Raw genomic sequence first — 55,883 nt, forward strand, 5'->3', positions numbered from 1 at the left:
CCGTGCCTCCCGCCCCGGCCGACCGGCCCACCGCCTTCGCCGCCGCCGTCGTGCACCACTTGCCGCCGACCCGCGGCTGCCCCCTGGACCGCTCCCGTCCCGCTGGCCGGGCACGGAGCCACGGGACGCCCGTACGGAGTACCAGCGGGAGCGAGCAGGCCGGAGAGGTCCGGGCGCGGGGCACCCGGACCTGGGACGACGGCGTCAACTCACCGTCATCCGCCCGTCCGCCGCGTCACCTGTAGGCGATGTCGGACGACGAGTACTTGCAGTGTGTGCCGTCGGGGCCCGAGCCGTTCGAGTCCGGCTCGTCGCCGTCGTCGTTGCCGATGTACTTCTGGCACGGGACGATCTTCTTGCCGCTGTCTCCGACGATCGTGATGTTGCGCAGGGTGGCGCTGTCACCGTAGTTGGTGTTGATGCCGACGATCCGGCTTCCCTTCCAGCCGACCTCGATGCTGTTGAGGTTGATCGTCCGCTTGTACTGCGTCGAGCAGTTGCCGCAGGAGCGGATGAAGGTGCCGAAGTTCTTGACGGCGAAGCCGGAGACGTTCAGCGTCCCGGCGCCGTTGAACTGGAACACCTTGTCACTGGCTTCCTTGGCGCCCCCGCCGGAGACGGTGTAGACGTTCGACGAGGAGGAGCCCCGGAAGGTCGCCGCGTCCTCGCCGACGTCCTCCCACCAGACGTTCTGCAGGGTGCAGCTGCCCTTGCAGTGAATGCCGTCCGCGGCGGGGGCGCCGATGATCACGTTCTTGAGCACGGCGCCGGGGGCCAGTTCCAGGATCGGGCCCTGGTCCTCGTCCTGGCCGCCGGAGCCCAGGTCGCCGGTGCCGTAGAGGCGCTTCATCCCGTAGTCCTTGGTGCCGGAGACCGGGATGGTGGAGGAGACTCCTTCGCTGCCGTTGGGGGTCGGCCAGGTGGCGGCTTGCGCCGAGGAGGCTCCGGAAGTCATGAGCATGCCAACCGAGAGGCCGAGTGCGGCCAGCGCGCCGGTCGCGGCGCGCCACCGCGTGCGGGGGTGTGTCGCAGCAGTCATGTTCTGATCCCTTCCGTAGGGAGTGGGGGTGGAACGGAACATGTACCTGAACGTTGTGCGTCATGCTGACCGATGTCGCGAACGCGGTGCGGCCACTGTGGGGCCGTGGCGGGGCACCGCGTTCGCGACGGGTCATGCTGATGAACGGACCGTAGAGGGCAAGCGCTTTCTAGTCAACGCTTCGCGCGCGAGGAAGCCCCGACTCACATGCCCCAGCCGTACTGGTCCGGCATCCGGGCGTCTTCGCCCAGCTCCCGCGCCGCGTGCTGGGCCCAGGACGGGTTGCGCAGCAGTTCCCGGCCCAGCAGTACCGCGTCGGCCTCGCCGTTGGCCAGGATCTTCTCGGCCTGCTCGACGTCGGTGATGAGGCCGACGGCGGCGACCGGCATGGTGCTCCCGGCCTTCACGCGCGCGGCGAACGGGACCTGGTAGCCGGGCCCGGTCGGTATCCGGACGCGCGGGACGTTGCCGCCGGTGGAGACGTCGAGGAGGTCGATGCCGTGCGCCCGGAGGTCGCCGGCGAAGCGGACGGTGTCGTCGGGCGTCCAGCCGCCCTCCTCCAGCCAGTCGGTCGCCGAGACGCGGAAGAACAGCGGCTTGTCGTCGGGCCACACCTCCCGCACGGCGTCGACGACTTCGAGGGCGAACCGGGTCCGGTTCTCGTACGAGCCGCCGTAGGCGTCGGTGCGGTGGTTGGAGTGCGGCGACAGGAACTCGTGGATCAGGTAGCCGTGGGCGCCGTGGATCTCGACGATCTCGAAACCGGCCGCGAGGGCCCGGCGCGCGGCGTCCGCGAACTGGCGGACGACCTCCTGGATCTGTGTGACCGTCAGTTCGGCCGGCACCGGGTGCCGCTCGTCGAAGGCGAGCGCGCTCGGGGCCACCGGCTGCCAGCCGTGTGCCTCCGGGCCCACCGGCGCCCCACCCTTCCAGGGCTGGGCGGTCGAGGCCTTGCGGCCCGCGTGGGCCAGCTGGATCGCCGGAACCGTGCCCTGGGACCGCAGGAAGTCCGTGATCCGGCGGAACGCCTCGACCTGGGTGTCGTTCCACAGGCCGAGGTCCTGGGGAGAGATGCGGCCCTCCGGCGACACGCCGGTGGCCTCGACGACGATCAGGCCGGTGCCGCCCACCGCGCGCGCACCGTAGTGCGCGAAGTGCCAGTCGCCGGGGACGCCCGCCAGCGGGCCCTCCGGTGCGGCGGAGTACTGGCACATCGGCGGCATCCAGACCCGGTTCGGGATCGTGGTGTCACGCAGCTGGAGGGGCTGGAAGAGGGCGCTCATGAGGGGCTGCTCCCGTGGTCGCGGCAGGACGGAACAGCTCGTACGATAACTCTCGTAGTACGTCGCGTGTCAAACTACGACGCCTTTCGTACAATGAGCCCGATGGAGTCCCCCGAACGGTGGGACCCGCCCGGACGAACTGGAGCCGCCGTGACCCCCGCCGCCCCCGCCGCCGGCACCCGTGACCTGCCGCACCCGGCGCGCGAGGAGATCCGGCTGGAGGGAGTGCTGCACGCCCTCTCGGACCCGGTGCGGCTGCGGATCGTGCGGGATCTCGCCGCCGACAGCGACGAGCTCTTCTCCTGCTCGTACTTCGACCTGCCGGTCACCAAGTCCACGACCACGCACCACTTCCGGGTGCTGCGCGAGAGCGGGGTGATCCGGCAGACCTACCGTGGCACGGCCAAGATGAACGGCCTGCGCAGGGGCGACCTGGACGCCCTCTTCCCGGGTCTGCTCGACGCCCTGCTGGCCGCCGCGGCCCGCCAGGCCGCCCGCCTCGGCGCCGGCTGAGGGCGGACGAGGGACGAGGGCGGACGTGCTCAGGGCGTCGCCGTCCGCGCCGCGGCCAGCAGCGACTCCCAGTCGGGCAGCTTCACCACATGCCGTCCCAGTGAGGCTCCGAGTGCCGCCTCGGCCCGTTCGATGGCCCGCCACCCGGTCCACTCGACCGGCTCGATCCCCTCGGCACGCAGGACCCGCAGGGGGTCCGCGGGGAGGTCCCGGCCCGCGAGCGCGGGGGCGTCCGCCAGCAGGGAGGTCACCGTCTCCTTCGCGCAGGGACGGTTGGTGCCGATGACGCCGGTGGGGCCCCGCTTGATCCAGCCGGCCACGTACTCCCCGGGGGCGACGGCGCCCGCGCGCACGACGCGTCCCGCCCGATGCGGCACCGTGCCGCTCGCCGCGTCGAAGGGCAGCCCTTCCAGCGGCACCCCCCGGTAGCCCACCGACCGCAGCACCAGTCGGGCCTCGATCTCCTCGTACCGGCCGGTGCCCGTAACGCCGCCGCGCCCGTCCGGCGCCGTCCGCTCGAAGCGCACGGCGCGCACGTGCCCGTCGCCGTCCGCCGTCAGTTCCACCGGGCGCAGGAAGAAGCGCGGCCGGATCCGGCGGGCGGCGTCCGGCTCGGCCTGCCCGGCCCAGCCGCGCAGCACCTCCACATTGCGGCGTTGCGGGCCGGGGAGCTGGGAGGGGTCCAGGTACGCGGGGTCCAGTGCCAGCTCCGCCGGGTCCACCAGGACGGCCGTGTCCGGCAGGGTGCCCAGCTCGCGCAGCTCCTTCGTCGTGAAGCGGGCCTGTGAGGGACCCCGCCGGCCCACCATGTGCACGTCGGCCACCTGCCCGGCGGCGAGCGTGTCGAGGGCCGGCTGCGGCATGTCGGTGCCGCTCAGCTCGGCCACGCCGCGGACCAGCATCCGCGCCACGTCCACGGCGACGTTGCCCACGCCGATCACGACCGCGGACCGCGCCCCGCGCAGGAAGCCGCCGTCCACGGCGTCCGGATGGGCGCTGTACCAGGAAACGAACTCGGTGGCCGACCAGCTGCCCGGCAGATCCTCGCCGGGGATGCCCAGCCGCCGGTCCGTGGCGGCGCCCACGCAGTACACCACCGCGTGGTACAGCTCCCGGAGCCGGGCCGACGGCACGCCCCCGGGGCCGACCGGGACGCCGCCGAGGAACCGCACCCGCTCGTGCTCCAGGACCGTGCGCAGGGTGTTCTGGAGCGACTTGATCTTCTCGTGGTCCGGAGCCACGCCGTACCGCACGAGACCGTACGGGCACGGCAGGCGGTCCAGGACGTCCACGGACACATCGGGGCCGAGCTGGACGAGGCTCTGGGCGGTGTAGCACCCGCTCGGTCCCGAGCCGACGACGGCGACACGCAGCACGGCGGAACTCCTTGTCCGGGAGGCGGATGGTCCGGAAGTCGGAGAGGGTCGCTGGTTCTCCCAGCATCCCACCGCTTCCGCTCCGCTGACAGGGTGCTGCGCCCGGTGAACGGCACATGTTCTGCGCGTGTTCTGTTCTTATGGAATGTGATCATGCGGTTACGTAGGGTGTGTGCTCGAAGCATCCTTCGTTGATCGTTCTCTTCAGCTTTCCGACCGCTGTCCGGACGACGGTCAGATGTCCGTGCGGCACACCTGGGCGGTGCGCGAGGGCGGCACCACCACCTCGTGGTTCGACGTGCGGCTGACGTTCGCCGACGGTGCCCGGGTGGACGCGCTCGCCGTGCTGTCCGGCCGGGACGTGCGGGTCGAGGACGTACGCGCCGAACCGCCGTTGTCCCTCGACGACCTGGCCGTGCTCGCCGAGTGGCTGGATCACCCGCTCTTCGAGGCCTGTGCGCCGGACTCCGCCCGTGCCGTACCGGCCGCGTCGCGGCATGCCCGCCCCGCCTGGCCCGGCGGCAGGGAAGGACGCAGGCTTCTCGCGCAGGAGTACCGGGCGGCCCGGGAAGAGGGCGGCGACCCGGTCCTCGCGGTGATGCGCGCGACCGGACACAGCAGGCGGAGGTCGCTCAGGCTGATCGGCCAGGCGCGCGACGAGGGCTTCCTGGCCCCGCGTCGAGCCCGGCGCCGAAACGCTCCCGGAGAGCCGTCACAGCATCCCGCGCATCCGTGAGATCTCGCTCGTCTGCTGGGCGACCACGTCGTCGGCCATCTCCTCGACCTGAACGTTGTTGCCCTGTGACTTCACCTCCGCGGCCATGGTGATCGCACCCTCGTGGTGAGTGATCATCAGAGTGAGGAAGAGCCGGTCGAAGGCCTTGCCCCGCGACGTGCGCAACTTCTCCAACTGGGCCTCGGTCGCCATCCCCGGCATCGCGGCGTGGTCGTGTCCGTGCCCGCCGCCCGTCTCCTTCTCGCCGTGGTTCTTCAGCCATCCCCGCATCGCCGTGATCTCCGGTCCCTGAGCGGCGGAGATCCGTTCGGCAAGCAGTTTGACCCGGCCCGACTCGGCGTGCTCCGGAACGAGTTCGGTCATCTCCAGCGCCTGGGCATGGTGCTGGATCATCATCCGCGCGTATGAGACGTCCGCCGAATTGGGGGAGTCGTCGTCGGCGCGCTGCTCCTCGGCGTCCTCGGCGGACAGTGTCCGGTTGCCCTCGCCCGGTTTGCCCGGGGCGATCACCGAAGGTCCGGCTGCGGCCGCCGACCCGGTGTCCGAACCGGAGTCGCAGGCCCCGAGCACGAGCACGGCCAGTGCGGTCAGTGAGGCCGTGAGGAGTGAGGAGCGGGACGACGAGGGGCGAAAGGGCACAACAACCTCCTGTGGCTGGGGCTACCCCTCCGGGGGAGGGTGCGGGACACCTCGTGGGTGTCATGACCGTCCTAGCACGCTTCCGCGTGTCACTGATCAGAAAACTTCATTGCGAGCCTGTTGCCCTCTGTTGGTATGAGCATGCCGAAGACGATACTGCGGGTTGCGTGAGCCGTTCCGCCGGAACGGACGTAGGGAGGAAACAGTGATCCTGTCGAGCGACCCGCGAACGCGGCGCAGACGCCTGGGAGTCGCGGCGGCCGCCGCCGGTCTCCTGTCCGCGCTGCTCACGGCCGGCCCGGCCGTGGCCACCCCTGACCCGGGGGACGGCCCGGCGACGTCGAAGGAGGTGCCCAAGAGCGCACGTGCCGAAGTGCGCGACGCGATCGAGAGCGGAGAGATACCCGGCCAGGACGAGACGGTCCACTCCGACAACATCGAGCACCTGGCCAACATCCCCAAGGACGCGCTGCCGGGCACCAACTCGGACCTGGCCTTCCAGGGCCGGTACGCCTTCGCCGGCAACTACGACGGCTTCCGCATCTTCGACATCAGCAACCCGAGGAAGCCGAAGACCGTCGCCCAGGTCCTGTGCCCCGGCTCGCAGAACGACATCTCCGTCTCCGGCGACCTGCTGTTCCTGTCGACCGACTCCTCGCGCAGCGACAGCAGTTGCAACAGCACCACGCAGCCGGCGACCGAGAAGTCCTCCTGGGAGGGCATGAAGGTCTTCGACATCAGCGACAAGCGGAACCCGAGGTACGTCGCCGCCGTCGAGACCGCCTGCGGCTCGCACACCCACACGCTGGTGCCCGAGCGCAAGAACGTCTACATCTACGTCTCCTCGTACTCGCCGAACGCCGCCTACCCCGACTGCCGGCCGCCGCACGACGGCATCTCCGTCATCAAGGTGCCGCGCAAGGCCCCCGAGCGTGCGGCCGTCGTGGGCTTCCCGGTGCTGTTCCCCGGTGAGGGCCCCGACGGCGGCGGCAACCCGGGCGGGCCCACCAACCCGGGTGTCTCCAAGACCACCGGCTGCCACGACATCACCGTCCTGCCCTCGAAGGACCTGGCGGCGGGCGCCTGCATGGGCGACGGCATCCTGTTCTCCATCAAGGACCCCGAGCGTCCGAAGGTCATCGACCGGGTCCAGGACAACGTCAACTTCGCGTTCTGGCACTCGGCGACCTTCAACCAGAAGGCGAACAAGGTCGTCTTCACCGACGAGCTGGGCGGCGGCGGCGCCGCCACCTGCAACGCGGAGATCGGCCCGAACCGCGGCGCCGACGGCATCTACGACATCGTCGGCCGGGGCGACCACCGCGAGCTGGTCTTCCGCAGCTACTTCAAGATCCCCCGCCACCAGGCGGACACCGAGAACTGCGTGGCCCACAACGGCTCGCTGATCCCGGTCAAGGGCCGCGACATCATGGTCCAGGCCTGGTATCAGGGCGGCGTCTCCGTCTGGGAGTTCACCGACTCCAAGCGTCCGAAGGAGATCGCCTACTTCGAGCGCGGCCCGCTGAGCACGGAGACCATCTCCAGCGGCGGTTCCTGGTCGGCGTACTACTACAACGGCTACATCTACTCGAACGACATGGCCAAGGGCTTCGACGTCCTCAAGCTCAACGACCGGCGCACCGACCCCGCCAAGCGGGTCCACCTGCGTGAACTCAACACGCAGACGCAGCCGGACTACTTCGACTGAGCCGCCCGGCCGGCCCGGTCGATCCCGTCTGCCTGGCCTGCCTGGCCTGACTGATCGGTCGGGTCGGTCGGGTCGGTCGGGTCGGTCGGATTCGGCGGGTCGGCCCGGTCGGCCGGGTCCGTCCGGACCGGTCGGCCGGGCACACCGGTCGAGAAGAACCGCGACAGATCCGTGTCGCACGTCCCGTCGGGCGCCTCGGCGTCCGGCGGGACACCCAGCTCCCACTCCAGCCGGTAGCGCCTGAACAACTCGGCGCGCAGCACCGGCACGGGCATCGGCACCCCCGGCACCAGGGCGGCGAACACGGCGCCCATCAACAGCGCGCGCAGCATCGGGTAGTCGCGGTCGACGTCCCGTGAGCCGTGACGGGCCACGGTGTCCCGCAGCAGCTCCGCCAGCCGCCGCTGCTCGGGGCACGGCACGAAACCCACCTCGGCCTGGAGCAGGCCCGCCATGTGCTGGCGCATGAGTACCGGCCGGTCGCGGGCCAGGCCCAGGATCGCGTCGATCGCCCGCGCCATCCGCTCCGGACCCCCGGCGGTGCACGGCTCGCGCTCCAGCGCCTCCTCCAGCGTGCGGTGCATCAGCCGGTGCACGGCCGACTGCAGCAACTGCCGCTTGCCGGGGAAGTAGTACGAGACCAGACCGCGCGCCGAGCCCGCCCGGTCGGCGATGGCGCCCAGCGTGGTCGCGTCGTACCCGTGCTCGCCGACGAGCTCCACCGCGGCCTGCAGGAGTCGCTCCTTCGAACGCCGCCGCAACTCTTCATTGACCGAGGCGCTGCGCGGGGACATGCTGTACTCCTGCGTTGACTGGCTGCCAGCCAACTATACTCGGCGCAGGCGGACGGGCGCCTTGACGGGCCTGTTCCGGATACCGTCTGCCTCGGGCGACACGGGGGATCGTCCGAGGCGGACGGAGACCCCCACTGGTTGCCTTGGGCTACCCGCAGCGCATGCGCGCCGTCCGGCGCCGCCTCGCCGTCCGAAGCGCGCCCGGGCCGTCCCGGTCGGCTCGGCCGGCTCGGGGGCCGGAAAGCCGCAGTCCGGCACGGGCGGGCGTCGCGCGCAGCCGTCCGCCCGTGTGGTCACGGGTGCCGGTGCCGGTGGACCAGTACCGCCAGGGCCACGACCAGGGTGCCGAGGAGCCAGCCGCCGACGACGTCGGTGGCCCAGTGGACGCCGAGCCAGACCCGTGTCACGCCGACACCGGCCACGGAGACCAGCGCCACGGCCAGGGCGGTCCGGCGCAGGGGGCGGGCGGCGCCGTAGTAGTGGAGGAGCCAGACCAGGAGGCCGCACACGAACGTGGCGGTCATGGCGTGGCCCGAGGGGAAGGCCGCGTAGTGCGCGGAGTCCACGGGATCGGGCCAGACCGGGCGGGCGCGGTCCACCGCCGCCTTCAGAGCCTGCTGCGCCAGACTGCCCAGCAGACAGGTCGTCCCCAGCCACACGGCCGTCCACCGGTCCCCGTGACGGAACCACAGCCACAGCACCACCACCGCGCACAGCAGTCGCATGGTCCACGTGTCCCACACCCAGTCGGTGAGGATCCGCATGGCGTGCGTGATGCCCGGTTCGTCGACCGCCCAGCGGTGCGTCGTGCCGGCGATGTCGTCATCCAGGCCGATCAGGGGCTGCCACTCGAGGACGACCAGGGTGAGGAGCAGCGCGGAGCACACGGCCAGCATCCAGGTGACGCGGAGGGCTGTGCGGGGCTGCGGTGGACCGGGCGGGGAGTGGACGGGCGGCGTCTGCATGCTGCGATACTCGCGGAACCAGGGGGTCCGGGGCCAATTTCCGGGGCACCCTCCGGGGCGGGAGGGCGGCGAGGGGTTATCCCAGCGCCCGCAGCCCCGGCACGAAAGCCACCAGTACCGGTACCACCGGGACCAGCGCGGCCGCCGCCGTCAACCGCAGCCGCCGGGCCGCCGTCAGCCGGTTCGGCGGGGTGAGCAGCCGGTGCACCCGCTGCGGGACGTGCGCCTGTGCGGTCGGGCACGGGCCGAACACGCCCCGGTCCTCGTTGAGTTCGACCAACGCCAGGGCGGTCGTCAGCCGGCCGAAGCGGCGGGAGGCCACGTCGTCGGCGGCGAGTTCGACCAGGCGGTGCATCTCGTCGCGGAACGCGGCGAACACCGGGACTTGGGGAAACCCCTCCGCCAGCGCCGCCGAGCAGTGCAGCAGCCAGTCGTGCCGAGCCCGCGCGTGCCCCTTCTCGTGGGCGAGTACCGCGTCCAACTGCCGGCCCTTGAGGCGGCGCAACGCGGCGGTGGTCACGACCAGTTGCGGGGGAGAGCCGGGCAGCCACCACGCGTCGGGACGCTCGCCCTCCAGGACGACGAGCGGCGCCGATCCGGGCACCTCGCCGGGCAACACCGGCGCACGCAGAAGGAGTTCCGCCCGGCGCCGCCGACGCCTGGCCCGGGCCCGCACGACCTCCCGGGCCAGCATCGCGACGCTCCACAGCCCGCCGCAGGCCAGGGCGACGGCGGTGGTGTCCGCCCAGAGACCGGACGTGCCGAGCGCGTAGGCCTCGACCACCGGACCCGGCGCCGTCGCGAAGACGGGCCCGCCCACCGCGTGCCAGGCCGCCGCCGCACTGAACGTCATGGACAGCGCGCAGCACACGAGCACGGCCGCCACCACGCACTGCCACACCCACAGGGCGACCACCGGTTCCCGGTCCGGCCAGTCGGCCCGGGCGAGCAGCCTGGGGGCGAGCACGGCGGTCAGGGCGCCGAGCAGCAGCAGTGCCGCGGGGAGAATCATGGGGGCAGCCTATGAGCGTCGCGCTCCCGGCAGTACGGCCCGCCGCACAAAGTGACGCAGGCAACGGTTGCGTGCGGGGTGCGCCGGGTACGCGTCGGGGTCACCGGGGTCACGAGGTCGCCCTCCTGGGACCGCCGGGTGTGGATTGACCACCGTCGTGCGGCCGCCCGGTGTCACGTGGCCGACGTGGTGCGGCCGCCCGGTGGTCACGTGGCCGACGTGGTGCGGCCGCCCGGTGGTCACGTGGCCGACGTGGTGCGACCGTCCGGTGGTCACGTGGCCGACGTGATGCGGCCGCCGGTGGTCCATGGCCGACGTGGCGCGACCATCCAGTGGTCACATGGCCAGCAGCATGGCCAGCATCGCGATCCCCATGGCTAGCCGGCAGGCCCGCGCCAGTTCCGGCCGGTCGCCCCACCCGGCCGCAAGGCTGCGCCCGGCGCCCGGGCCGCCCCCGGACACGGCGGCGACGGGTATCAGGCGTACGCCGGTCAGCAGCACGTACCCGGTGAAGTAGAGCAGCAGACTCCCGGTCAGCACGGGGATTCCAGAGGTGCCCTGCCCGTGGGCGTGGGCGGGGGAGCCGGCCATCGCCACGGCCATGTAGACCATGGCCCCGGCCCCGACGACATGGTGCAGATGGTGGCGCCCGGACCGGGCCGCCCACAGGGCATGCAGGCCGGTGGCACCGAACACCACCGCGTAGCCGGGCCACGCCCATCCGGGCGGGGTGAACACCGCCGTGGGCACGGCCATGGCGGCCATGCCGAACCCCATGAGGGCCTCGCCGCCCGCGGCGCGGCGCTGCTCCTCGACGCTGCTGCGCATCCGCAGCAGGCAGTAGGCGCCGGTCGCCGCGCAGAGCGCGACCAGCAACCAGCCGGACGACGCCGGTCCGTGCACACGTGCCTCCCCGCTCGGCGCTCGACGGTCGGTCAAGGACTGCCCGGGCGGTGCGGCGCGCACGCGAGCGCAAGGGAGTACACGGGGGGTATTCGGGGGAGCGCGGGGGCACCGCGCCTGGTGGGCGGCCGGATCGACGTCACATCCGAAGGAGTCCTTTACAAGTAAAACACCTGTTAAGGTTATTCGTATGAGCAGTGCGACCCCCACCACCGGCACCCCACTCGGCCGACGTCTGTCCCTGACCGGCGTGCTGCGCCTGCGCCGGCCCTCCGAGATCTGGTTCAAACCCGCCCTGAGTTCGGTCGCCGCCGTCGCCCCGCCCAACCTGATCCTGCTGGCGCTCGGCCGGCTCGACCTGGCGATGTACACCATGGCCGGGTCCCTGTGCGCGCTCTACGCCCACAACCGCCCCTACGCCGCCCGGGCCCGCACCCTGGCATGGGTGGTGCTCGGCATGCTCGGCGGCGTCGCCGTCGCCCTGGTCACCGCCTCGCTCACGCGGAACGCCGTCGTCCTCGTCACCGTCGGCGCCCTGCTCGCTGCCGTGCAGAAGGCACTGTGCGACGCCACCCGAGTCGGCCCCCCGGGCAACGTGGTCCTGACCTTCATCAGCTCCGCCGCCCTGTTCGTCCCGCAGACCTTCGGCCAGCTCCCCGGACACCTGGCGCTGGCCGCCGCCGCGGGCGCCTGGGCCTGGCTCGTCGGCATGGCACCCGCCCTGGTCCGCCCGCACGGCCCGGAACGCCGCGCCACCGCCCAGGCCCTGAACGCCGCCGCCGCGTACGCCGACACCCGCGGTACCGGCGACGGCCACAGCCCCGCCCGCGCCGCCGGGTACGCCGCCGTGCAGGCCGCCTGGCAGACGCTGTTGTCCCTCCCCGCGACGGGCACCCGCGCCACCACCCGGCACGCCCTGGAACACCTCGTCGTCCGCGCCGAGGTCGCGCTCGCCGCGCCCGCCGACACGGACCCGGAGCGGCTGCGCGCCTGGGCCCGCGCCCTGCGCGGCACCGGCCGGATCCCCCGCACCGGCACCACCCAGGGGGCCGCCGACGAACTCCTCGGTGTGGACGCCGAACTCGCCGCCCGCCCCACCCCCCTGTGGCAGCGGCTCGGCCCGCTGGCCCCGATCGCCGCCCGCACCGCCCTCGGCTGCGCCCTGGCCGGCTACGCCTCCCTCGCCCTCGGTATCGGCCGCCCCTACTGGGCCCTGGTCACCGCCGCCGCGCTCTACCAGGCCAACTTGGCGCTCACCTGGAGCCGTGCCGTCCAGCGCGTCGTCGGCAACATCGCCGGGGTGCTGCTGTTCGCCGCCATCACACCGCTCGCCCACCTCGGGCAGGCCCTCCTCGTCCTGCTCTGCCTCGCCCTCAACTTCGGCGCCGAGGCGCTCATCACCCGCAACTACTGGCTCGGCAGCGTCTGCGTCACCCCGATGGCGCTGCTCATCACCGAGTTCGCCGGCTACCAGGCACCCGGCGAGCTGATCACCGAGCGGGTGGTGGACACCCTCGTCGGCGCCCTGGTCGGCTTCCTGGCCGCCGTCGCCGTCACCAACCGGCGCGCCGGGAACCGCGTCGAACAGGCGGTGACCGCGGCCGACCGCGCCCGGGAACGCGCCGCCCGCCTCCTGGCGGAGTCCGCCCCCGCCCCCGGCGCCCTGGAGGCCGCCCGCCGGGGCCTGGCCGCCGCACTGACCGACCTGCGGGCCACCGTCGACGCGGCGGCCGGCGAATGGTGGGGGCGCGCCCTGCCCCAGGAGAGGGTCGTGCTCGCCGAGCAGTCAGGACACCGTACGCTCGCCGCAACGGTGCGACGCCAGGCAGCGCGTCCGGACCGGGAGACGGGCACGAGAACGGAGGACGTACGGCCATGACCGCAACCGACGGGGGCTCGGCGACCGAGGGCGACGAGAGAGGCGGACCGGGCGGTGACACCGTCGCCGCGGTCGTGAGGCAGTGGCGGGCCGTCCACCCCGACCTGGACACCGGCCCGATGGAGATCATCGGCCGCATCAACCGCTGCGCCGCCCTCCTCCAGCAGGCCGAGGACGCCCCGCTGCGCAGGGCCGGCCTCAGCCGCTCCGAGTTCGACCTGCTCGGCGCCCTGCGCCGCACCGGGCACGAGCTGACCCCCGGCGACCTGGCCCGCGAGACCTTCTCCTCCGGTGCCGCCGTCACCAAGCGCCTCAAGCAGCTCACCGAACGCGGACTGGTGGAGCGGCGCGGCGACACCCGCGACCGCCGGGTCGCCCACGTCCGCCTCACGGACGCCGGGCGTGACCTCGTCGACGGCATCCTGCCCGAACAGCTCGCCTACGAGTCCGCCGTCCTGTCCGGCGTCGGCGGCCCCGAGCAGGACGCGCTGGCCGCGCTCCTCGGGGCACTGCTGGGCAGACTGGAGGGCCGCCTGGACGCCCTGCGGATCTGACCTCCGGCGCGGTCCGGTACCCGGAGCGCGGTGCGTCGCCGCCCGCCTCGCGTCGGCGTCCACGGTCCGGGCGCTCGCCTCCTCGGCGCCGGCCCGAAGCCGGCGCCCGGGCGGACGGGGCCGAGTCTCAGCGTTCGTCGCCCACCCGGTACACGCCGAACATCGCGCCCTGCGGATCCCGCAGCACCGCGATGCGTGGTCCGTCGGGAGGCGACGTGGGTTCCATGAGCACGGTGCCGCCACCGTCGGTGGTGTCGACCGCGGTGGTGTCCACGTCCGCCACCGCGAAGTACGGCAGCCAGTGCGCCGGCACTTCGTGCGGGAACTTGTCGTCCATCGTCACCATGCCGCCGAAGTCCGCCCCGTCGATCCCCCACTGCGGGTAGCGGTCCGAGGGGGTGACGCTCCAGCCGAACACCGTGGTGTAGAAGTCGGCGGCCCGGTCGGGCTCGCGCGTCAGCAACTCCACCCAGCCCAGCGAACCGGGGACGTTGAACACTCCGGCTCCCGGGAACGAGCGTCCCTGCCACAGCTGGAACACCGCACCGGTCGGATCGGCGGCCACCACGAACCGGCCCGCGTCGAAGACGTCTGTGGGGCCCTGCAGGACCGCCCCGCCGGCCGCCGTCACCTGCCGCACGACGGCGTCCGCGTCGCGCACGGCGAACGACACGTTCCACGCGACCGGCTGCGCCTGCCGGTACAGCGGGGTCAGGGCGGCGACCGCCGCCTCGCCGAGGCGGGCGATGGTGTAGCCGCCCGCCTGCTGCCGGGAGTCCGTCTCGGGACGCCAGCCGAACAGCTTGGTGTAGAACCGCTTGGCCGCTGCCGGATCGCTGGTCCCCAGCTCGGCCCAGCAGGGCCCGCCGGTCACCGGTTCGTGAAGCTTCATCGGGCGTCCTTCCGCTGAGCCGCAGACCGTCCGTCCCCCTTCGAGCACGCTACGGCCGCCTCCGGAACGCGGCCATCCGGCACCTACCGTCCCGGGTCAGATCCCGGGCCGGTACCGCAGCGGATGGTCCGCGGGCACCTCCACCAGCACGATCCGGGTGCCGTCCGGGTCCGCGATCCACATCTCCACCAGTCCCCACGGCTCCTGGACCGGAGGCCGGACGATCTCTACCCCCTTCGCACGCAGTTCCTCGTGGGCCGCCGCCACGTCCTCCACCTGGAGCCACAGCTTCAGCGCGGGGGAGAGGGGCTCTTCGGAGCGGCCGGAGACCTCCAGGAAGCCGCCGCCGAGGAAGTAGACGGTGCCCCGCTCGGGCCCGGTGCCGAACTCCCGGTGGACGGCGAGGCCCAGCTGCTCGCCGTAGAAGGCGCGGGAGCGGTCGGGGTCGGTGGGGCGGAGCAGGATCCGGCTGCTGAGTACATGCACCATGCGCCCCGAGACTACTGGCAGCGTTACTCTCATCGGTGCCCGCGCCGCGCCCGAGAACAAACCGCCGGCAGCGAACCGCCGGCAGCGAACCGCCGGCAACGAACCGTCGAGAACGAACCGGAGACCGCACCACATGGACACCGCCGCCAGCCCGCTGACCTACCGCGACGCCACCGACGCGGACGTGGACGAGATCGTCGCGCTCATAGAGTCCGCGTACCGCGGGGAGTCCAGCCGGGCCGGGTGGACCACCGAGGCGGACATCCTCCACGGCCGGCGGACGGACCCGCAGGGCGTGCTGGAGGTCGTCGAGGCACCGGACAGCCGCCTGCTGACCGTCGAGCGGGACGGCGGGGTCGTGGCCTGCTGCCGGCTGGAGCACCGAGGCGAGCACGCCTACTTCGGCATGTTCGCCGTCAGCCCGGCGCTCCAGGGCGCGGGCCTGGGCAAGGCGGTCATCGCGGAGGCGGAGCGGCAGGCCCGCCAGGCGTGGGGGGTGACGGAGATGCACATGACCGTGATCTCCGTACGCGAGGATCTCATCGCCTGGTACGAGCGCCGCGGCTACCGCCGTACGGGAGAGACGACGCCGTTCCCGTACGGCGACGAGCGCTTCGGCATCCCGCAGCGCGACGACCTTCGGTTCGAGCTGCTGGTCAAACCGCTGGTCTGACGTCGGTCCGCCGTGGGGCTCACGCGGTGAACGCGGGGCTCACGCGGTGAAGCGGCCGGTGCGTTTGATCTCCGGGTAGTCGGTCGTCGCGCCGTCCAGGCCCAGGGCGCGCACCAGCCGCAGATGGTCCTGGGTGTTCACCGTCCAGCAGAAGACCCGCAGGCCCGCCTTGCGGGCCCGCTCCACGATCTCCAGCGTGATCCGGTTGATGTCCAGGCACAGGGTCCCGGCCCCGGCCGCTACGGCACGGTCCACGACCTCGGGGCCGTAGTACTGGGCGACCAGCGCGGTCCGCACCCCCGGCACCAGCCCGGCGATCTCGACGATGGCCTCGTCGTGGAACGAGATCACCTCCACCCGGTCCACCAGGTCCCGCCGGAGCATCACCTCGGCGAGCGCCCGCGCGGCCGCCGCGTCCTTGATCTCGGCCTGCAACGGCACCGACACGGAGTCCAGCACCTCCTCGAAGACCGGGACCCGCTCGCCGCGGCCCGCGTCCAGCGCGCGCAGCTCCTCGAGGGTCTGCTCGGCGATCGCGCCCGTGCCGTCGGTGGTGCGGTCCACGTCCGCGTCGTGCATGACGACGAGCGCGCCGTCCTTGCTCAGGTGCAGGTCCAGTTCGACGACGTCGAGGCCGGCCTGCTCGGCGGCGACGAAGGAACGCAGGGTGTTCTCAGGTTCGACACCCATCACTCCGCGGTGACCGATGGTGAGGAAGTTCAAGGCTCGACTCGCTTCCGTCGACGGCGGCGATATCAGGGGCGCAGCCTAACGGCCCTGCGGGACCGTTTCCCCTCTGCCGCGCCTGGTATACGGAGTCCCCCATCCCGCAGGAAAAAATGCGGTGGACGGCCGGGTCGGGCAGGATAATTTACGGAGGCCCCCCTTGCTGGGAGAAACCTCGTATGCATACGGTGTCCTGACGTGAGCTTCTCCTGTGGAGGATGGGACATGACGGAAATTCTTGTGCAGGTGGGTGCGGAGGAGAACATTCCTCCGGCAGGCAGGGTGGTGGAGCACCCGGCGTGGCCCGTGCTCAAGGATGCCGTGGAGCGGATCCGGCCATGGCAGTCCAAGGACGGGTCGATCGACTTCGACGCCGAGGGCGCCCCGGAGCGGGCCGTCGCCGAGGACGCCGTACGCCGCGTCGCCGGAGCCGTCGAGGAGCTGTCCCTGCTGCTCCCGCACGACCGCGCCTACCACGAGGCGCTGGTGAAGGACCTCGGCCGCTGGGCCGACGACGGCTTCCAGGTGCCCGACTTCCTCGACTCGCTGCTGGCCTTCCAGCCCGCCGCGAACCGCGCGGACGGCCTCCAGCACCTGGTCGTCTTCCCGATGTACACGCAGAACGGCAACCCCGACCGCAACCTCGAAGCGGTCGTGCTGCGCATGGTCTGGCCCGACTGGCTGGCCGAACTGGAGCGCACCCGCTACGACAACCCGCTGTTCTGCGGCATCACCTTCGAGGACTTCACGGCCGGCTACGACACCAACTCGGCCGTCCTGTTCCCGGAGACCATCGCCGTGCGCGAGGCGCCCGAGCGTTTCTCCTGGGGCGGCATCTTCTGCGACCGCGAGGCCGCCCGCTTCCGCCGCGTCACCGAGGCCGCCGTCGGCATCCTGGGCCTGGAACTGCCCGAGGACGTCGCCGCGATGGTCCACGACCAGAAGCGCTGCGAGGAGGCCTTCGTCCTGTGGGACATGGTCCACGACCGCACCCACAGCCACGGCGACCTGCCCTTCGACCCGTTCATGATCAAGCAGCGCCAGCCGTTCTGGATGTACGGCCTGGAGGAGCTGCGCTGCGACCTCACCGCCTTCAAGGAGGCCGTGAAGCTGGCGGACGACGGCGTCCCGCAGGCCCGCGACGTGCAGTACGCGGTCCTCTTCGACCGCATGTTCCGCTTCCCGGTCACCGGCGAGCGCGTGCGCAACTACGACGGTCTGGGCGGCCAGCTCCTCTTCGCCTACCTGCACAAGCACGACGTCGTGCGCTGGACGGACAACAAGCTCTTCATCGACTGGCAGCGCGCCCCGCAGGTCACCAACCAGCTGTGCGCCGAGATCGAGACGCTGTACCGGGACGGCATCGACCGGCCCAAGATCGTGCACTGGTTCGCCGGGTACGAGCTGGTCTCCACCTACCTCGCCCCGCACCCGGGCTCGAAGTGGGCCAAGGGCCCCGACGCCCTGGACCTGACCCTGCCGCCGCGCAAACTCGTCGACGACGTGCTTCCGGACGAGTTTCCGCTGAGCATGTTCTATGAGGCCCTGTCCAAGAAGCTCAAGAACGTCATCGCGTCGACCCGGGGCATCACCCGAGACGGCGCCGAGCGGGCCGCCGCGTGAGCGACGGCACCGGCGGGCAGGAACAGGCACGGCAACAGGCTGGGGAGGCGAGGACCATGGGGAACGGGGCGCTCGACGGCGCGGTGATCGCGGTGGCCGGGGCGGGCGGGCCCGCCGGACGGGCCGCGCTGCTGCGGCTCGCCGAGGCGGGTGCGACGGTCGTCGGCTCGGACAACGACCCGGAGCGGCTGGCGGAGGCCGTCGACGCGGCGCGCTACGCGCACGGCGGTGCCGCGGTCACCGGCGAGAAGGTCGACCTGCTCGACCTCGACACCACCCGAGCCTGGGCCGACCGCATCGAGAAGGACTTCGGACGGGTCGACGGCCTGGTCCACCTCGTCGGCGGCTGGCGCGGCAGCCAGACCTTCACCAAGACCGACCTCGGCGACTGGGACCTGCTGGAGAAACTGCTGATCCGCACCGTCCAGCACACCTCCCTCGCCTTCCACGAAGCGCTCCAGCGCAGCGACCGCGGCCGCTACGTCCTGATCAGCGCGGCCGGCGCGAGCAACCCCACCGCGGGCAACGCCGCCTACTCGGCCGCCAAGGCCGCCGCCGAGGCGTGGACGCTGGCCATGGCGGACTACTTCCGCAAGGCGGGGGGCGAGCAGGGACCGACGTCCGCTGCTGCGATCCTGGTGGTCAAGGCGTTGGTGCACGACGCGATGCGCGCCGAGCGCCCCAACGCGAAGTTCGCGGGCTTCACGGACGTCAAGGACCTGGCCGAGGCGGTCGCCGGAGTCTGGGAGAAGCCCGCCGCGGAAGTGAACGGAAACCGTCTGTGGCTGACCGAGAAGCCGTGAACCCCCCGAAGACCGACGCGCGTCGCCACCACGACCCCGAGGTCCGAGGTTTCGCCAGTGACAACTACGCCGGCGCGCACCCCGAGGTGCTCGCCGCCCTGGCCCTGGCCAACGGCGGGCACCAGGTCGCGTACGGCGAGGACGAGTACACCGAGAACCTCCAGCGGGTGATCCGCAGCCACTTCGGCTCCGGCGCCGAGGCGTTCCCGGTCTTCAACGGCACCGGCGCCAACGTCGTCGCGCTCCAGGCGGTCACCGACCGCTGGGGCGCGGTGATCTGCGCCGAGAGCGCGCACATCAACGTCGACGAGGGCGGCGCCCCCGAGCGCATGGGCGGCCTCAAGCTGCTCACCGTCCCCACCCCCGACGGCAAGCTCACGCCCGACCTGATCGACCGGCAGGCGTACGGCTGGGACGACGAGCACCGCGCGATGCCGCAGGTCGTCTCGATCACCCAGAGCACCGAGCTGGGCACGCTGTACACGCCGGACGAGATCCGCGCCATCTGCGAGCACGCCCACGCGCACGGCATGAGGGTGCACCTGGACGGCTCCCGGATAGCCAACGCCGCCGCATCCCTGGACGTGCCCATGCGCACGTTCACCAACGCGGTCGGCGTCGACCTCCTCTCGCTCGGCGGCACCAAGAACGGCGCCCTGTTCGGCGAGGCGGTCGTGGTCCTGAACCAGGACGCCGTGCGCCACATGAAGCACCTGCGCAAGCTGTCCATGCAGCTCGCCTCCAAGATGCGCTTCGTGTCGGTGCAGCTGGAGGCGCTGCTCGCCAAGGACCTGTGGCTGCGCAACGCCCGCCACTCCAACGAGATGGCCCAGCGCCTCGCCGAGGGCGTGCGCGCCGTGCACGGTGTGGAGATCCTCTACCCGGTGCAGGCCAACGCCGTCTTCGCCCGGCTGCCGCACGAGGTGGGCGAGCGCCTGCAGAAGCGGTTCCGCTTCTACTTCTGGGACGAGGCCGCCGGCGACGTGCGCTGGATGTGCGCCTTCGACACCACCGAGGACGACGTCGACGCCTTCGTCGCCGCCCTCAAGGAGGAGATGGCGCGCTGACCGCGACCCCCCGGGTCATGCATAGGTATGCGATAACCTGAAAAGTCATTGACTGGTGGGTGATCGCGTTCCTATGCTCTGCAAGCATGGAGCTGATCCAGAAGACCCCCGACCTGTCCGCCTACTTGGCCGCCGACGAGGTCATCGACCACGACCACCCGCGGGTACGGGAGGTGGCGGGGCGGCTCGCCAAGGAGGCGGAGGACTCGTATGCCTATGCGCGGCTGGCCTTCGAGTTCGTGCGCGACACCATCCCGCACTCCCAGGACTCCGGAGACCCGCGCGTCACCTGGCGCGCCTCGGACGTCCTGGAGCAGCGCACCGGCATCTGCTACGCCAAGGCCCACGCGCTGGCCGCGCTGCTGCGGGCCGAGGACATCCCGACAGCTCTGTGCTATCAGCGGTTCGACGTGGTGCACGGGCTGGTCGCCGTACGGTTCAACGGCGCCTGGCACCGTCAGGACCCGCGCGGCAACAAGCCCGGTGTGGACGCCCGCTTCTCCCTGGACCGGGAACAGCTGGCCTTCACGCCGGACACCGCGGCCGGCGAGGCGGACTACCCGGACCTGTACGCCGCACCGCACCCGGTCGTGCTCGATGCCCTGCGGGCGGCCACCGACCGCTCCCACCTCTGGGCGACGCTGCCGCCCGCGCTGCCGTCGTAGGAGGAGCCGCCCCGGCCGGGGTCAGCGCGCCTCGGCCGTGCGCAGCTGCTCCTGGGTCGGGGCGGTGCCGCCGAGATGGGCCGGCATCCACCAGGTGTCGTCCGCCCCCTTGGGGCGCACCGGGTAGGCGCGCTGCGCGGCCTCCAGCAGTTCCTGCACCCGCTCGCGCACCCGGCGGGTGAGGGCGCCCGCGTACTGCTCGCGGGATGCCTCCATCGCCTCGCCGACCCGGATCGTGACCGGGATGTGGCTGCGCTTGAAGTTGCGCGGGTGGCCCTTGGTCCACAGCCGCTGGGTGCCCCACACCGCCATCGGGATCAGCGGGACCCCCGCCTCCTGCGCCAGGCGCGCGGCGCCCGACTTGAAACTCTTGAGGGTGAACGACTCGGAGATCGTCGCCTCGGGGAAGACCCCGACGATCTCACCGGACCGCAGTGAGTCCAAGGCGTGCGCGTACGCCGCCTCGCCCTGCTTGCGGTCCACCGGGATGTGCTTCATGTTGCGCATCAGCGGACCGGAGATCCGGTGCCGGAAGACCGACTCCTTCGCCATGAAGCGCACCAGCCGCTTCTGGGGCAGTGCCGCCAGGCCGTCGAAGATGAAGTCCAGGTAGCTGATGTGGTTGCTCACCAGCACGGCGCCGCCCGCGCGCGGGATGTTCTCCGAACCCTGGCAGTCGATCTTGAGGTCCCACACCTTGAAGAGGGTGCGGGCGAGACCGATGGCCGGGCGGTAGGCGAGTTCTGCCATGGGCGGGTCGGACCCTTCCTTGTCAGCCTGGGAAGGGGACTCCCAGCCGAAAGTTACGCAGCCGTAGGTTTACGGCTTGTCGCAGATCGTGCCCCAAGAACGGCCGGTGTACCAGCCTTGGTGCCCGCCCGTGGCGAGATCCTCATCACGTCACCGGCCGGGTCGTGGCCGAAACGCGACGGCGAGCCGGGAATCTTCGCCGCCCCCTGAGCGCTGCACGTGGGGACGACTGGGCTGGACCGGGCAGGGCGCGGAGCGGTCCGGACCGGGCTGTGGCGCGCGCTGACGCGCGCTCATGAATGCCGCTCAGGCGGCGGAACGGAGGCGCGCGGGTGCGCGAGCAGGGTGAAGACAGGCGGCTCGACCCGCCCGGCTCGCGGCTCGTTGCGGCCGACCTCGGTGCCGAACTCGGCGCCCGCGCCACGCTCGTGCAGTTCTCCAGCGCCTTCTGCGCGCCCTGCCGGGCCACCCGTCGGATCCTGGGGGAGGTGGCCGGCATGGTCCCCGGCGTCGCCCATGTCGAGATCGACGCCGAGGCCCGCCTCGAGCTCGTCCGCGCCCTCGACGTGCCCAGCACCCCGACGGTGCTGGTGCTCGACGCCGGCGGACGCGTCGTGCGGCGCGCCGTCGGGCAGCCGCGCAAAGCGGACGTGATCGCCGCACTGGGCGAGGCGGTGTGAGAACCGCCACGCCGCCGGTGAGGCCTTCTCCACAGCCTCCACGTCCCGGGACGTATTTGACTATGTCCGCCCCCCGTCGTCAGCCTGCCCGTATGCCTTCGCTCCCCTCTCCCCGGGCCGAGGCGCAACGCAGAAGGACATCCCTCATGACGGCCACACCCGACCTCGCCGCGCCGCGGCTCGCCACCTCCGACCTGCTGCGGTCCGTCTTCCGGCGGCACGCCGCGGGGGTCGCCGTGATCACCGCGCGCGGTGACGCGGGCCCGGTCGGTTTCACGGCCACGTCCCTCGCCTCCGTCTCCGCCGAGCCGCCGCTGCTCTCCTTCGGCATCGGCTCCGGTTCCTCCAGCTGGCCCACGGTGTCCGCGGCCGAGCACGTCGGCGTCCACCTGCTCGGCGAGCACCAGCAGGACCTCGCGTCCACCTTCGCCCGCAGCGGCGCCGACCGCTTCGCCGCGCCCACCGCGTGGCGCGACGGCCCCGAGGGCGTGCCCGTGCTGGACGGCGTCCTCGCCTGGCTCGTGTGCCGGGTCGTCGGCCGCGTGCCCGCGGGGGACCACCGCATCGTGGTGGCGGAGGTTCTCCTCGGCGACTCCGCGGGCGCCGGCCGCCCTCTCCTGTATCACCAGGGGCGTTACAACGGACTGCGTGACTGACCGGTCGCCGGGACCGCTTCTGCGGAACCGTCGGGTTCCGGTTACGCTGCGTTGCGAAGGTCACAGTTCAAAGCGCTTGCTTAGCGGGAAAGAACTGGGTGTACTGACGAGTAATATTCCGGCGTGGAGCGCAGGTCGCCCCGCCCGGGATCGGCCGCTTGGGGCGCCTATGCTGCCTGCAAGAGGCAGCACTGAAATGTCGACGCAGTAGGAGAGCCGGCGTGAGCTTGAGGATCGTTGTCACTGTGAAGTACGTGCCCGACGCCACTGGCGACCGGCACTTCGCCGATGACCTGACCGTCGACCGCGACGACGTCGACGGTCTGCTCTCCGAGCTGGACGAGTACGCGGTCGAGCAGGCGCTGCAGATCTCGGAGAACTCCGACGACGACGTGGAGATCACCGTCCTGACGGTGGGTCCGGAGGACGCGAAGGACGCGCTGCGCAAGGCGCTGTCCATGGGCGCGGACAAGGCGATCCACGTCGAGGACGACGACCTGCACGGCACCGACGCCATCGGCACCTCCCTGGTCCTGGCCAAGGCGATCGAGAAGGCCGGCTACGACCTGGTGATCTCCGGCATGGCCTCCACCGACGGCACCATGGGCGTCGTCCCGGCGCTGCTCGCGGAGCGCCTGGGCGTGCCGCAGGTGACGCTGCTGTCCGAGGTCTCCGTCGAGGACGGCACGGTCAAGGGCCGCCGCGACGGCGACGCCGCCACCGAGCAGCTGGAGGCCTCCCTGCCGGCCGTCGTCTCGGTCACCGACCAGTCCGGCGAGGCGCGTTACCCCTCCTTCAAGGGCATCATGGCGGCCAAGAAGAAGCCGGTTCAGTCCTGGGACCTGTCCGACCTCGACATCGACGAGGACGAGGTCGGCCTGGAGAACGCCTACACGGTCGTCGACTCGGCGACGGAGCGCCCGGCGCGCACCGCGGGCACGATCGTCAAGGACGAGGGCGAGGGCGGCAAGCAGCTCGCCGCCTTCCTCGCGGAGCGAAAGTTCGTGTGACGCAGCCTCGCGGGCCAGAAGTTCATCTGAGCCCCGGATCCGCCGACCGCCCCTCACATCTCGCAAGCAGGAGAGAAGAAGTCCCATGGCTGAAGTTCTCGTCTACGTCGACCACGTGGACGGTGCCGTCCGCAAGCCCACCCTGGAGCTGCTGACCCTCGCCCGCCGTATCGGCGAGCCGGTCGCCGTGGCCCTCGGCAACGGCGCCGCCGACACCGCCGCCGCGCTCGCCGAGCACGGCGCGGTCAAGGTCCTCACCAGTGAGGCCGCCGAGTACGCCGACTACCTGGTCGTGCCGAAGGTGGACGCCCTCCAGGCAGCCGTCGAGGCCGTCTCCCCGGCCGCCGTGCTGGTCCCGTCCTCCGCCGAGGGCAAGGAGATCGCCGCCCGCCTGGCGCTGCGCCTGGGCTCCGGCATCATCACCGACGCCGTCGACCTGGAGGCCGGCGACGAGGGCCCGGTGGCCACCCAGTCGGTGTTCGCCGCCGCGTTCACCACCAAGTCCCGCGTCTCCAAGGGCACCCCGGTCATCACGGTGAAGCCGAACAGCGCGGCCGTCGAGCCGGCCCCGGCCGCCGGTGCGGTCGAAGCCCTGTCGGTGTCCTTCTCCGCCGCCGCGACCGGCACCAAGGTCACCTCGCGCACGCCGCGCGAGTCGACCGGCCGTCCGGAGCTGACCGAGGCAGCGATCGTCGTCTCCGGCGGCCGTGGCGTCAACGGCGCGGAGAACTTCGCGATCATCGAGGCCCTGGCCGACTCGCTCGGCGCGGCCGTCGGTGCCTCGCGCGCCGCGGTGGACGCCGGCTGGTACCCGCACACCAGCCAGGTCGGCCAGACCGGCAAGTCCGTCTCGCCGCAGCTGTACATCGCCTCCGGTATCTCCGGCGCGATCCAGCACCGCGCGGGCATGCAGACCTCGAAGACGATCGTGGCGATCAACAAGGACGCCGAGGCCCCGATCTTCGAGCTGGTCGACTACGGCGTCGTCGGCGACCTCTTCGACGTCGTCCCGCAGCTCACCGAGGAAGTGAAGTCCCGCAAGGGCTGAGCGTTCCCCGCGCCGCACGGCTCCGGCCGAGGCCCCCGCGGCCGTCCGTGGATGCCGTGGACGAATTCGAGGGCCTGGCGTGACGCCGGCCTTCAAGACCCGGTCGTGGTCTTGGAGGCCGGCGTTGTCGTATGGGGGTGGGTGCGGACGGCTGTGCGGCCGTAGGCATCTGGGGGAGGTCCCGGCTGCCCACGCCGAGCAGGACACCGACACCTGGAAGGAGCGCTGCGGAAACCCGCGCCGGAGCCGAGGGCGCCGTCGCCCAGGGCATCCAATGCTGCGGCCTGCGCGCAGACCCCGCTACCGCGGCCGCGCGAAAGCCGGCCTCCAGCTCCAGCTCACCGGCGCCGCGATCAGCCTCGCCCGCATCGACGTCCACCCCGTCGGCGTACCCCGGGCCCGCACCCGCACCAGCCGCTTCGCGGCACTCGGCCCCGCCGGGCCGAAGCCCCGCCGGGGCCGAGAAGAGCCTGCCCTCGAATTGACCGGCAGCGTCATGTCGTGACTCCCGGGACCCAACCGCGTCCGGTCGGCGGTGGGCCAGGCCGATTCGGGGCTCCATCAATTCTTCACCAAGATCACTACAACCCTTTCAGGGTGTGTCGCACATCACGAAGGACGCCCGCGGATTACCCGATTTCTGCCCGGTTTCTGCATTGGACGACTCCACCAAGCCCCGGCTTCGATAAGGAACTTGTATCGCAGGGGGCGGCGAGATTTCCCCTCGTAACCGAGAAGGGAGTCGTGATGTCACAATCACGACGGATATTCAGCAGACGCCAGTCACTGGCTATTTTCGGGGGAATCGCGGCAGGTACCGCACTTCCTCTGGGGGTGTTCGGGTCCCGCCCCGCGTACGCGGCGGGCACGGCGGCGGCCGACGGCGGTACACGGCTGCCCGACACCGACCGCGGCAAGGTCGTGCATGCCTACCGGACCGGCGGCCGCGCGGTGCGCACGGCCGCGGCGGCGGCGCTCGTGGGCAACGCGGACGACGTGGCCACGTTCCTCGGCGAGAGGCTGCCGGCGGCCACGGCAGAGGACAACCGTTTCACGCTGACCAAGGCCCTGGTCAGCGCGGGCAAGGCCACGCGTGCCGGGATCGGGCAGGCGCTGTCCGGCGGGGACGCGGCGGTCGCGGCCTATCTGGAGGGCGGCTTCGCGGCGGCCGTGTCCGAGGACCTCGAAGTGGCCGTGACCACGGTCAACGCGCACGGCGGCAGGGCCGTCAAGCGTGAGTCCGCCGAGGCGCTCGCAGCCGGTACGGACTTCGCGCTGCGGGACTTCCTCAGCGGCGGGCAGTACGACGCGCACGACGAGGACCAGCGCGTCCAGGTGACCTCCATCCTCGTGACCGCCTCGCCGCAGGTGCGGGAGTACGCGGAGCGGGCGCTCGACGACGGATCGCCGCGGGCGATCCAGTGGTTCCTGACGACGGGGCAGTACATCGCCCGGGCGCGGGACGAGGAGACGGCGGAGATCCAGCAGCTGGTCAAGATCGTGGAGTCGGAGGGACGGCGCGCCGAGCGCAAGACCGACGAGGCGGTCGAGCTCTCCGAGCAGGCGGTCCAGGCCGCCGCCAAGGCCAAGGAGGCCGCGCTGGAGGCGAAGGCCGAGGCACAGGCGGCCGAACAGGACGTGCAGCGTTCCGCCCGGGCGGCGAACAAGGCCGCGCGCGCGGCCCAGGGCGCCGCGGCGGCCGCGACCACCGCGGTGTCCGCCTCGCGTACGGCGCAGGCCGCGGCCCGGCGTTCGGTGGCCGCGGCGAACGCGGCCGCTGCCGCTGCCGCCGCCGCGGGGCGCGCCGCGTCACGCGCGTACCATGCCGCGATCCGCGCCTCCAAGGACGCGAACATGGCGGACGCGGCCAACCAGGCGGCGCAGGCCGCGCGCAAGATGGTCAGCTGGGTGCGCAGTGTGGCCGCGAAGGCACTGATCGCCTCGTACGCCTCCGACGCGGCCGAGGCCGCGGGCAACGCTGCCGCGAGCGCCGCGATCAACTCGGCCGCCGCCGCGCGCGCCTCGGCCGACGCGGCCGTCGCCTCCGGTGCCGCGCAGTCCGAGGCCGCCGAAGCACAGCGCCAGGCCGCCATCGCCGAGGCCGCCGCGAGCCGTGCCACCGCGGCCGCGAGCCGGGCCTCGAACCTCTCGCGGCGGTCGGCCGCCGCCGCCCGTACCGCGTCCGCCGCCGCCGACAGCGCGGCCGACCACGCGGAGAAGGCGGCCGATGCCGCCGAGGAGGCGGCCCGCAACGCCGGCAAGGCCGTGGACTACGCCAACCGCTCCACCGCCGCCGCCAACGCCGCCGTGGACGCCGCCAACAAGGCGTACGAGGCGGTCACCGAGGCGCGCACGGTCGAGCAGGAGGCCCGGGCCGCCGAGATCGAGCGGCTGAACGAGGAGGCCGCCGAGGCGATGGAGGTGGCCAAGCAGAAGGCGGTCACCGAGAGCGACGAGCTGGCGCGCGCCAACCGGGAGCGCACCCAGGAAGCACGCCTGTCCGAGGAACTCGTCACGCTGATCACCGCGATGGAGGCGGCGCTCGCCGCGGACCGGACCGGTGAGGCCGTGGACAAGGGCCGGCAGGCCGCCGTCGAGCTGCTCGAGGGGCCGGGTACGTGGACCCGGGAGGCGGCCCAGTTCGCCCTCGCCGGCTCGGACGACGACGTACTGCGGTGGATCGAGGCCGACCGGGTCCTCGCCCTGCAGCAGGACAACGCGGAGAACGCCGCGGCCATCGCCGCGATCTCCACGCAGCACGTGGCCACCGCGGCCGCGGCGGCGCTGCAGACCGAGGACCCCGCCGCCATCAAGGCGTTCCTGGAGACCGGTGCGGTCGAGGCGGCCAGGGACGACAACGAGGTCGAGGTGACCACGCTCCTCGCCGACGACACCACCGGCAGGGCGGTACGGCAGGCGGGCGAGGCGGCTCTCGAGAAGGGCACCGCCGAAGCGCTGCACCACTTCCTGCACGTGGAGCTCCCCACGGCCGTCCACGAGGACGACGAGGTGGCGGCCACCACGCTCCTGACGACCGGCGGCCCCTACGTACAGGCCGCGGCGAAGGTCGCGCTCGAAGGCGATTCGCACATGCTGCGCCAGTTCATCGGCACCACGCAGCACGAGTTCGCGCGGATCGACCACGACCACGCCACGCACATCAGCGCGATCCGTGCGGCGATCGCGCAAGCGGCCAAGGTCGCGCAGAACGCGCTCGAGGACGCGGCCCGGGCCTCCGAGGCGGCCGCCCTCGCCCGCTCGGAGGCGGAGAAGGCGACCGACTGGGCCAACAAGGCCGAGGGGTGGGCGGCCGACGCCAAGGTCTCCGCCGAGGAGGCCCGGCAGAACGCGACGGCCGCCGAAGCCTCCGCGGCGTCCGCCGCGCAGTCCGCGCAGACCGCGGCCAACGCCGCCGCCGTGGCCCGCGAGGCGAGCAGGGTGGCGCGGAACGCGGCGGGCCGGGCCGCGCGCTCCGGCGTGGTCGCCGCGTCCTACGCCGCGGACGCGCAGGCGTCGGCGACGGCCGCACGGCAGGCGGAGCTCGCGGCGGGCAAGTCCCACGCCGAGGCGGCCGTCGCCGCGACCGTGGCGAGGATCCTGGTCATCAAGGCCGCGATCCAGCAGGCGTACCAGGACGCGATCGACAACTCGAAGGTGCCGATCAACGACGACAACGGCCTGCCGCCGGGCGCCGAGAGCTGCCTGACGCCGTTCGGCGACCCGATCACCCACCGGAACAACACCAACCCGTGGGAGCTGGGGTGGAGCTGGCTCACCGGCGACGGCCCCAGGTCGATGTGCTTCGGCCCGGACGACGAATTCACCCAGACCTACCGCGAGCACCCGAAAGTCCAGGAGGTGCTCGACTTCTTCCTCGAGATGCAGCAGAGCGGGGACTACGAGCTGGGCCACACCTACTACAACGACTACTCACTCGGCCAGTGGGAGGGCGTCGGCAAGTACATCAGGGACCTCGGGACGCTCACCACGGCCGGGCACACCGGCAACCTCGTGTACACGTACATGGGCTCGCACGACATCCGTATGACCCCCGTCCGGGAGAACCCGGACGGGTCGGTCGTCTGGCGCTACACCGCGTACAACGAATCGGACATCGAGTCGGCGACGCACCCGCCGGTCATCGGGTACACGGACCTGTGGAGCAGTACGGTCGGCGCGTTCGTCGACAAGGTCGTCGGTGACGACGGGCCGCTGTCGCGCACGACCCAGGTGATCGAGTTCAACGTGACGCTGGGGCCGTGATGCGCGGGGGTACGGGCGGACGGTGGCTTTGCGCCGCCCTTGCCGCCGCGTCCGTGGCCGTCTCGGGCTGCGCGGCGCCGGTCGATCCGGAGCGGCTGCCCGGTGTGTACCGCAATGACGAGGGCGGGCAGGTCGAGCTCTCGGCCGACGGTACGTTCTCCGCCACCCGCGTGACGACGGGCGACGGCCCCGATTCGGCCGACTTCAGCGGCAGTTGGGACTACGAGGATCCGAGCAGTGGCGACGACTTCGTGTACCTGCTGATCGAGGACGGCGGGCTCGGAAGGATCGGCGGGATCCAGCTCTACGTGGACGACCAGGACACGCTGTTCTTCCGGTCCGATCCGGACGGTCCGATCACGCAGGAACTCAACAAGTCGAGCTGAGTGGTCCGACGGCGCAGGGCGGAAAGGTCGCGGAGTTCCTCCGCGACCTTTCCGTTTCTTCCCGGACGTCTTTCGGCGGCTTGCGTCGCGAGCCGTTACGAAGTCGTTGTCAAGATCACTACAACCTCTTCCGGGCGTGACGCGGATCACGGTCCGAACTCGCCGGTTGCCCGATTTCTTTCCGTTTTAGGAATTGGACGTGTTCGCCAAGTGCCCGCTTCGATAAGGGGCTTGATCCCGAAGAACTGTCGAGTTTCCAGGACTGTGATGAAGCCACCCAACACATTCATGCGCATTCTGGGCGCCGCGGCCACCGCCGGCGCCCTGACATGGGCCGTGCTCGCCCAGGGCGGCGCGGATGCCGCCGCCGGGCCCTCCACCGAGGCCGTCGCCGACACCGCGCCCGGCTACGCCATCGAGGACTACAACTACCCGGGCGCCGACAAGATCCTGGCCGAGCGGAACATCGTCCTCAAGCGCGGCGACGGCCACATCGTGCTCGCCGACTGCGCCAGCGGGGACAACCTCCTGCAGTTCCTCGCGCGCGACCAGGAGGACGTCTGCTTCAGGGTCACCGCCGACGAGGGCTGGCTGACCCTCGAACTTCCCGCGGTGCACGGGGTGAAGACGGACGACTCCGCCAACACCCACCTGGAGATGACCGCCGAGGGCGACCAGGTCGAGTACGACATCCCCGCGGACACGTGGGAGGGCGTCGGCGAGTCCGTCGACGGCCGGGACCACGTCCTGGTCGAGATCCGCGTCACCAACTAACCGAGGTCCCGCAGTGATTGAGGAAACCGCTCGTATGTCTTCCACAAGACGTCCCCGTCTGGCCGCGCTCGGCGCGGTCCTGGCCGCCGGGTCGCTCGCGCTGAGCGCGGCACCCGCTGTCGCCGTCACCGGCGGCACACCGGTCGCCGGCACGGACACCACCCACGCCTACACCGCTCAGATCATCATCGGCGCCCACGACCGCGGCTGCTCCGCCGTCCTCGTCGACGCCGAATGGCTGCTCACCGCGGCCAGCTGCTTCGCCGAGGACCCGGCCGCCCCGCTCGCCGTCCCGGCCGGCGTCCCCGCCAGGGCGACCACCGCCGTCATCGGCCGCTCCGACCTCTCCGGCACGCAGGGCGCCGAGCGCCGCGTCGTCGAGATCGTGCCGCGCACGGACCGCGACGTGGTCCTGGCCCGCCTCAACCGGCCCGTCACCAACGTGACCCCGGCCCAGCTCGCCACCACCGCGCCCGCCTCCGGTGCGGAGCTGACCTTCGCCGGATACGGCCGTACGAAGACCGTATGGGCACCGCTCAAGCTGCACACCGGTACCTACACCGTCGACTCCGTCGCGGCCACCGCCGCGGGTGTCACCGGCAAGGACGGCGCGGCCGCCTGCATGGGCGACACCGGCGGCCCGGTCACCTCCGGCGGCAAGCTCGTCGGCCTCAACAGCCAGTCCCTCCAGGGCGGCTGCCTCGGCATCGACGAGACCCAGACCTCCACCGCGGGCGTCATCGCGCGCGTCGACGACCTCGCCTCCTGGATCGACGAGAAGGCCGGCGCCACCCGCATCGTCGACTTCAACGGCGACGCCGTCGAGGACATCGCCATCGGCGACCCGATGGCCACGGTCGGCGGCGACACCACCGCGGGTCTCGTCCGTGTCGTCCACGGCGGCGGCAAGGGCGCCGCCGAGATCACCCAGGACCTCGACTGGGTGCCCGGCGGCGCCGAGGCCGGGGACCACTTCGGCGGCCACCTCGCGACCGTCGACTACAACGAGGACGGCTACACCGACCTCGTCGTCACCGCGTCCGAGGAGAACGTCGGCAGCGCGGTCGACGCCGGCTTCGTCGACATCCTGTTCGGGGGCAAGGACGGCCTCGGCAGCGGCCCGGCCGCCCGCCACTTCGAACAGGGCTCCGGCAACGGCTCCATCGGCGCGTCCGCGCCCGAGACCGGCGACCGGATGGGCGCCTCCCTCGCCGCGGGCACCACCGCCGAAGGCAAGCCGTGGGTCCTGATCGGCGCGCCGGGCGAGGCGCTCGGCTCGCTCACCAAGGCGGGCAGTGCCTTCTACGTGCACGGCGACACCAACGTCAGCATCAACCAGGACACCGCGGACGTCCCCGGCTCGGCCGAGGCCAACGACGCCTTCGGCACGTCCGTCACGGGCGACTCCAACTTCATCGCCATCGGCGCTCCCGGTGACGCCATCGGCGGCAACGCGAACGCCGGCAACCTGGCCGTGCTCAGCCACAAGCTGAACGCCGGCGGACGGCCCACCGTGGTCGCGGGCATGGACCAGGACAACGAGAAGATCAGCGGCGCCGCCGAGGCCGGTGACAAGTTCGGTCAGGCCCTCGCGCTGGTCGCCTACCGCCCGTCCGGTGCGGCCACGGCCACCGACTCGATCCTCGCCATCGGCTCGCCCGGCGAGGCCCTGGCCGCCGAGGACGGCGGCGAGCAGCGGGCCGGCGCGGGCAACGTCATGCTCGTGCACATCAAGGCGGACGGCGCCTGGGACTACATGCACGCGCTCAACCAGGGCACCGGGACCGACGACCGTTCCGGCACGATCGAGGCCGGTGACAACGCGGGCTCGTCCCTCAGCGCGGTCAACACCGCGCCCCGGGAGGTCGGTTCGGCCGCCACCCTGAAGATCGCCGTGGGCACCCCCGGTGAGGACCTCGCGGGCGTCACCGACGCCGGCGCCATCCACACCTTCTCGCTGATGGATTCGGCAGGCGCCAACGACCTGTGGATCGAGGCCGGCGACGGCGACGGCATCCCCGGCTCCCCGGGTGAGGGCGACAAGCTGGGCGCGAGCATCCACTTCACCCCGCGGAACCTCTACGCCGGTATGCCCTACGGGCCCACCGCCACCGGAGCCCTGCACGTCCTGCCGTTCCCGAACGCCGTACCGGGCGGAACGAGCGCGCCGGCGACCACGTACCAGCCGGGCCAGGGCGGACTCCCGGCCAACGGCAACTACTTCGGGTTCTCGGCGCGGTAACGGCTGCCGCCGTAACGGCATGAGCTCCCGGGGACCATCCGGTGCCCCTGTCGGTTGATTCGGGGGGCAGGCTCTTCTCGGCCCCGCCGGGCTTCGGCCCGGCGGGGCCGAGTGCTGCGCAGCGGCCGGTGCGGGCGGCTTTCACGAGGCCGTGGCAGCGGGATCCGCGTGCAGGCCGCCTCCCCGGATCCCTTCGGCCGCACGGCCATCCGCACCCACCCGTACGACAACGCCGGCCTTCACGACCACGACCGGGTCTTGAAGGCCGGCGTCACGCCAGGCCCCCGGATGCGCCCACGGCCTCCCACGGACGGTCGCGGGGGCCCCGACGTCTGCGCAGGATGGTGTTGACCGGCGGAGGACCGACAGATAACTTCACTCTACGGATTATTGATTCCGTTCAGCGGAAAAGTTTGCAGCCAGGAGGGTGTGGGATGGGTCAGCAGGAGAAGGTGGCAACGAGCCTCGCGGGCGCCGTCGGCGAGGAGATCAGCGCCTCCCTCGCACCGGTCGACGCGGAGCTGGAGCGCCGCTACCCCGGAGACCCGGGCACCCGCCAGCCCGTGCACACCGTCTACGTCCCCGGCGACGTCTTCGCCGCCGACACCGTCCGCTCCTGGGGCGACCGCGCGCTCGCCGCCCTCGACGAACACGCCCCCGACGCCGCGTCCTTCGCCGCCGTCCTCGGCCTCGCCGACGACCTCGCCGAGCCGGTGTACGGCCGCGTACGCGCCAAGCTGGAGCGCGAGCCGATCGAGGACCTCCGCGTCGACTTCGAGGACGGCTACGGCAACCGCACGGACGCCGAGGAGGACGAGGCCGCGGCCCGCGCGGCCCGGCTGATCGCCGAGGCGTACGACCAGGGCACCGCGGCCCCGTACATGGGCATCCGCATGAAGTGCATGGAGGCTCCGGTGCGCGCCCGGGGCATCCGCACGCTCGACGTCTTCCTCAGCGGCCTGATGGAGGCCGGCGGTCTGCCCGACGGGCTGGTCCTCACCCTGCCCAAGGTGACGTACCCCGAACAGGTCACCGCCATGGTGCGGCTCCTGGAGGCCTTCGAGAAGGCCCGCGGCCTGGAGTCCGGCCGCATCGGCTTCGAGATCCAGATCGAGACCAGCCAGTCCATCCTGGCCGCCGACGGCACGGCCGCCGTCGCCCGCATGATCCAGGCCGCCGAGGGCCGCGCCACCGGCCTCCACTACGGCACCTTCGACTACAGCGCCTGCCTCGGCGTCTCCGCGGCGTACCAGGCCAGCGACCACCCGGCCGCCGACCACGCCAAGGCCGTCATGCAGGTCGCCGCCGCCGGCACCGGCGTACGCGTCTCGGACGGCTCCACCAACGTCCTGCCGGTCGGCCCCACCGAGAAGGTCCACGACGCCTGGCGCCTGCACTTCGGCCTCACCCGCCGCGCCCTCGCCCGCGCCTACTACCAGGGCTGGGACATGCACCCCGGCCACATCCCGACCCGGTACGCGGCCGTCTTCGCCTTCTACCGCGAGGGCTTCGAACAGGCCGCCGCCCGTCTCGCCCGCTACGTCAACCGCACCGGCGGCGACGTGATGGACGAGCCCGCCACCGTCAAGGCCCTCAGCGGCTACCTGCTGCGCGGCCTGGACTGCGGAGCCCTGGACATCGCGGAGGTCGCCCGGCTGACCGGTCTGACCCGCGCCGACCTGGAGGGGTTCTCGTCCCCGCGGCGCGGTGACCTCACGGCATCGGCGCAGTAGGCGGCCGGGTCCCCGGGAGCGGTCCGTCCGTCCGGCCGGAGCGCACGTACCGCTCCAGGCCGGACGCCGTCACCCGCTCCTCCTCGGCGAACAGCCGCGTCCCCCGCTCGCACAGCCGCCGGTCGGCCCGCGCCCGCGCACAGAACTCCTCGGGCGTCGCCCCGAACAGCTCCCGCAGCCGGGCCGACTCCCGCAGCAGCTCGGTGATCAGTACGCGTTGGTCGCCGGGGTGCCGGCGGGGTGCCGCTCCGGTGCCGTCGTGCAGCACGCCGTGGCGGTTGACGTAGGCGTACGCGCCGCGCAGCACCGCGGTGCCGTCCCCTTCCGCCTGCTCGACGCGTACGTCGGGCGCGGAGAGCCAGGCGCGGTCGAAGTTGCCGGACGCCATCGGCACCCCCTCGCTCGCGTCGATCACGGCGAGCTGCTCGGCGTCGAGCCAGAGGACGAACAGCTCCCGCACGAAGCCCGGGGCGCCCACCGGCGAGGCGGACACGTAGCCCATGCGGCTCACATGGGCGGAGACGCCGATGTCGACCCCGGTGACCCGTGCCTTGACCATCGGGATCGGCGAGTCGGTCCCGAACTCGGCCATCTTGTGCCGCAGCTGCGCCGGGGCGGCGTTGGAGCCGATCGCGATCACGGGGAACCGGTCGACGCGGTCCTCGTGGACCGGCCGGTCCAGCGGCAGCAGCCGGTCCCCGTCCAGCACCCCGGACTCCCGCGGCCACGCCCCCGGGTACAGCAGCGGCTCCTCACGCGGTACCCCGGCCAGCCCGAGCGCCCGTAACGTTCGGTCCTCGCCGGGCGGTCGCGCCGGCGCGCGGTCACTTTCCGGTGGCCGGGCGGTCCTCCGGCCCTCGTCGCATTGCTTCGACACGGTGCGGGTCCTCCCGGCGGTGAAGTGGCGGTGGTGGTGGCGTGGGAGCGGGTCCGGGCCGCCAGGTCCGGCTCCGGCGCGGCTGGTCGCCCGCCGGGCGGCGGCGTCCGGCCTTCTGCGTCCGCCGGTTCAGGCGCCGCCCGGTTCCCGCTGCCGAGGGCTGACGGGCCGTGCCGGTAGGCCCGGCACCGACCGAGGTGGTAGGCCCGGCACCGGCGGCCGAGGCGGTTCGCCCCGTACACGTCGGCACCGGCCGAGGCGGTTCGCCCCGTACACGTCGGCACCGGCCGAGGCGGTTCACCCGTGCACGCGCGGGACCGTCCGGTCGGGCGGGGCCGCGGCCGTCCGCGGGGCGTTCAGTACCCGCCCGCCGGGCCCGCCGCCGCCCGCGCGAGACCCTGCGGGGGCGTCGGCCGCGGGCGGCTCACGCCGCCGGTGGCAGCTCGCCCGAGCCGCGGGTGACCAGCCTGGTCGGCAGTTCGATGCGGTCGGGCGCGAGCAGGGTGCCGTCCAGCTGCCGGAAGAGCCGCTCGGCGGCGGTGCGGCCGAGGGCCGCCGCGTCCTGGGCGACCACGGTGACGCCCGGCTGGAGCAGGTCGGCCAGCTCGATGTCGTCGAAGCCGACGAGGGCGACGCTGCGGGCCTGCTCGGCGAGGACGCGGATCACGGTGACCGTCACCCGGTTGTTGCCGGTGAAGACCGCGGTGACCGGGTGCGGGTCGGCGAGCATCTCCTCGGCGGCGCGGCGCACGCGCACGGGGTCGGTGACGCCCAGGGACATCCAGGAGTCCTTCACCGGTATGCCGGCGTCCTCCATGGCGGCCCGGTAGCCGCGCAGCCGCTCGGCGGCGGTGTGGATGCGGGGCATGTCACCGATGAAGCCGATCCTGCGGTGTCCGTGCGCGATGAGGTGGGCCACGCCGTCGCGGGCGCCGCCGAAGTTGTCGGACACCACCACGTCCGCGTCGATCTGCCCCGCCGGCCGGTCCACGAAGACCGTGGCGACGCCCGCCTTCAGCTCGGGCTCCAGATACCGGTGGTCGTCCCCCGCGGGGATCACCACGAGCCCGTCGACACGGCGCGCGCACAGCGCCAGCACCAGCTCCTGCTCCCGGTCCGGGTCCTCCGCGCTGGACCCGTTGATCAGCAGGGCGCCGTGGGCGCGGGCCACCTCCTCCACGGCACGGCTGAGCGGCCCGTAGAAGGGGTCGGCCAGGTCCTCCAGGACCAGGCCGATACTGGCGGTACGGCCCTTGCGGAGCACGCGCGCACTGTCGTTGCGGCGGAAGCCGAGCGCGTCGATGGCCTCCTGGACGCGGCGTTCGGTCTCCGGGGTGACGCCCGGCTCCCCGTTGACCACCCGGGAGACGGTCTTGAGACCGACCCCGGCCCGGGCGGCGACGTCCTTCATGGTCGGGCGATTGCCGTATCGGTTCCCGGGAAGGCTGGCTGCGCGGCGGGTCGTGTCGGGCACGATGCGGTGTCCTGTCCTGTCGTCCACGGGATTGCGTCGGCTCCCGTTGTCCACGGGGGACGTGTCGGTCATGGGTTTGTATGAGGATGTGGCGTCGAGCATAGAGCCTGGACAACGTTGTCAGATGCGGGAGACACTGTTCATCGCACTCTCCGGTCCTCGCCCCCACCGTGGGAGCGGTTCACTGTGCGTTCCTGGGTTCGTCATTCTTCATTCGGTCCGACGGGGAGATCCGACTCTGATGCACACCGACCTCGTGGCAGCGCTGGACATCGGCGGCACCAAGATCGCCGGCGCTCTGGTGGACGGCCACGGCCGCATCCAGGCACGCGCACAGCGTGCGACGCCCGCCCAGCAGGACGGCGACACCGTGATGCGGGCCGTCGAGGCGGTGCTCGGGGAGCTGACCGCGTCGCCGCTGTGGGGGCGGGCCGGGGCCGTCGGCATCGGCAGCGCCGGCCCGGTGGACGCCTGCGCCGGCACGGTCAGCCCGGTGAACGTGCCCGGCTGGCGCGACTACCCGCTCGTCCGGCGGGTCCGCGCCGCCGCCGGTGACCTGCCCGTCGAGCTGATCGGCGACGGCGTGGCCATCACGGCGGCCGAACACTGGCAGGGCGCCGCCCGCGGCCACGACAACGCGTTGTGCATGGTGGTCTCCACGGGCGTCGGCGGCGGTCTGGTCCTGGGCGGCCGGCTGCACCCCGGCCCGACCGGCAACGCCGGGCACATCGGCCACATCAGCGTGGACCTGGACGGTGATCCGTGCCCGTGCGGCGCGCGCGGCTGCGTGGAGCGCATAGCGAGCGGACCCAACATCGCGCGGCGTGCCCTCGACGCCGGCTGGCGGCCCGGCCCGGACGGCGACACCTCCGCCGCCGCGGTCGCCGCCGCCGCCCGCCTGGGCGACCCCGTCGCCGTGGCGTCGTTCGAACGGGCCGCGCAGGCACTGGCCGCCGGCATCGCCGCCACCGCCACCCTCGTCGAGATCGACATCGCCGTGGTCGGCGGGGGCGTCGGCAAGGCGGGCGACGTGCTCTTCGCCCCGCTGCGCAAGGCCCTGACCGACTACGCGACCCTGTCCTTCGTGCAGCGCCTGGCGGTCGTCCCCGCCCAGATGGGAACCGACGCGGGCCTGGTCGGCGCTGCCGCGGCGGCGCTCACGAGGACGGCGGACGCGACCCCGGCGAGGATCTGAGCGCACGCGGGGCCTTCCCGGCGGCCGCGGCGCCCCTGCGGATACCCGACAGGCCGGCCGGGTATCCGGTATCCGCCCGGTCGGCGAACCGCCGGGGCGTCGCTGTACGCGTGGCCCGGCGTGCCGGGGAGCCGATGTCCCCGCATGTCTTCATGCCGGCACCGGTGCCGATACCGCACTCGAGCCGCCGGCCACGTGGTCGGCCACCTATGCGACGCCGTTCGGGAAGCACGCCGGGTCCGGCACGGGCGTTGCTCCCGGAATCCCGCTCGGGCGGTGCCCGGCAGCCGTCGAGGTCGGTGTACTGGTACCCGGCCTCATGAGTGGCCGGCCGTGACCCCCACCCGGTCACGCCAGTTGAAGCACACATGAAGAAGCGCAGCATGCTCGCCCTCGCGACCCTGGCCACCGGTTTCGTCGTCGCGGCCGTCACGCCCTCCCACGCCGCTCCGGGCGAACTCCCGCTCGGCCTCGACGTGGAGGGCACCGCCAGCACCGTGGAGGACGCGGTCGCCACCGACAGCCCGACCCCGGACGACGACGCCCACGGGCAGCTGGGCTGACGTACACCGCCCGGCATCCACCACGCGGCGCCGACGCCCCCCTCCCGGGGCGCCGGCGCCGCTGTCGTACGCCCTCAACTGCGCCTGGTTTCCGTGGCAGGGTGGAGCGGGCAAGCCTCAGGGGGCCAACAGAAGAGGGGGACCTGTGACCGTCGTCTGGATCAACGGCGCGTTCGGTGCGGGAAAGACCACCACCGCACGGGAACTGATCGAACTGATCCCGAACAGCACACTCTTCGACCCCGAGGTCATCGGCGGAGCGCTGGCGCAGCTGCTGCCGCCCAAACGCCTCGCAGAGGTCGGCGACTTCCAGGATCTGCCGATCTGGCGGCGCCTCGTGACCGACACCGCGGCCGCGATGCTCGCCGAGCTCGGCGGAACCCTGGTGGTCCCCATGACCCTGCTGCGGCAGGAGTACCGCGACGAGATCTTCGGCGGCCTCGCCGCCCGCCGCATCGCGGTCCGACACGTCCTGCTCGCTCCGGCCGAAACGATCCTGCGCGAGCGGATAGCAGGCCGCGAGATACCGGCGGACCTGCCCGACGGCGAGCTGCGCGTACGGCAGTGGTCGTACGACAACATCGAGCCGTACCGGGCCGCCCTCGCCTCCTGGCTGACCGCAGACGCCCATCCGATCGACACCGGCGCGCTCACACCGTACGAGGCCGCCGTCCGGATCGCCGAGGCCGTCGGCACCGGTTCCGTGCCGGCCTGCGACATCGTGCAGACGCCCGAACCCACCGCCGAGACCCTCGCCGCGGGTGTCCTGCTCTTCGACGACCAGGACCGGGTGCTGCTCGTCGACCCCACCTACAAGCCCGGCTGGGAGTTCCCCGGCGGCGTCGTCGAACCGGGCGAGGCGCCCGCCCGCGCCGGGATGCGCGAGGTCACCGAGGAGACCGGGATCCGCCTCGACGACGTACCCGCCCTGCTGGTCGTCGACTGGGAACGGCCCACGCCCCCCGGCTACGGCGGTCTGCGCCTGCTCTTCGACGGCGGCCGGCTCGACTCCACGGACGCCGCCCGCGTGCTGCTGCCCGGGCCCGAACTGCGCGACTGGCGCTTCGTCACCGAGGACGAGGCCGCCGGTCTCCTGCCCCCGGTCCGCTACGCGCGGCTGCGCTGGGCCCTGCGGGCCCGGGAGCGCGGCGCGGCACTGTACCTGGAGGCGGGCACCCCGGTCGGCTGACGTAGGCACGGTGCCGACACCCCGGGCCCTCCGGCGCGCGGGCGGCCACCGGACCGCGGTGACCGCAGCAGGTCACCTCCGCATCGGGGGTGGCCCGCCAACCGTCCGAAGGAGCCGACGGCCCGGTCCCGGCCGGCGCGGACACCGGGCGACACCGCGCCGTCGGGCAGCGCCCCGTCAGGCGAGCAACGCCACGCCGCCCACCGGCGATGTGGCGATGTGGCGACGGTGGAATCCGGGTGGCGGGCCCGGCGCCCCGCCCCGTACGACCGGTGTCTCCCGGGCGTGGGACGGCACTCGGCCGACGCGGCGATGCCCGCCCCGGACCGGGCCGGCCCGGTGCCGAGCAGCAGCGTCAGGTTGCCGCCGTCGCCCCGGAGACGGGCCGGCGACCGGGAAGCGCGGCAGGCGCCGGAGGGGAGGAGCCCGACGAGGTTCGTGCGACGGCCGTCGGTGGCAGGTCCGCGCCAGGCGACGGGAACCTGCCACCGACGGCCGAACCCGAGCCGGAACCGGCTGGAGCGCGGGCGGCCGGGCGTGGCCGTCCGGGGTCAGCGGGTCACGCGGCTCGCCGCGTAGTTGCGCAGGAACAGCGCCTCGGCGACCGACAGCCGCTCCAGCTCCTCGGGGGACACGCTCTCGTTCACGGCGTGGATCTGCGCCTCCGGCTCGCTCAGGCCGATCAGCAGGATCTCCGCCTGCGGGTAGAGCGCCGCCAGGGTGTTGCACAGGGGGATGGACCCGCCCTGACCGGCGTACTGCATCTCCTCGCCCGGATACGCCACCGCCATGGCGTCGGCCATGGCCTGGTACGCCGGGCTGGAGGTGTCGGCGCGGAACGCCTGGCCCTGGCCGATCTGCTCGACGTCCACCCGGGCGCCCCACGGCGTACGCGCCTCCAGGTGGGCCTGGAGCAGCTTGGTGGCCTCGGCGGCGTCCACGCCCGGCGGCACCCGCAGGCTCACCAGCGCACGGGCACCCGCCTGCACCGACGGGGTGGCGCCGACGACCGGCGGGCAGTCGATGCCGAGCACCGTGACGGCCGGCCGCGCCCAGATCCGGTCGGCGATCGAACCGGAACCGATCAGCTCCACGCCGTCCAGCACCCGGGCGTCCCGGCGGAACTGCTCCTCCTCGTACGCCAGACCCTCCCACTCGCTGTCCGCGGCCAGTCCGTCGACGGCCGTCGAACCGTCCTCGGCGCGCAGCGAGTCCAGTACGCGGATCAGGGCGGCCAGCGCGTCGGGCGCCGCGCCGCCGAACTGGCCGGAGTGCAGGTTGCCCTCGAGCGTGTCGACGCGGACGCGGACGAGGGTCATGCCGCGCAGCGTCGAGGTGACCGTCGGCAGACCGACCCGGAAGTTGCCCGCGTCGCCGATGACGATCGTGTCGGCGGCCAGCAACTCGGGGTGCTGCTCGGCGTACCGCTCCAGGCCGCCCGTGCCCTGCTCCTCCGAACCCTCGGCGATCACCTTGACGTGCACCGGCACGCCCCCGTTCGCCTTCAGCGCGCGCAGCGCGAGCAGGTGCATGAGCACGCCGCCCTTGCAGTCGGCGGCGCCGCGCCCGTACCAGCGGCCGTCGCGCTCGGTCAGTTCGAACGGAGGGGTGACCCAGCCGGCCTCGTCCAGCGGCGGCTGCACGTCGTAGTGGGCGTAGAGCAGGACCGTCTTCGCGCCCTCGGGCCCGGGCAGGTACCCGTACACCGACTGCGTGCCGTCCGGCGTGTCGAGCAGGTCCACGTCCTGGAAGCCCTCGGCGCGCAGCGCCGCCGCGATCCAGTTGGCGGCGCCCACGCTCTCGCTGCGCGGGAACTGGTCGAAGTCCGCCACCGACTTGAAGGCCACCAGTGCGGTGAGCTCCTCCTTCGCCCTGGGCATCAGGGAGGAGACGGTCTCGGCGACCGGATTCGACGACATGGGCACGCTCCTTGTGGGTGCGACGTTGTACCGATGAGTACGGGGATTGGTAGGCCGATCCTCCCACAGTGGCCTGCGGCGATGGTCGCCGTAGGATGCGGGGGTCAGGTGCGGCATGCGGTTTGTTGGGAGCGGTAGACCATCGTGAGCAGCGAGAACTCTTCGGCGGACGACGCGCGTCAGGTCTGGGACGTGGTCGTGGTGGGCGCGGGACCCGCGGGGGCCTCGGCCGCCTATGCGGCGGCGGTCGCGGGGCGGCGCGTGCTGTTGCTGGAGAAGGCGGAGCTGCCCCGCTACAAAACGTGCGGCGGCGGCATCATCGGTCCCTCGCGCGACACCCTCCCGCCCGGCTTCGAGCTGCCCTTCCGGGACCGTGTGCACGCGGTGACGTTCTCGAACAACGGGCGCTTCACCCGGACCCGGCGCTCCCGGCAGATGCTGTTCGGGCTGATCAACCGGCCCGAGTTCGACCAGCAACTCGTCGAGCACGCGCAGAAGGCGGGTGCCGAACTGCGTACCGGTGCGACCGTGACGCGGGTGGAGCAGCACGGGGCGGCGGTGCCGGACCGGCGCACGGTCGCCGTCGTCCTGCAGGGCGGCGAGACCGTGCTCGCCCGGGCGGTCGTCGGCGCGGACGGCAGCGCCAGCCGGATAGGGGCGCACGTCGGGGTGAAGCTCGACCAGGTCGACCTCGGTCTGGAGGCGGAGATCCCGGTGCCGGAGACGGTCGCCGAGGACTGGAAGGGACGGGTCCTCATCGACTGGGGGCCGCTGCCCGGCAGTTACGGCTGGGTCTTCCCCAAGGGCGACACGCTCACGGTCGGTGTGATCTCGGCGCGCGGCGAGGGCGCGGCGACCAAGCGGTACCTGGAGGACTTCGTCGGCCGGCTCGGCCTCGCCGGTTTCGAGCCCAGCGTCTCTTCCGGCCACCTGACGCGCTGCCGTGCCGACGACTCGCCGCTGTCGCGCGGCCGGGTCCTGGTCTGCGGGGACGCGGCGGGGCTGTTGGAACCGTGGACGCGTGAGGGGATCTCCTTCGCGCTGCGGTCCGGACGGCTCGCGGGCGAGTGGGCGGTGCGGATCTCCGAGGCGCACGACGCGGTGGACGCGCGCAGGCAGGCCCTGAACTACGCCTTCGCCATCAAGGCCGGGCTCGGTGTCGAGATGAGTGTCGGCAAGCGGATGCTGGCGCTGTTCGAGCGCCGGCCGGGGCTCTTCCACGCGGCCCTGACCGGTTTCCGCCCGGCCTGGAAGGCGTTCAAGGACATCACGCAGGGCTCGACCTCGCTGGGTGAGCTGGTCCGCAGCCACCCGCTGGCGCAGCGGGCGCTGGCGGCGATAGACCGCCGGCAGGCGGGCGCGGGGGACTCCGCAGCCGCTCCGGACACCGCGCGCAGCACGGATGCGGCGGACACCCGGGGCACCGCGGGCACGGCGGGCACGGCGGGCACCGTGGGAGACGAGGCCGGCTCCTGACCTCGATCCGGAAGGCCGGGGATCGGGCGCCATGCGGCACGGCTCCGTGTCCGACGAGCCGTGGCCTACGCCGTTGAAGAAGAACCCGGCCTCCGCCCTCCAGCGTTCGAGGTAGAGCCCGGACGGCCGGGACGGAGGGGGAGGACGTACTTCCCCGGGAGTACGTGTGATCACCTCGCGCGGGTGACGCCGTCCCCGCGCACGGCGTCTAGCGTGGCGGCATGGACGGAAAGCGCGGGCACGGGGGCGGGCCGCCGCAGTGGTGGCGGCACGTGCCCCCGTGGTGGAACCACCGGGGCACGGAGGAGCACCGCGACCGATGGCCCTGGCGCCCCACGATGCTGATCACGGCGTTCGTGCTGTTCAGCTCCAACTTCGCCGCCCACGTCCAGGCGGACGAACGGGTCCCACTGGACCTCTTCGCGCGCGTGCTGCTGTTCCTGACCGGAGCGGCCCTGCTGTGGCGGCTGCGGTATCCGGTGCCCGTCGTGTTCGGCACGGTGGTCACCACCCTGGTCTACCTGCTCGTCGGATACCCGTCCGGGCCGGTGCTCGTGGCCGTCGCGGTGGCCTGCTTCAGCGCCGTCGTAGCCGGGCACCGCAGGGCCGCGTGGACCGCGATGGCGGTGATGTGGGCCGGGCTGGCCCTGCTGACACACTGGCTCTACCGGTGGCTGCCACCGTCCGGGGACTCGGCCGCTTCCTGGGGGCAGGAGATCGTGATCGCCACCTGGGTGGTGGCCATCGTGGCACTGTCGGAGTTGACCCGGACCCGACGGGAGCAGTGGGCGCGGGAGCGGGCCGAACAGGCCCAGGCGGCCAGGCGGCGCGCCGACGAGGAGCGGCTGCGGATCGCCCGCGAACTGCACGACGTCCTCGCCCACAGCATCTCCGTCATCAACGTGCAGGCGGGCGTCGGTCTCGCCCTCCTCGACAACGATCCCGAGCAGGCACGCACCGCGCTCACCACCATCAAGGCCATGAGCAAGGAGTCGCTCGGCCAGGTGCGCCAGGTCCTCGACACACTCCGCACCCCCGGCGCCGCGCCGCGCGCCCCCGCTCCCGGGCTCGACCGGCTGCCCGAACTGGTCGAACAGGCGGCGAGCGCGGGTCTCACCGTCGAGGTCGAGGGGGAGCCGCCGCGGCTGTCGCCCGGTGCGGACCTGGCCGCGTTCCGCATTGTCCAGGAGGCCCTCACCAACGTCGTACGGCACTCGGGTTCGCGGCACGCGCGCGTGCACCTCGGCCGGGACGGGAGCACGCTGCGGCTGCGCGTCGACGACGACGGCCCCGCGACCGGTGCCGAGGCGGGCGGCAGCGGCAACGGGCTGGCCGGCATGCGGGAGCGGGCGGCGGCACTGGCCGGCACCATCGAGGCGGGCCCGCGCCCCGACGGCGGCTTCCGGGTCCTCGCGACCCTGCCGGTCGATGTGGAGCACGCCGAGACCGTGAAGCGCGCCGGCGACGTGAAGCACGCCTAGACCGTGAAGCACCCACGGATGTCAACGACGTCGACGACGTGAAGGAGGACGACCGGTGATCCGCGTACTGCTCGCCGACGACCAGTTACTGGTACGTGCCGGCTTCCGGGCGCTGCTGGACGCCCAGCCGGACATCGAGGTGGCCGGAGAGGCCGCCGACGGCGAGGAGGCGGTGCGCGCGATCAGCGAACTGCGCCCCGACGTCGTCCTGATGGACATCCGCATGCCCCTCCTCGACGGCCTGGCCGCCACCCGCCGGGTCACCGGGGACGCCGGGCTGCGGGACGTGAAGGTCGTCATGCTCACCACCTTCGAACTCGACGAGTACGTCTTCGAGGCGATCCGCTCCGGAGCCTCCGGCTTCCTGGTCAAGGACACCGAGCCCGAGGAACTCCTGCGAGCAGTACGGGCGGTGGTCGACGGAGACGCGCTGCTCTCACCCGGGGTGACGCGCCGGCTGATCGCCGAGTTCGCGGCCCGTTCCAAGGAGCCGGCGGCGTCCGACGAACTGGCCCGGCTCACCGAGCGGGAGCGAGAGGTGATGGCCCTGGTCGGCATCGGCCTGTCCAACGAGGAGATCGCCCGGCGCCTGGTCGTCAGCCCGCTCACCGCCAAGACACACGTCAGCCGTACGATGATGAAGCTGGGCGCCCGCGACCGAGCCCAACTGGTCGTCATGGCCTATGAGTCGGGATTGGTACGGCCGGGCTGGCTCGGCTGACCACCGCGTGCGAACCGGACCAGCACGCTCGCCACACGGACGAAGAACACCACGACGGCCAGCACCACTCCGGAGCCGATGAGCGCACCCCGCACACCGGCCGGCGGCGCGAAGAGGTACGCGGGTCCGGCCACGGCCCCGAACAGCACGGCGCCCGCGAACGCCGCGCTGCACAGCGCGTATCCGATCTCGACCGTGATCGCGTCCCGCTCGCCCTGCGTACGCCGTCCCCCGTAGGTGTTCATGCCCGCGATTTTCCCAGATCCGCGCCGATTCGGCGGCCGGACGCCGACCGCGACCGCTCTGCTACGGTGCGCCCCATGGCGGCGAAGAACGTCGAACAGGCGCTCGTGACACAGTGGCGCGGCATCCTGTCCCTGCACGCCCGCATCCAGTGTGAACTCGACCGAGCACTGCACCGGCACGGTCTGTGCGGAAGCGACTTCGAGGTTCTCGACGTGCTGGCCGGCGCGCTGGACGAGGATGATTCCGGCCCCTGCGGATACCGGGTCCAGCAGATCTCCGAGCGGGTCCACCTGAGCCAGAGCGCGTTGTCGCGGCTGGTCGCCAGGCTGGAGGAGGACGGACTCGTCGAGCGCTCCATGTGCCCCGAGGACCGGCGGGGCGTGTGGGTGGCGCTCACCCCGAAGGGGCGGGTCGTGTACGGCCAGGTGCTCCCGGTGCAACGGGCGGTGCTGCACCGGATGCTGGCCGACTGACCGACTGACCGACTGACCGACTGACCGACTGACCGACTGACCGACTGGCCGACGTCGCCGCGCGGCCCGGCTCAGTTCCAGGTGACGCCCGACCTCTCCCGCCACAACGCGGCGAGCGAGGCGTCGCCGATCACCTCCGGGAACGGCCCGCGGTTCCACAGCGCCGAGTAGAGCTGTGCGGCCGGTCCGTTCAGCTCGCAGTCGGCGTCCCCGGCGTCGTCCCGCTCGGTCAGGGGAGGTCCTGCGGACACCCGTACGGTCCACACGGTGCCCGGCACGTCCGTCGCACGCACCCGCAGCGTGCGCGGCTCCTCGGTGCGTACCGCGCTCTTCGGGCGGGCGTGGAAGGCGCACAGCAACTCGTCGATGCCGTCCACCGCGAACTCCACGCCGATGCCGGTGGGGTCCCCGCCCCTGGCCGACTCGGCGTCGATCCGGTGCACGGTCGTCTCGTGGGCCTGCCGTCGGGACCAGAAGGCCAGGGGAGACGGAGCGGGCAGGAAGTGCCAGCAGCGCACGTCGGGCGAGGCGCCGGCGAGGGTGTCGACGAGGTGCCCGTGCCCTTCCCGGAACCAGGCCAGCAGCGCGGCGCCGTCGAGGTCGGGCAGGCCGCCGTCGGGCCGCGGGCCGGTGTGCCCCTCGGCGACGAACGCCGTCGCCCAGCGGTGCACCATCCCGGTGTGCCGCAGCAGGTCCCGCACCTGCCAGCCGGGGCAGGTCGGCACTTTGGCGTCGGTGCCCGCCGCCTCGGCGGCCGCGGCCAGCAACGCGCCCTCGCGGGCCAGGACTTCGACGAACGAGGTGGTCTCCATGCCGGGCAGTGTGCCGGATGAAGCGGGCTCGAGGGCAGCCCCGAATGACCCGGCGCTCCCTTGGACCAGGCTCTCGTCGTGGTCAACCAGTCGTGGCCAAGGGGCTGTTACCGTTGCGCCGTCGGACGGGGAGAGGGGCCAAGGCATGTCGTCGACCGCGTTTCGTATCAGCGGGGATCTGGAAGTACGGCGGTTGGGGTTCGGCGCGATGCACCTGCCGACGGAACCGGGTCCGGCTCGCGAGAACTCCCTCGCTGTCGCCCGGCGGGCCGTCGAGCTGGGCGTCACGCTGATCGACACCGCCTACATGTACGGCTGGGGAGCCAACGAAGAACTCCTGGCCGACGCCCTGTACCCCTACGCGGGCGGACTGCTGATCACCACCAAGGTCGGCGTCGCGCGCTCGGGCCCCTCCGGAGAGTGGAGGCTCGACGGGCGGCCGGCCGTGCTGCGCGATCAGGTCGAGCAGGCCTTGCGCCGGCTGCGCGTCGAGCGGATCGAGCTGCTCCAGCTGCATCGCGTCGACCCCGACACGCCGCTCGCCGACCAGGTGGGCACCCTGCGGGACCTGCGGGCGGAGGGCAAGATCGGTCGGATCGGGCTGTCCGAGGTCACCGTCGACCAACTCGACCAGGCACGACGGATCGTCGACATCGCGAGCGTGCAGAACCGGTACAACCTGCTCGACCGCGAGCACGAGCCCGTACTCGCGGCCTGCGAAGCGGCGGGCATCGCGTTCCTGCCCTGGCGCCCCGTCGCCTGGGGCGAGTCGGGGGCGGAGGCCGAGATCGCCTCCGTGGCGGCCGAGCTCGACGCCACCCCCACGCAGGTCGCGCTCGCCTGGCTCCTCGGCCGTTCACCCGTCATCCTCCCGATCCCCGGCACCGGCCGGATCGGCCACCTGGAGGAGAACCTCGCCGCGGGACGTCTCGACATGACCCCCGCGCACCGTGACCGTCTCGACCGGCTGACCGAGGTGGCACAGGTCCGTCCCCTCGGTCATGACCGAGGAGACGGAGGAGGAGAGGGGGCGAGGTGACGGTGCCCCGGAAGACGCGTCCGCGGCTGCCGTGACGGGTTGTCAGGGCGTCCGGCGTGGGCTGCCGGACAGCGCCCCGAGGTTCAGCCCGCCACTCCCGCGCGCCGGGTCGCGACCGCGACGACTACCGCGACCGCGGCCAGTACCGCCATGCTGGTGAGCGCGGCCGGCAGGGAGAACCAGTCGGCCATGAAGCCGATCGCGGGCGGCCCGAGCAGCATGCCGCCGTAGCCCAGGGTGGACGCTGTCGCGACGCCGCTGGGACCGCCCAGTGCCCCGGCCCGTTCGACCGCGACAGGGAAGATGTTGGCGAGCCCGAGCCCGGTGATCGCGAAGCCGAACAACGCCGCCCACACGGACGGGGCGAGCGAGCCGAGCAGCATGCCGGCCACGGCGACCGTGCCGCCGGCCACCACCGTGGTCGTCCGGCCGAGGCGTTCCAGCAACGTCGTGCCGGTCAGGCGGCCGATGGTCATGGCGAGAGCGAAGCAGGAGTATCCCGCGGCCGCCAGGCCCGGCGAGGCGCCGAGATCCTGCTCCAGGTGCAGCGCGCCCCAGTCGGCCATGGCGCCCTCACCGTACGCCGTGCACAGGGCGATCAGACCGAAGGTGATGACGAGGCGGCGGGTCCGGCGGTCGGGCGGCCGCGATGCGCTGTCGCCCCGGTCGTCGCGCTCGTCCCGGTCGCCGAGACCGGGACGACCGGGACGGGCGGTAAGGTCCGGCGCCGCGGCGGGTTCGCAGCGCAGCAGGGCCCGGCCCGCGACCAGGGTGACGAGCAGGCCGGTCACGGTGAGGCCGAGCAGGTGCCGCACCGGCGACAGCGACCCGGCGACGAGCCCGCCGAGCGCGGCGCCGATCATGCCGCCCAGGCTGAACGCCGCGTGGAAGCTGGGCATGATCGGGCGCCGCAGGACGGCCACCAGGTCGACGGCGGCGCTGTTGAAGGCGACGTTGATCCCGCCGTAGGCGCTGCCGAAAACCAGCAGTACGGCGCCGAGGGCGAGCGCGGAGCGGGTGAGCGGGGGCAGGGCGATGCTGAGGCAGAGCAGGACCGCGCAGGCGACGGTGACGGGGTGGCTGCCGTAGCGCCGGACCAGCCGTCCGGTGAGCGTCATGGTGACGACGGCACCCGCGGAGACCCCGAGCAGCGCCAGTCCCAGGTCGCCGGCGGAGGCGCCGGTCTGCTCCTTGAGGGCGGGGATCCGCACGACCCAGCCGGCGAATATGAAGCCGTCGAGGGCGAAGAAGGTGGTCAGGGCGATGCGGAGGCGGGTGAGGTCGGTGCTGGGGCCCGGCACGGCGTTGTGCGATCGGGCTTTGTTTATTTGCGGCACAAAATCAGGCTAGGGGTGGCGCGGGGGAGGGGCAAGGGCGTCCCGGCCTGCCCCGGAGGCGGGGGGTGGCGCCTCCGGGCGTCGCATACGCTCGACACCACCATGAAGAACAACCTCACCCCCCTGGGGCCGAAGGCCGACAAGGCCACGGTCAGACGGCACAACCTCAGCCTGGTCCTGAGGGCCGTGCACGACGCGGGGGAGTCGACCAGGGCCGGTATCGCCACGCACGTCGGACTGACCCGCGCCGCGGTGTCGTCCCTCGTCGAGCAGTTGCTGGAGTACGGTTTCGTCTCCGAATGGGGCAAGACCAGCAGCGGTCAGGCGGGGCGGCCCGGCACCGTCCTGAAGGTGTCCCGGTCGGGCCCGGCGGGACTCGGCGTCGAGATCAACATCGACTACGTCACCGTGTGCGTCGTCGACCTCGCCGGCACCGACCGGGTCCGGCTCGTGGAGCACTTCGACAACCGCGGGGTCCAGCCCTCCGAGGTGCTGGCGCGCGCGGCCCGGCTGGCGGCGCGCGCCATCGGCTCGGCGGCCGAACAGGACCTCGCACCGGTCGGGGTCCATGTCGCGCTGCCGGGTCTGGTCACCGGCGGCACCGTGCGCCAGGCGCCCAACCTGGGGTGGCAGCGCGTCGCGGTCGAAGGGCTGTTCGCGCAGGCGCTGCTCGCCCTGCGCCCCGCCCACCGCCCCCTGCCGGTCAGCTCCGACAACGAGGCCAACGCCGCCGCCCTCGCCGAGCTGTGGTTCGGCGCGGGCACCGAAGGAGTGCGCAGCTTCCTGTACCTGACCGGCGAGATCGGCATCGGCGGCGCCCTGGTGCTGGGCGGCGAGCTGCTGCGCGGCGCGCACGGCTTCGCCGGGGAGATCGGGCACATGGTCGTCGATCCGGAAGGCCCGCTGTGCCGGTGCGGAGCCCGCGGCTGCCTGGAGCAGTACGCCGGACAGGCCGCGCTGCTCGAGGCCGCGGGCATCGACGCGGACGCGGGCGTGCAGGGCGTCGCCGAGCTCGAACGCCGTGCCCGGCGGGGCGACCCGGCCGCCCTGTCGGCGATCGAGCGCGCCGGGCGGCAACTGGGTGTCGTCCTGTCGGGCGCGGTGAACCTCTTCGACCCGGACGCGGTGATGCTCGGCGGCGTCTACCGCGAGCTGATGGACTGGGTGGCCCCCGCCGTCGACCGCGAGCTCGCCCTGCGTGTCGTCTCCGGGCTGTGGAGCGAGGACGGGAAGCGGCTGCGGCCCTCCTCGTCCCTCGGGGACGCGGCCCGGGGTGCGGCGGGCGTGATCGTCCGGGAGGTGCTGGCCGACCCGTCGGCGTACGCCGAGCGGGAGCGGAGCTGACGCGGGGGGCCGCCCGGCCGAGGCCCCCCGCTCCGGGCCGGCCGCTCCGGGCCGGCCGCGCTCCGGGTCAGCCCCGGTTCGCGGCGATCATCTCCCGGTACCAGTGGTAGCTGTCCTTCGGCGTGCGCTCCTGCGTGTCGTAGTCGACCCGGACGATGCCGAAGCGCTTGTCGTAGCCGTACGCCCACTCGAAGTTGTCCAGCAGCGACCACACGTAGTACCCGCGTACGTCCACCCCCGCGTCCATCGCGGCCCGCAGCGCGGTGAGGTGGTCGCGCAGGTAGGCGACGCGGTCGGCGTCGTGCACCGTGCCGTCGGCGGCGGGCGCGTCGTCCTCCGCCGAGCCGTTCTCCGTGATGTGGATCGGCGGCAGCGCGTCACCGTACTGCTTCTTCAGCCGGACGAGCAGGTCGGTGAAACTGTCCGGGACGACCGGCCAGTTCATCGCGGTGTGCCGGACGCCCGGGTGCCGGACCTCCTCGTAGCGGTTGTCCGTGGCCACCCGCCGCGCCGGGTCGCTCTCGCGGTGCGGGGCGTCCGCGACCACGATCGGCCGGTAGTAGTTGACGCCGAGGAAGTCCAGCGGCTGGGAGATCAGCTCCAGGTCGCCGTCCCGCCGGAAGTCCTCCCCGGTGATCAGCTCGCCCCAGGTCTCCTCCTCGGTGGCCGGGTAGCGGCCCGCGAGGATCGGCTCGGTCCACACCAGGTTGTGCTGGGTGTCCGCGCGGACCACGGCCGCCAGGTCGGCGGGGGAGTCGGTGGCCGGCAGGTTGCGGTCCAGGTTGAGCGTGATGCCCACCTCCCGAACCCCGGCCGCCCGCAGGGCGCGCACCGCCAGCCCGTGGCCGACCAGCAGGTGGTGGGCGGCCGCCAGCGCGCCCCGGCCCTCCTTGGCGCCGGGAGCGTGCCTTCCGATGGAGTAGCCGAGGAAGGAGCTGCACCACGGCTCGTTGAGCGTGATCCAGCGCGGCACCCGGTCGCCCAGGTGCTCCGCGACCACGGCCGTGTACTCGGCGAACCGCTCCGCCGTCTCCCGCACCCGCCAGCCACCCCGGTCCTCCAGGGCCTGCGGAAGGTCCCAGTGGTAGAGGGTGGCGGCCGGCTCGATGCCCGCCGCGAGCAGCTCGTCGACCAGGCGGGAGTAGAAGTCCAGGCCCTTCCGGTTCACCGCGCCCGAGCCTTCCGGCACGATGCGCGGCCAGGCGATCGAGAAGCGGTACGAGTCCACCCCCAGGTCGCGCAGCAGCGCCACGTCCTCGGGGTAGCGGTGGTAGTGGTCGCAGGCCACGTCGCCGGTGTCGCCGTTCACCACCAGGCCGGGGGTGTGGCTGTACGTGTCCCAGATCGACGGACCGCGGCCGTCCTCCCGTGCCGCGCCCTCGATCTGGTACGAGGCGGTCGCGGCGCCGAGCACGAAACCGGGCGGAAAACTGGGGAAGTCACTCATGCTGTGAAGCTCATCTCCATGTGTACGAGGCCGCATACGCGGGTCACTTGACGGAGCCGCCGGTGATCCCGGCGGCGATGTACTTCTGGGCGAGGACGAGCAGGATCGCCGCCGGCACCGCGGAGAGCACGGATGCGGCCATCACCGAGCCCCAGTCGCCGACGTGCGCGCCGATGTACTGGTAGATACCCAGCGTGATGGGCTTGACCTCGTCGGTCGTGTTCAGGGTGAGCGCGAACATGAAGTCGCTCCACGAGAACAGGAACGCGAACAGCCCCGACGTGATCAGCGAATTGCGGCTCATCGGCAGCACGACCCGCGTGAACGTCCGCACCGGCCCGGCGCCGTCGATCTGCGCGGCCTCGATCACCTCGCCCGGGATCGACACCATGAAGGAGCGCATCAGCACGATGGAGAACGGGATGCCCAGCGAGGCGTCCGCCAGCATCAGACCGAAGTAGGAGTTGACCAGGCCCAGGTCCACGTACGAGTTGTACAGCGCGTTGGCGATGACGATGCCCGGCACCATCTGGGTGATCAGCGTGCCGAACACGATCGTGCGCGAGCCGCGCAGCCCGAAGCGTGCCAGGCCGTACGCCGCCGGTGCCGAGATGAGCAGGCAGATGGCGACCGCGCCGAGCGAGACGGCCAGCGAGGTGAGCAGGTGCCCGCCCTGGTCGCTGATGGCCTTCGAGAAGCCGGACAGGTCCAGGCTGCCCGGCACCGGGTCGACCTGGAGCAGCCCGGATTCGGGCTGGAGCGCGGTGTTGAGCATCCAGTACAGCGGGAACAGCATCACGCCGAGGACGAGAACGCCGGCGACGGTGGAACCCCAGCGGCGCCGGGAGGCTGTGGGCGTGTGGGAGGCCATGGACGTCACTTCCCCTCGGTGCGGTTGGCCCGCAGGTAGAACACCGCGAACACGGCGGAGATCAGGATGAGTACGTTGCCGACGACGGCGCCCGCGCCGAAGTCCAGCTGGACGAACGAGTTCTGGTACGTGAGCGTGCCCAGCGTCTGGGTGGCGTCCGCCGGCCCGCCGTCGGTGAGCGCGAGGATCAGGTCGAGGATCTTGACCGTCGACATGAAACCGAGCACGAGCACGACGGTGATGACGGGCTTGAGCACCGGCAGGGTGACGGATCGGAAGGTCCGCCACGCCGAGGCGCCGTCGAGGGCGGCCGCCTCGTGCAGTTCCTTCGGGATCTCCTGGAGACCGCCGTACAGGATGACCATGTTGAACGGGATACCGATCCAGATGTTGACCAGGATGACCGACACCAGGGCCATCTCCGGGCTGGTCAGCCAGGGTGTGCTGCCGCCGATCCCGACGGTGTCCAGGAACGAGTTCAGCACGCCCGTGTCCTGGTCGAGGATGCGCCGCCAGACGATGCCGGACACCACCATGGGCACCAGCCAGGGCAGCAGGATCAGCGAGCGCAGCACCCCGTTCAGCGGGAACCTGCGGCTGAAGAACACCGCGAGCGCCATGCCGATGCAGAACTGCCCGACCAGCGATCCCGCGGTGAAGACGAGGGTGTGCCACAGCGCCTTGCCGAACAGGGCGTCCTGGAACACGTTGGACCAGTTGTCGGCGCCGTTGAAGGGCGCCTCACCGGTGAAGAAGGTCTTCGGCGTGTAGTGCTGGAAGCTCATCACGACGTTGCGGACGAGCGGGTAGCCGAAGAACAGCAGCATGAAGACGACGGCGGGGGCGACGAACCCCCACTGGGCGAGCCGGCGCCGGCGCCTGAGCCGGTCCGGGTCCGGCGCGGCGGCCGTCGTGGACGCCTCGGCGGGCGTCTGTGCGGTGACGGTGGGCGTGGTCATGGGCGTGTTCCTCAGTTCCCGCTCGTGGCCCGCTGCTGGGCGCGCTTCAGGGCGGCCTCGCTGGACTGGCCGGTCAGGGCGGACTGGAAGGCGCTCTGCAGGGCGAGCGACACGCTCGACCAGCCGGCGCCGAGCTTCGCCGTCCGGGACCGTGCGACGGCCACCTGGTCGGCGAGGGAGTCCAGCTCGGGCACCCGTTCGCGCCAGGCGGCGGCGGCCTTCGCGTTGGCCGGGACCATCCAGCTGTTGAGCGCGTAGGTCAGCTGCTCCTTCTCGCTCGCCAGACAGGCCACGATCTTCGCGGCGGTCCTCTCCCGCGCCTCGTCACCGGTGTTGGGCACGGTGAGCACGGCGCCGCCGAGCGGACCCACCGAGTCGTCGCCGGCCTCGGGCACGGGAATGGGGGCGATGCCCCAGTTCAACGACTTGTCGGTGTTGAGGGTCTCCACCTGCCACGGCCCGTTGATCATCATCGCCGCGTTGCCGGCCATGAACTGGTCGTTGACGTCCGCCTGCGTCCAGTTGACCGTGGACTTCGACAGCGAGCCGTCCTGCAGCAGACCCTTCCAGTAGTCGAGGGCCTCGACGACTTGCGGGCTGTCCAGGTCGGTCTCGTCACCGCCGTTCGACCACATGAACGGGGTGAACTGGAAGACACCGTCCTCCGCGCCGCCCGCGCTGAGCGCCAGCCCGTACTGCTTGCCCTGGGTGAGCCTCTTCGCGCTCTCCCGCAGCTGGGCCCAGGTGGCGGGCACCTCGACGCCCGCCTTGTCGAGGACGTCCTTGTTGTAGAAGAGCGCGAGGGTGTTCACGGAGCGCGCCGCACCGTAGTACGTCCCCTCGTACGAGCCGAAGTCGACGATGCCCTCGGGGACGCCGTCGGTGCTCAGCCCGAGGGACTCGAGGTCGACGAGTCCGCCCGCGTCGGCGAACGTCGGCATCTCCGACGCGTCGAACTGCACGATGTCGGGCAGCGACTTGGACGATGCCATACGCAGGGCCTTCGTCATCACCTGCGCCGCCGGGACGCTCTGCTGCTCGATGGTGATGCCCAGTTGCTTGCCGCAGCGGGCCATCGCCTCCGCGTCCCAGCGGTGGTACGACTCGTCGGTCGAGGAGTTCATCACGGTGTACACGTCGGCGTCGCGCTGCTGTCCGCAGCCCGTGAGCGCCGCTCCGGCGACCAGCACGGAGACGGCGGCGAACGGGGCGACGGCTCGGCGTGAGCGTCCTCGCCCGCGGTGTGTGGCAGCCGGAGGGTGTGCTGTCAAGGCGAGCGAGGTGAAGCGCTTCGACATGGTGCGGGGCCCTTGCTGTCGTACCGTCCGGCTTCCTTGCCGGACCGTTTTGTTTGATGTGATGACTAATACGTCAAGGACCTGCCGACGCGCTAGAGCAAAGTGGCCCCGGTCTCGCCACTTCGTGCGGTAAGTGGACTGTTCTGGTGGGTAATCACGCCTGTTCAGGACAGTGAAGTAGCTACGAAGCCCTCTGCGGACGGATTTGTTTTGTGTACGATCAAAACGCTGTGAGACGGCCCCCGTGCTCCCATCCGACAGCTCCCGCCGCACCCAAGGAAGATCATGAAGTTCACCGACGGCTTCTGGCTCATCCGTGACGGCGTGCATCTCTCGTACGCCACCGAGGTACGCGATGTGCGCCCCGAATCGAAGCGCTTCACCGCCCATGCCGCCGTGAAGAAGGTGACGCGGAGGGGGGACACGCTCAACGCGCCGCTCCTCACGGTCGAGTGCTTCTCTCCCACCGAGGGCGTCATCGGCGTCCGCGTCACCCACCACGCCGGCAAGCGCCGGCCGGGCCCCGACTTCGCCCTCGCGGGCGCGGCGGACGGAGCCGGCGAGGTGCGCCAGGACGGCACGGTCACCGAGCTGACCAGCGGCCCGCTGACCCTCCGCCTGGACCGCGAGGGGCCCTGGGGCCTCAGCTTCCACGACGCGGACGGACGCGAACTCACCCACGCCAATGCCAAGAGCACCGCGTTCGCCACCACGGGCGACGGCGCGCACCACATGCTGAGCCGGCTCGCCCTCGGCGTCGGCGAGCAGATCTACGGCCTCGGCGAGCGCTTCACCCCGTTCGTCAAGAACGGCCAGGTCGTCGACATGTGGCAGGCCGACGGCGGCACCAGCAGCGAGCAGGCCTACAAGAACATCCCGTTCTACCTCTCCTCACGCGGCTACGGCGTCTTCGTCAACCACCCCGGCGCCGTCTCCTTCGAGGTCGGCTCCGAGTCCGTCGGCCAGGTGCAGTTCAGCGTCGAGGACCAGTCGCTGGAGTACTACGTCGTCGCCGGCCCCACCCCCAAGGACGTCCTCACCCGCTACACCGCCCTCACCGGCCGCCCCGCCCTGCCGCCCGCCTGGTCCTTCGGCCTGTGGCTCACCACGTCCTTCACCACCTCCTACGACGAGGAGACGGTGACGAAGTTCGTCGACGGCATGGCCGAGCGGGGCATCCCGCTGACCGTCTTCCACTTCGACTGCTTCTGGATGCGCGAGTACCAGTGGTGCGACTTCCAGTGGGACCCGGACGTCTTCCCCGACCCGGACGGCATGCTC

53 protein-coding genes (1 of these 53 running past the window's edge) are annotated in these 55,883 nt (G+C 72.3%); 31 read left to right on the forward strand and 22 right to left on the reverse strand.

Annotated features, from left to right (window positions below; all coding sequences use genetic code 11):
- Nucleotides 1-245 (forward strand): hypothetical protein (locus ACP4J0_RS32055; protein ID WP_426602222.1); only part of this gene is annotated, 245 nt, incomplete at its 5' end.
- On the opposite strand, the gene ACP4J0_RS32060 is transcribed toward ACP4J0_RS32055, so the two are convergent.
- Together ACP4J0_RS32060 and ACP4J0_RS32065 are read right to left on the reverse strand one after the other, a co-directional pair.
- A complete protein-coding gene (locus ACP4J0_RS32060) occupies nt 236-1,039 on the reverse strand; it encodes a pectate lyase (RefSeq protein WP_426602223.1) in 804 nt (267 codons plus the stop codon). The genes ACP4J0_RS32055 and ACP4J0_RS32060 overlap by 10 nt on opposite strands.
- Before the next feature lie 203 nt (nt 1,040-1,242).
- A complete protein-coding gene (locus tag ACP4J0_RS32065) occupies nt 1,243-2,322 on the reverse strand; it encodes an NADH:flavin oxidoreductase/NADH oxidase (RefSeq protein ID WP_426602224.1) in 1,080 nt (359 codons plus the stop codon).
- A gap of 150 nt (nt 2,323-2,472) precedes the next feature.
- On the opposite strand from ACP4J0_RS32065, the gene ACP4J0_RS32070 reads away from it, so the two are divergent.
- The gene (locus tag ACP4J0_RS32070; RefSeq protein ID WP_426602271.1) at nt 2,473-2,835 is read left to right on the forward strand and encodes a helix-turn-helix domain-containing protein; all 363 of its coding nucleotides are present in this window, start codon (nt 2,473-2,475) and stop codon (nt 2,833-2,835) included.
- A gap of 29 nt (nt 2,836-2,864) precedes the next feature.
- Here ACP4J0_RS32070 and ACP4J0_RS32075 read toward each other — a convergent pair whose 3' ends face one another.
- Nucleotides 2,865-4,211 carry an FAD-dependent oxidoreductase gene (locus tag ACP4J0_RS32075; RefSeq protein WP_426602225.1) on the reverse strand — a complete coding sequence of 449 codons (1,347 nt, stop codon included), beginning with the start codon at nt 4,209-4,211 and terminating at the stop codon, nt 2,865-2,867.
- A gap of 238 nt (nt 4,212-4,449) precedes the next feature.
- On the opposite strand from ACP4J0_RS32075, the gene ACP4J0_RS32080 reads away from it, so the two are divergent.
- The gene (locus tag ACP4J0_RS32080) at nt 4,450-4,947 is read left to right on the forward strand and encodes a DUF6214 family protein (RefSeq protein ID WP_426602226.1); all 498 of its coding nucleotides are present in this window, start codon (nt 4,450-4,452) and stop codon (nt 4,945-4,947) included.
- Here the strand turns inward: ACP4J0_RS32080 and ACP4J0_RS32085 are convergent.
- Nucleotides 4,924-5,586: a DUF305 domain-containing protein gene (locus ACP4J0_RS32085; protein ID WP_426602227.1), complete on the reverse strand. Its 663-nt coding sequence runs from the start codon at nt 5,584-5,586 to the stop codon at nt 4,924-4,926. The genes ACP4J0_RS32080 and ACP4J0_RS32085 overlap by 24 nt on opposite strands.
- A 205-nt stretch (nt 5,587-5,791) precedes the next feature.
- Here ACP4J0_RS32085 and ACP4J0_RS32090 point away from each other — a divergent pair, with 205 nt between their 5' ends.
- A complete protein-coding gene (locus ACP4J0_RS32090) occupies nt 5,792-7,294 on the forward strand; it encodes an LVIVD repeat-containing protein (RefSeq protein WP_426602228.1) in 1,503 nt (500 codons plus the stop codon).
- On the opposite strand, the gene ACP4J0_RS32095 is transcribed toward ACP4J0_RS32090, so the two are convergent.
- The 4 genes from ACP4J0_RS32095 to ACP4J0_RS32110 all read right to left on the reverse strand — a co-directional run bounded on the left by ACP4J0_RS32095 (nt 7,282) and on the right by ACP4J0_RS32110 (nt 10,968).
- The gene (locus ACP4J0_RS32095) at nt 7,282-8,088 is read right to left on the reverse strand and encodes a TetR/AcrR family transcriptional regulator (RefSeq protein WP_426602229.1); all 807 of its coding nucleotides are present in this window, start codon (nt 8,086-8,088) and stop codon (nt 7,282-7,284) included. The genes ACP4J0_RS32090 and ACP4J0_RS32095 overlap by 13 nt on opposite strands.
- Nucleotides 8,089-8,381: 293 nt before the next feature.
- Nucleotides 8,382-9,053: a phosphatase PAP2 family protein gene (locus tag ACP4J0_RS32100; protein ID WP_426602230.1), complete on the reverse strand. Its 672-nt coding sequence runs from the start codon at nt 9,051-9,053 to the stop codon at nt 8,382-8,384.
- 76 nt (nt 9,054-9,129) lie between these two features.
- Complete coding sequence (locus ACP4J0_RS32105) at nt 9,130-10,065, reverse strand: M56 family metallopeptidase (protein ID WP_426602231.1); 936 nt, start codon at nt 10,063-10,065, stop codon at nt 9,130-9,132.
- A 336-nt stretch (nt 10,066-10,401) separates the two neighbouring features.
- On the reverse strand, nt 10,402-10,968 hold the full coding sequence (locus tag ACP4J0_RS32110; RefSeq protein ID WP_426602232.1) for a DUF5134 domain-containing protein: 567 nt from the start codon (nt 10,966-10,968) through the stop codon (nt 10,402-10,404).
- Between the two features lie 190 nt (nt 10,969-11,158).
- On the opposite strand from ACP4J0_RS32110, the gene ACP4J0_RS32115 reads away from it, so the two are divergent.
- Complete coding sequence (locus ACP4J0_RS32115; protein ID WP_426602233.1) at nt 11,159-12,847, forward strand: FUSC family protein; 1,689 nt, start codon at nt 11,159-11,161, stop codon at nt 12,845-12,847.
- On the forward strand, nt 12,844-13,401 hold the full coding sequence (locus tag ACP4J0_RS32120) for a MarR family winged helix-turn-helix transcriptional regulator (RefSeq protein WP_426602234.1): 558 nt from the start codon (nt 12,844-12,846) through the stop codon (nt 13,399-13,401). Before ACP4J0_RS32115 ends, ACP4J0_RS32120 begins: the two co-directional genes overlap by 4 nt.
- Before the next feature lie 127 nt (nt 13,402-13,528).
- On the opposite strand, the gene ACP4J0_RS32125 is transcribed toward ACP4J0_RS32120, so the two are convergent.
- Both ACP4J0_RS32125 and ACP4J0_RS32130 read right to left on the reverse strand, forming a co-directional pair.
- The gene (locus ACP4J0_RS32125; protein ID WP_426602235.1) at nt 13,529-14,293 is read right to left on the reverse strand and encodes a VOC family protein; all 765 of its coding nucleotides are present in this window, start codon (nt 14,291-14,293) and stop codon (nt 13,529-13,531) included.
- Nucleotides 14,294-14,389: 96 nt separating this feature from the next.
- Nucleotides 14,390-14,782 (reverse strand): VOC family protein, encoded by a 393-nt coding sequence (locus ACP4J0_RS32130; RefSeq protein WP_426602236.1) that lies wholly within the window; start codon nt 14,780-14,782, stop codon nt 14,390-14,392.
- A 133-nt stretch (nt 14,783-14,915) separates the two neighbouring features.
- On the opposite strand from ACP4J0_RS32130, the gene ACP4J0_RS32135 reads away from it, so the two are divergent.
- The gene (locus ACP4J0_RS32135; RefSeq protein WP_426602237.1) at nt 14,916-15,455 is read left to right on the forward strand and encodes a GNAT family N-acetyltransferase; all 540 of its coding nucleotides are present in this window, start codon (nt 14,916-14,918) and stop codon (nt 15,453-15,455) included.
- Nucleotides 15,456-15,494: 39 nt separating this feature from the next.
- Here the strand turns inward: ACP4J0_RS32135 and ACP4J0_RS32140 are convergent, their stop codons facing one another.
- On the reverse strand, nt 15,495-16,178 hold the full coding sequence (locus ACP4J0_RS32140; RefSeq protein WP_426602238.1) for a glycerophosphodiester phosphodiesterase: 684 nt from the start codon (nt 16,176-16,178) through the stop codon (nt 15,495-15,497).
- 228 nt (nt 16,179-16,406) lie between these two features.
- Here ACP4J0_RS32140 and ACP4J0_RS32145 point away from each other — a divergent pair, with 228 nt between their 5' ends.
- From ACP4J0_RS32145 to ACP4J0_RS32160, 4 genes are all read left to right on the forward strand, one after another.
- Nucleotides 16,407-17,804: a DUF6421 family protein gene (locus ACP4J0_RS32145; RefSeq protein ID WP_426602239.1), complete on the forward strand. Its 1,398-nt coding sequence runs from the start codon at nt 16,407-16,409 to the stop codon at nt 17,802-17,804.
- Between the two features lie 56 nt (nt 17,805-17,860).
- Complete coding sequence (locus ACP4J0_RS32150; protein WP_426602240.1) at nt 17,861-18,607, forward strand: SDR family NAD(P)-dependent oxidoreductase; 747 nt, start codon at nt 17,861-17,863, stop codon at nt 18,605-18,607.
- Entirely contained in the window at nt 18,604-19,674 is a 1,071-nt protein-coding gene (locus ACP4J0_RS32155) for a threonine aldolase family protein (RefSeq protein ID WP_426602241.1), read from the forward strand. The genes ACP4J0_RS32150 and ACP4J0_RS32155 overlap by 4 nt, the downstream gene beginning before the upstream one ends.
- An 86-nt stretch (nt 19,675-19,760) precedes the next feature.
- Nucleotides 19,761-20,339, forward strand: coding sequence for a transglutaminase domain-containing protein (locus ACP4J0_RS32160; protein ID WP_426602242.1), 579 nt, complete (start codon nt 19,761-19,763; stop codon nt 20,337-20,339).
- 21 nt (nt 20,340-20,360) lie between these two features.
- On the opposite strand, the gene ACP4J0_RS32165 is transcribed toward ACP4J0_RS32160, so the two are convergent.
- Nucleotides 20,361-21,089: a lysophospholipid acyltransferase family protein gene (locus tag ACP4J0_RS32165; RefSeq protein WP_426602243.1), complete on the reverse strand. Its 729-nt coding sequence runs from the start codon at nt 21,087-21,089 to the stop codon at nt 20,361-20,363.
- 299 nt (nt 21,090-21,388) lie between these two features.
- Between ACP4J0_RS32165 and ACP4J0_RS32170 the strand changes: the two genes are divergently transcribed.
- The 10 genes from ACP4J0_RS32170 to ACP4J0_RS32215 all read left to right on the forward strand — a co-directional run bounded on the left by ACP4J0_RS32170 (nt 21,389) and on the right by ACP4J0_RS32215 (nt 33,881).
- The gene (locus ACP4J0_RS32170) at nt 21,389-21,769 is read left to right on the forward strand and encodes a TlpA family protein disulfide reductase (protein ID WP_426602244.1); all 381 of its coding nucleotides are present in this window, start codon (nt 21,389-21,391) and stop codon (nt 21,767-21,769) included.
- A gap of 146 nt (nt 21,770-21,915) precedes the next feature.
- Complete coding sequence (locus ACP4J0_RS32175; protein ID WP_426602245.1) at nt 21,916-22,425, forward strand: flavin reductase family protein; 510 nt, start codon at nt 21,916-21,918, stop codon at nt 22,423-22,425.
- A gap of 221 nt (nt 22,426-22,646) precedes the next feature.
- Nucleotides 22,647-23,435 (forward strand): electron transfer flavoprotein subunit beta/FixA family protein, encoded by a 789-nt coding sequence (locus ACP4J0_RS32180; RefSeq protein ID WP_426602246.1) that lies wholly within the window; start codon nt 22,647-22,649, stop codon nt 23,433-23,435.
- A gap of 85 nt (nt 23,436-23,520) precedes the next feature.
- Nucleotides 23,521-24,483: an electron transfer flavoprotein subunit alpha/FixB family protein gene (locus ACP4J0_RS32185; protein WP_426602247.1), complete on the forward strand. Its 963-nt coding sequence runs from the start codon at nt 23,521-23,523 to the stop codon at nt 24,481-24,483.
- A gap of 274 nt (nt 24,484-24,757) precedes the next feature.
- Complete coding sequence (locus ACP4J0_RS32190; protein WP_426602248.1) at nt 24,758-24,988, forward strand: hypothetical protein; 231 nt, start codon at nt 24,758-24,760, stop codon at nt 24,986-24,988.
- A gap of 329 nt (nt 24,989-25,317) precedes the next feature.
- The gene (locus ACP4J0_RS32195; RefSeq protein ID WP_426602249.1) at nt 25,318-28,746 is read left to right on the forward strand and encodes an ALF repeat-containing protein; all 3,429 of its coding nucleotides are present in this window, start codon (nt 25,318-25,320) and stop codon (nt 28,744-28,746) included.
- Between the two features lie 53 nt (nt 28,747-28,799).
- Complete coding sequence (locus ACP4J0_RS32200; RefSeq protein WP_426602250.1) at nt 28,800-29,132, forward strand: hypothetical protein; 333 nt, start codon at nt 28,800-28,802, stop codon at nt 29,130-29,132.
- 288 nt (nt 29,133-29,420) lie between these two features.
- Nucleotides 29,421-29,906, forward strand: coding sequence for a hypothetical protein (locus tag ACP4J0_RS32205; RefSeq protein ID WP_426602251.1), 486 nt, complete (start codon nt 29,421-29,423; stop codon nt 29,904-29,906).
- A gap of 34 nt (nt 29,907-29,940) precedes the next feature.
- Nucleotides 29,941-32,148 carry a S1 family peptidase gene (locus ACP4J0_RS32210; RefSeq protein WP_426602252.1) on the forward strand — a complete coding sequence of 736 codons (2,208 nt, stop codon included), beginning with the start codon at nt 29,941-29,943 and terminating at the stop codon, nt 32,146-32,148.
- A gap of 434 nt (nt 32,149-32,582) precedes the next feature.
- Nucleotides 32,583-33,881, forward strand: a complete 1,299-nt coding sequence (locus ACP4J0_RS32215) for a DUF6986 family protein (protein ID WP_426602253.1) — start codon at nt 32,583-32,585, stop codon at nt 33,879-33,881.
- On the opposite strand, the gene ACP4J0_RS32220 is transcribed toward ACP4J0_RS32215, so the two are convergent.
- On the reverse strand, nt 33,862-34,653 hold the full coding sequence (locus ACP4J0_RS32220) for a hypothetical protein (RefSeq protein ID WP_426602272.1): 792 nt from the start codon (nt 34,651-34,653) through the stop codon (nt 33,862-33,864). The genes ACP4J0_RS32215 and ACP4J0_RS32220 overlap by 20 nt on opposite strands.
- 529 nt (nt 34,654-35,182) lie before the next feature.
- Nucleotides 35,183-36,259 carry a LacI family DNA-binding transcriptional regulator gene (locus ACP4J0_RS32225; RefSeq protein WP_426602273.1) on the reverse strand — a complete coding sequence of 359 codons (1,077 nt, stop codon included), beginning with the start codon at nt 36,257-36,259 and terminating at the stop codon, nt 35,183-35,185.
- A gap of 214 nt (nt 36,260-36,473) precedes the next feature.
- Here ACP4J0_RS32225 and ACP4J0_RS32230 point away from each other — a divergent pair, with 214 nt between their 5' ends.
- The 3 genes from ACP4J0_RS32230 (at nt 36,474) to ACP4J0_RS32240 (ending at nt 39,179) form a co-directional block, all read left to right on the forward strand.
- Nucleotides 36,474-37,427 (forward strand): ROK family protein, encoded by a 954-nt coding sequence (locus tag ACP4J0_RS32230; RefSeq protein ID WP_426602254.1) that lies wholly within the window; start codon nt 36,474-36,476, stop codon nt 37,425-37,427.
- A 368-nt stretch (nt 37,428-37,795) separates the two neighbouring features.
- Complete coding sequence (locus ACP4J0_RS32235) at nt 37,796-37,990, forward strand: hypothetical protein (protein WP_426602255.1); 195 nt, start codon at nt 37,796-37,798, stop codon at nt 37,988-37,990.
- A 145-nt stretch (nt 37,991-38,135) separates the two neighbouring features.
- Complete coding sequence (locus ACP4J0_RS32240) at nt 38,136-39,179, forward strand: NUDIX hydrolase (RefSeq protein WP_426602256.1); 1,044 nt, start codon at nt 38,136-38,138, stop codon at nt 39,177-39,179.
- Between the two features lie 551 nt (nt 39,180-39,730).
- On the opposite strand, the gene ACP4J0_RS32245 is transcribed toward ACP4J0_RS32240, so the two are convergent.
- Complete coding sequence (locus ACP4J0_RS32245; RefSeq protein ID WP_426602257.1) at nt 39,731-41,098, reverse strand: dipeptidase; 1,368 nt, start codon at nt 41,096-41,098, stop codon at nt 39,731-39,733.
- A 144-nt stretch (nt 41,099-41,242) separates the two neighbouring features.
- On the opposite strand from ACP4J0_RS32245, the gene ACP4J0_RS32250 reads away from it, so the two are divergent.
- The 3 genes from ACP4J0_RS32250 to ACP4J0_RS32260 all read left to right on the forward strand — a co-directional run bounded on the left by ACP4J0_RS32250 (nt 41,243) and on the right by ACP4J0_RS32260 (nt 44,776).
- Nucleotides 41,243-42,574: a geranylgeranyl reductase family protein gene (locus ACP4J0_RS32250; protein ID WP_426602258.1), complete on the forward strand. Its 1,332-nt coding sequence runs from the start codon at nt 41,243-41,245 to the stop codon at nt 42,572-42,574.
- A 221-nt stretch (nt 42,575-42,795) separates the two neighbouring features.
- Nucleotides 42,796-44,055, forward strand: a complete 1,260-nt coding sequence (locus ACP4J0_RS32255; RefSeq protein WP_426602259.1) for a histidine kinase — start codon at nt 42,796-42,798, stop codon at nt 44,053-44,055.
- Nucleotides 44,056-44,110: 55 nt separating this feature from the next.
- Nucleotides 44,111-44,776, forward strand: a complete 666-nt coding sequence (locus tag ACP4J0_RS32260; RefSeq protein ID WP_426602260.1) for a response regulator — start codon at nt 44,111-44,113, stop codon at nt 44,774-44,776.
- Here ACP4J0_RS32260 and ACP4J0_RS32265 read toward each other — a convergent pair.
- A complete protein-coding gene (locus tag ACP4J0_RS32265) occupies nt 44,737-45,021 on the reverse strand; it encodes a DUF6332 family protein (RefSeq protein ID WP_426602261.1) in 285 nt (94 codons plus the stop codon). The genes ACP4J0_RS32260 and ACP4J0_RS32265 overlap by 40 nt on opposite strands.
- Nucleotides 45,022-45,096: 75 nt before the next feature.
- Between ACP4J0_RS32265 and ACP4J0_RS32270 the strand changes: the two genes are divergently transcribed.
- A complete protein-coding gene (locus ACP4J0_RS32270) occupies nt 45,097-45,495 on the forward strand; it encodes a MarR family winged helix-turn-helix transcriptional regulator (protein ID WP_426602262.1) in 399 nt (132 codons plus the stop codon).
- Nucleotides 45,496-45,566: 71 nt separating this feature from the next.
- On the opposite strand, the gene ACP4J0_RS32275 is transcribed toward ACP4J0_RS32270, so the two are convergent.
- The gene (locus ACP4J0_RS32275; protein ID WP_426602263.1) at nt 45,567-46,307 is read right to left on the reverse strand and encodes a maleylpyruvate isomerase family mycothiol-dependent enzyme; all 741 of its coding nucleotides are present in this window, start codon (nt 46,305-46,307) and stop codon (nt 45,567-45,569) included.
- Between the two features lie 145 nt (nt 46,308-46,452).
- Between ACP4J0_RS32275 and ACP4J0_RS32280 the strand changes: the two genes are divergently transcribed.
- The gene (locus ACP4J0_RS32280; RefSeq protein ID WP_426602264.1) at nt 46,453-47,346 is read left to right on the forward strand and encodes an aldo/keto reductase; all 894 of its coding nucleotides are present in this window, start codon (nt 46,453-46,455) and stop codon (nt 47,344-47,346) included.
- Between the two features lie 83 nt (nt 47,347-47,429).
- On the opposite strand, the gene ACP4J0_RS32285 is transcribed toward ACP4J0_RS32280, so the two are convergent.
- Nucleotides 47,430-48,647, reverse strand: a complete 1,218-nt coding sequence (locus ACP4J0_RS32285) for an MFS transporter (RefSeq protein ID WP_426602265.1) — start codon at nt 48,645-48,647, stop codon at nt 47,430-47,432.
- A 138-nt stretch (nt 48,648-48,785) separates the two neighbouring features.
- Between ACP4J0_RS32285 and ACP4J0_RS32290 the strand changes: the two genes are divergently transcribed.
- Entirely contained in the window at nt 48,786-50,027 is a 1,242-nt protein-coding gene (locus ACP4J0_RS32290; RefSeq protein ID WP_426602266.1) for an ROK family protein, read from the forward strand.
- 67 nt (nt 50,028-50,094) lie between these two features.
- Here ACP4J0_RS32290 and ACP4J0_RS32295 read toward each other — a convergent pair whose 3' ends face one another.
- Genes ACP4J0_RS32295 through ACP4J0_RS32310 form a run of 4 tightly spaced genes read right to left on the reverse strand, consistent with a single transcriptional unit; the run spans nt 50,095 to nt 54,602 of the window.
- The gene (locus ACP4J0_RS32295; protein WP_426602267.1) at nt 50,095-51,474 is read right to left on the reverse strand and encodes a GH1 family beta-glucosidase; all 1,380 of its coding nucleotides are present in this window, start codon (nt 51,472-51,474) and stop codon (nt 50,095-50,097) included.
- A gap of 43 nt (nt 51,475-51,517) precedes the next feature.
- On the reverse strand, nt 51,518-52,345 hold the full coding sequence (locus tag ACP4J0_RS32300) for a carbohydrate ABC transporter permease (RefSeq protein WP_426518038.1): 828 nt from the start codon (nt 52,343-52,345) through the stop codon (nt 51,518-51,520).
- A 5-nt stretch (nt 52,346-52,350) separates the two neighbouring features.
- Entirely contained in the window at nt 52,351-53,304 is a 954-nt protein-coding gene (locus ACP4J0_RS32305; protein WP_426602268.1) for a carbohydrate ABC transporter permease, read from the reverse strand.
- Between the two features lie 11 nt (nt 53,305-53,315).
- Nucleotides 53,316-54,602: an ABC transporter substrate-binding protein gene (locus ACP4J0_RS32310; protein ID WP_426602269.1), complete on the reverse strand. Its 1,287-nt coding sequence runs from the start codon at nt 54,600-54,602 to the stop codon at nt 53,316-53,318.
- 285 nt (nt 54,603-54,887) lie between these two features.
- Here ACP4J0_RS32310 and yicI point away from each other — a divergent pair, with 285 nt between their 5' ends.
- Nucleotides 54,888-55,883, forward strand: partial view of an alpha-xylosidase gene (yicI, locus tag ACP4J0_RS32315; protein ID WP_426602270.1) — the 5' portion only. Its footprint extends 1,275 nt past the window's final position; the window shows 996 of its 2,271 coding nt (coding positions 1-996); it begins with the start codon at nt 54,888-54,890; the stop codon falls past the right edge of the window.

Origin of the sequence: Streptomyces sp. WG7 (assembly GCF_049975785.1) — a bacterium.
GTDB lineage: Bacteria > Actinomycetota > Actinomycetes > Streptomycetales > Streptomycetaceae > Streptomyces.

Excerpts from the sequence above, each read along its gene's own strand:
- ACP4J0_RS32230 (WP_426602254.1), top strand. The coding sequence starts at position 36,474 with ATGCACACCGACCTCGTGGCAGCGCTGGACATCGGCGGCACCAAGATC.
- ACP4J0_RS32120 (WP_426602234.1), top strand. The coding sequence starts at position 12,844 with ATGACCGCAACCGACGGGGGCTCGGCGACCGAGGGCGACGAGAGAGGC.
- ACP4J0_RS32190 (WP_426602248.1), top strand. The coding sequence starts at position 24,758 with ATGCTGCGGCCTGCGCGCAGACCCCGCTACCGCGGCCGCGCGAAAGCC.
- ACP4J0_RS32290 (WP_426602266.1), top strand. The coding sequence starts at position 48,786 with ATGAAGAACAACCTCACCCCCCTGGGGCCGAAGGCCGACAAGGCCACG.
- ACP4J0_RS32235 (WP_426602255.1), top strand. The coding sequence starts at position 37,796 with ATGAAGAAGCGCAGCATGCTCGCCCTCGCGACCCTGGCCACCGGTTTC.
- ACP4J0_RS32065 (WP_426602224.1), bottom strand. The coding sequence starts at position 2,322 with ATGAGCGCCCTCTTCCAGCCCCTCCAGCTGCGTGACACCACGATCCCG.
- ACP4J0_RS32145 (WP_426602239.1), top strand. The coding sequence starts at position 16,407 with ATGACGGAAATTCTTGTGCAGGTGGGTGCGGAGGAGAACATTCCTCCG.
- ACP4J0_RS32215 (WP_426602253.1), top strand. The coding sequence starts at position 32,583 with ATGGGTCAGCAGGAGAAGGTGGCAACGAGCCTCGCGGGCGCCGTCGGC.
- ACP4J0_RS32280 (WP_426602264.1), top strand. The coding sequence starts at position 46,453 with ATGTCGTCGACCGCGTTTCGTATCAGCGGGGATCTGGAAGTACGGCGG.
- ACP4J0_RS32150 (WP_426602240.1), top strand. The coding sequence starts at position 17,861 with ATGGGGAACGGGGCGCTCGACGGCGCGGTGATCGCGGTGGCCGGGGCG.
- ACP4J0_RS32265 (WP_426602261.1), bottom strand. The coding sequence starts at position 45,021 with ATGAACACCTACGGGGGACGGCGTACGCAGGGCGAGCGGGACGCGATC.
- ACP4J0_RS32170 (WP_426602244.1), top strand. The coding sequence starts at position 21,389 with ATGCCGCTCAGGCGGCGGAACGGAGGCGCGCGGGTGCGCGAGCAGGGT.
- ACP4J0_RS32080 (WP_426602226.1), top strand. The coding sequence starts at position 4,450 with ATGTCCGTGCGGCACACCTGGGCGGTGCGCGAGGGCGGCACCACCACC.
- ACP4J0_RS32130 (WP_426602236.1), bottom strand. The coding sequence starts at position 14,782 with ATGGTGCATGTACTCAGCAGCCGGATCCTGCTCCGCCCCACCGACCCC.
- ACP4J0_RS32275 (WP_426602263.1), bottom strand. The coding sequence starts at position 46,307 with ATGGAGACCACCTCGTTCGTCGAAGTCCTGGCCCGCGAGGGCGCGTTG.
- ACP4J0_RS32135 (WP_426602237.1), top strand. The coding sequence starts at position 14,916 with ATGGACACCGCCGCCAGCCCGCTGACCTACCGCGACGCCACCGACGCG.
- ACP4J0_RS32305 (WP_426602268.1), bottom strand. The coding sequence starts at position 53,304 with ATGACCACGCCCACCGTCACCGCACAGACGCCCGCCGAGGCGTCCACG.
- ACP4J0_RS32205 (WP_426602251.1), top strand. The coding sequence starts at position 29,421 with ATGCGCATTCTGGGCGCCGCGGCCACCGCCGGCGCCCTGACATGGGCC.
- ACP4J0_RS32295 (WP_426602267.1), bottom strand. The coding sequence starts at position 51,474 with ATGAGTGACTTCCCCAGTTTTCCGCCCGGTTTCGTGCTCGGCGCCGCG.
- ACP4J0_RS32165 (WP_426602243.1), bottom strand. The coding sequence starts at position 21,089 with ATGGCAGAACTCGCCTACCGCCCGGCCATCGGTCTCGCCCGCACCCTC.
- ACP4J0_RS32100 (WP_426602230.1), bottom strand. The coding sequence starts at position 9,053 with ATGCAGACGCCGCCCGTCCACTCCCCGCCCGGTCCACCGCAGCCCCGC.
- ACP4J0_RS32175 (WP_426602245.1), top strand. The coding sequence starts at position 21,916 with ATGACGGCCACACCCGACCTCGCCGCGCCGCGGCTCGCCACCTCCGAC.
- ACP4J0_RS32270 (WP_426602262.1), top strand. The coding sequence starts at position 45,097 with ATGGCGGCGAAGAACGTCGAACAGGCGCTCGTGACACAGTGGCGCGGC.
- ACP4J0_RS32245 (WP_426602257.1), bottom strand. The coding sequence starts at position 41,098 with ATGTCGTCGAATCCGGTCGCCGAGACCGTCTCCTCCCTGATGCCCAGG.
- ACP4J0_RS32185 (WP_426602247.1), top strand. The coding sequence starts at position 23,521 with ATGGCTGAAGTTCTCGTCTACGTCGACCACGTGGACGGTGCCGTCCGC.
- ACP4J0_RS32210 (WP_426602252.1), top strand. The coding sequence starts at position 29,941 with ATGTCTTCCACAAGACGTCCCCGTCTGGCCGCGCTCGGCGCGGTCCTG.
- ACP4J0_RS32060 (WP_426602223.1), bottom strand. The coding sequence starts at position 1,039 with ATGACTGCTGCGACACACCCCCGCACGCGGTGGCGCGCCGCGACCGGC.
- ACP4J0_RS32105 (WP_426602231.1), bottom strand. The coding sequence starts at position 10,065 with ATGATTCTCCCCGCGGCACTGCTGCTGCTCGGCGCCCTGACCGCCGTG.
- ACP4J0_RS32310 (WP_426602269.1), bottom strand. The coding sequence starts at position 54,602 with ATGTCGAAGCGCTTCACCTCGCTCGCCTTGACAGCACACCCTCCGGCT.
- ACP4J0_RS32255 (WP_426602259.1), top strand. The coding sequence starts at position 42,796 with ATGGACGGAAAGCGCGGGCACGGGGGCGGGCCGCCGCAGTGGTGGCGG.
- ACP4J0_RS32160 (WP_426602242.1), top strand. The coding sequence starts at position 19,761 with ATGGAGCTGATCCAGAAGACCCCCGACCTGTCCGCCTACTTGGCCGCC.
- ACP4J0_RS32125 (WP_426602235.1), bottom strand. The coding sequence starts at position 14,293 with ATGAAGCTTCACGAACCGGTGACCGGCGGGCCCTGCTGGGCCGAGCTG.
- ACP4J0_RS32095 (WP_426602229.1), bottom strand. The coding sequence starts at position 8,088 with ATGTCCCCGCGCAGCGCCTCGGTCAATGAAGAGTTGCGGCGGCGTTCG.
- ACP4J0_RS32115 (WP_426602233.1), top strand. The coding sequence starts at position 11,159 with ATGAGCAGTGCGACCCCCACCACCGGCACCCCACTCGGCCGACGTCTG.
- ACP4J0_RS32300 (WP_426518038.1), bottom strand. The coding sequence starts at position 52,345 with ATGGCCTCCCACACGCCCACAGCCTCCCGGCGCCGCTGGGGTTCCACC.